The following is a 56,547-nucleotide window of genomic DNA, read 5'->3' on the forward strand; positions in this document are numbered from 1 at the left end:
AGTGCAAGGAAATGGGGTAGCATCCTTCATAAGTATGGCATCACCTTGCTCAGGGAAAATGTACCCTTGCTCCCCCAGCTCCCCCAGCTTCCCCAGCTTCCCCAGCTCCCCCTCACCACAACACTTATTCAGCAGCCCCTATATATTCTCCAGAAGTGGCTAAATGCATTAAAATTTGTAAATATAGAGAAATAGGATATAGCGTTTAAAATTGTCCGACGAAGCTGGAAATAAGGAGTTCAGAAGTGGAACCTATGGAACCTACCATAAACTGTGCTGAAGCCTGCGTTAACGGTTGTATATTGGGTGATAAATGTCCCCACAAGGAGTATGCGGCTAAAGCCTCAACATTTATCAATGAGACGTCATTGGATAAAATGTATGAGATAGCTGAGGAGGCGCGACGGAAGAAACTGATGGAACCACCTAAGTGGGTGATTCCCGATTTTCCGGAGTAGTTAAAATTGGATTAAACTCACGTATTGCACCAGTCTCCATCAGCCAATGTCATGTAAGGTGGGCAAGAGTTATAACCGTTACCCCCTCTGAGAGTAAAGCGTGTTGCTTTTGTCCACCCCACGGCAACTTAGAATTCAGGATTCAGTTAGGAGAGAGGATGGGAATGATGATAAATAAGTATATAGACATAAATTTTTGTTAACTGAGTTACAGGTTGTCAAGGACATTAATTATTTACTATTCTCTGTTTTTGAGTTGACCTGATTCTACAAAATTCTTTAAGCTCGACAGTAATAAATCCCAAACTTTAAGCATTTCAGAGTACATTTGCTCAGACTTTAAGTTGGTATGTTCTAGTTTAAGATTCGTTCCCCGGTCAACTTCATCAAGAGTGTAACAAATAGTCAACTGGTTTTCTGGCGTTCTATCTGTACCGTGATTGTCGCTCCAATATGTATACTGAAACTTCTGATTAGGGGTTAAGATATCAATTTTACCATAATCAATAAAGTCTTCACCGTTATTGTTTCCTTTAAGGATAATATCACTACCAACTTGCCAATCGGATATAACTTCTTTCAAAGGATAATATTGGATAATCTTTTCTGAATTTGTTAACGTGTCAAAGAATAAACTTGGCGGTGCATTAATAAACAAGTTTTTTGTTATTGAAAAGCTTTTCATGATTTCTTGTCCTACAGCGTGAGCAGGAGAACTGATATGATATCATACGCAGTACCATCACCAGGCGTGGCACTGCAAATCCCTATTTTTAGCAGCTATGGCTAGTTATAGCCTACGTTAACACTACCAAACGCGATCGCACTTTCTGTTGCCTTAACCCAAAAACGCCCCAACTGTGGCAATCTGGGAGAATAGAGAAAATACAGACAGATAGTTTAGCTAGAGAAATTATCCCTATAGGTTATGCAAACACTTCCAACTCCTCAAACAGCCCCAAAACCCCCAGCATTGGATACCGTTATCCACCGTCGCCAAACCCGCCCAGTACCCGTTGGGAATGTCACGATTGGGGGCGGACATCCGGTGGTGGTGCAGTCGATGATTAATGAAGATACCTTAGATCTTGAGGGTTCAGTGGCTGGGATTCGCCGCTTGCATGAAATTGGCTGTGAGATAGTCCGAGTCACGGTTCCCAGTATGGCGCACGCCAAAGCCCTCGCCCAAATCAAGCAGAAGCTGATTCAGACGTACCAAAATGTTCCCTTGGTGGCGGATGTTCACCACAACGGGATGAAAATAGCCCTAGAAGTCGCCAAGCATGTGGATAAAGTACGGATCAATCCAGGGTTATATGTCTTTGAGAAACCAAAGAGCGATCGCACGGAGTATACTCAAGCTGAATTTGAACAAATTGGCGCAAAGATCAAGGAAACTTTAGCACCCCTCGTCATTTCTCTACGCGACCAAGGGAAAGCGATGCGAATCGGGGTGAATCACGGTTCCTTGGCTGAACGGATGCTATTTACCTACGGCGATACCCCGGAAGGAATGGTGGAATCAGCGCTGGAATTTATCCGAATCTGTGAATCCCTCGACTTCCGCAATTTGGTGATTTCCCTGAAAGCCTCCCGTGTTCCCGTCATGCTGGCGGCGTATCGGTTAATGGTACGACGCATGGATGAGTTGGGGATGGATTACCCCTTGCATCTGGGTGTCACAGAAGCTGGTGATGGGGAATATGGACGGATTAAGTCTACAGCGGGTATTGGTACGCTATTAGCCGAAGGAATTGGCGATACCATTCGTGTTTCTCTGACAGAAGCCCCAGAAAAAGAAATTCCGGTTTGCTATAGCATTCTCCAGGCGTTGGGACTGCGGAAAACCATGGTGGAATATGTCGCTTGTCCATCCTGCGGTCGCACCTTGTTTAATTTAGAAGACGTACTGCACGAAGTTCGGGAAGCAACGAAACACCTGACGGGTTTAGATATTGCCGTGATGGGTTGTATTGTTAATGGTCCGGGGGAGATGGCAGATGCGGATTACGGTTATGTAGGTAAGCAACCGGGTTATATTTCCCTGTATCGCGGACGGGAGGAGATTAAAAAGGTGCCGGAAGCTCAGGGAGTGGACGAGTTAATTAATTTGATTAAAGCGGATGATCGTTGGATCGATCCCTAAGTTGATTGGGGTACGATATATCGTACCCCTAAAATCACATTAATCCTAGGCTGTTCGGCATTTAAACCTTAATGTTAATAATGGCGAGCATCCTTAAAAGTTCGCCAAGCACCAGGCAGATTTTCTTCAGAGAAAATCAGATAATATTAAGCATGAGATCCATGAGGTTCTGGAAACATTGCTGAGTGCTGAATAATGGCTCTTAAGGTTAAGCAAAGGTCAGATTATACCTTTAAATACAACCAAAAACTTGGACGGCATGGATGGTTACGACTCACCCCTGCCTACTCAGTCAAATTAGTGTCAGAGATTATTGACAAGATTCCCTCTGAATCATTCATCCTTGACCCTTTCTCTGGGACAGCTACAACGGGTTTAGTTGCTGCTGAACAGGGATTACAAGCTCATTGTTTAGATATTAATCAATTTCTGATCTGGCTGGGTAATGCCAAATGCCGGAATTATTCGGTCTCGGAACTGGATGACTTGAATCAGAGAATTAAAAGAACCATTTATCAATGTAAAGGTCTGATCAACCAAGAGTGCTGGACTCCTAATATTTATAATATTACTCGCTGGTGGAGTACCCATACATTAAAAATTATAGCAGCACTTCGACAAGCCTTGGTCAGCGAATTTGGTGAACCGAAAGAAGGGGATGTTTCTTCGTTGGCATGGGTGGCTTTTTGCCGTTTAGTGATTGAAACCTCTTCCGCTGCCTTTAATCATGTGTCTATGTCGTTTCATGAGCAAGTTACTCGGTATGAAGTTGAACAAATTGAACCGCTTTACCAAATTATTGTGGAAGCGATAATTAATAGTATTAGTCACCCTTTAGCGGGTAAAGCAACGGTATTTTATGCTGATTCCCGGTACTCTGTATCCAATGACATGAAATATGCTCATGTCGTAACCTCACCACCTTACCCCAACCGGATGAGTTATATCCGTGAACTTCGTCCGTATATGTATTGGACAAAGTTTCTAGATACTGCCAAAGAAGCAGGTGAGATAGACTGGCAAGCTATTGGAGGAACGTGGGGGGTGGCGACGAGTAGATTACAGAATTGGGACTCTAATGAAATCGAATGGTCAGCTTCGTTGAACAGGATTGTTTCCCAAATTGGGGAATCAGAAAATAAGAATGCTCAGCTTATGGCAAAGTATGTCAAGAAATATTTCTATGATCTGCACTTGCATTTAGATAATTTGCGTCACAACTTACAGGATAATGCAGTGCTTTCATACATTGTCGGTAATTCTTCGTTCTATGGGATTTCGGTTAATACGGAAAAACTTTTGGAAGAATCCTTACACCAACTTGGATATACCAATATTGGTAGTAACATTGTTCGCAAGCGAAACAGCAAGAAAGAACTGTTTGAATACTGTGTTTATGCGACATGGAAAGAGTTTTAGCTAATTTATCAAGAGTTAATATCAGGAGAATTACATCAGTGGCGCGATTCTCTATGATGAAACGATTCGCCAATCGACCAAAGACGGGACACCGTTTCTCAAGATGATGACTTATCCGACAGTGCGATCGCACTTTTCTTCATTTTGACGCGGATAGCTGAAGAGGGCAAGTTGCGGGTGCGTTTGTAGGGGCGGGTTTCACCATTACCGTTTCGGTGACACCCATCACTGACTAAACCCGCCCCGACTTTCGTCGGTATTAGAGACATTCCTTAATAGGTAGAAATCTGCCGAATCAACATACTCACAAATTCCCCAGGATTGCCTGTAGGCTGCAAGGGACTCCACTCCATCACTTCGGCGAATCGGAGGCGGTACAAAGTGCGAATGATGCTGTTCACGCCTCAGCGAGAGCCAATAATCGAGATTTTGACAGGTTCACGGCGGGGGGTGGGTTTTGGTGTGGCTGATGGAGAGGGGGGAACGGTAAGCGTTTCGAGGATATCGGGGATAAAGTCTTCTGACATTGGGATTCACCTGATTTTGAGTTGCAGCATGATGTAAACAAATAAGTTTACGTTAAGAATGAAGAGTAGAAGCAATGCGTACCTATACAAAGGATAAGAATCTCAATAGAGAACCGAAACAAAACACTATGAAGTGCAAAAATGTTATCCCCTTCAGAATTCTATACATAGAGGAAGTAGAAAGGAGAGGCAGTAAAAAGGATATGCGTGACACGGTTTCAAGGTTAGAACTAGCAATTGCTGGGTGGGATGAGAATACTACACAATGCCATTTAACTTTCAAAGTTAGCCCAGGAGTATATCGACGGATTGATACTGAAGCATTATTTAACCTCAAAGCAGAAATTCTCTCTGTCCAGTTAAAGTTCCTCAGAAGAAGCGCAAGCAGTTAGGAGAGTTTGTTTGTCGTGCTAACTTTGGCATGATTATCGGTAACTTTGAACTAGACTTCAACACAGGTGAAATTCGCTACAAAACTAGCATTGATATTAAGGATACCTTTCTGACTGAAGAAACATTGAAACAGTTGGTTTACACCAATGTCTTAACGATGGATCAATACCTTTCGGGTATTGAAGCCGTGATTTCTAGCAAAACATCACCCGAAGAGGCGATTCGCTAACGCGATAGCTTCGCTTCACGCACAAATCGAATCCTGACTTATCCGACAATCCGCCAATCCGCGATCGCACTCCTCCCTTACTCATCAATTACCGCCGTGCGATCAAGCAATAGCAGCGATCGCAACTGATCGGTATCCATATCCGTGACCCAGTTTTCACCCGCTTCTACCGTCTGTTCTGCCAACTGCTTCTTACTTTCAATCATGTCATTAATCCGTTCTTCCAGCGTTCCCGTGCAGACAAACTTATGCACCTGTACGTTACGAGTTTGACCAATACGAAACGCCCGATCGGTCGCCTGATTCTCCACCGCCGGATTCCACCAGCGATCAATGTGGAAAACATGATTTGCCCGGGTCAAATTTAGTCCGGTTCCTCCCGCTTTTAAGGACAGAATCAGAATCGGGGGTCCTTCGGGGTCATTTTGGAAACGGTCAATCATTTCCTCCCGTTGCTTCTTGCGAGTTGCGCCATAGAGGAACAAGATTTCCTGATCAAATTGTTTTGCCAAATAGGGTTTCAACAGTTTCCCCCATTCCGCAAACTGGGTGAAAATTAACGCGCGATCGCCTTCTGAAATGGCTTCCTCTAACATTTCCTGTAACCGCAGTAATTTCCCAGAACGCTTGGCGTCTTTTAAGGCTTTCTCTTTTAATAACTGAGCGGGATGATTACAAACTTGTTTGAGTCGCATCAGCAAGGTTAAAATTAATCCTTTGCGCTTAATTCCCTCTGCCGCTTCAATATCTACCAATGATTCATCCACCAGTTTCTGATACAGGGCGGCTTGTTCGGCGGCGAGTCCACAGAATACCGTCATCTCCTGTTTTTCCGGTAAATCCTGAATAATGGTCTTATCAGTTTTCAGACGGCGCAGAATAAACGGTTGCACCAGCGATCGCAAAGTTTGTAAGGAATCTCTGTCGCCAAACTTCTCAATTGGCATCGCAAAACGCCGTTGAAAAAATTGGCGATCGCCTAAATATTGGGGATTGAGAAAATCTAAAATTGACCACAATTCCGATAAGCGGTTTTCTACAGGAGTTCCGGTTAAGGCAATGCGAAATTCTGTTGACAGTTTTCGCACGGCTTGCGACTGTTTTGCCCCTGGGTTTTTGACGTTCTGCGCTTCATCTAATACGACACCTTGCCAGGATACCGATTCCAGGGTTGCAGCATCTCGATACACTAAGGGATAACTGGTAATTACCAAATCCTTGGTCTTCACTGCTTTAGCAAATGTCTTGCCTTTTGAGCGTTTATCGCCGTGGTGGACAATAGCTTTAAGCGTCGGGGCAAATTTTTTCACTTCCCGTTCCCAGTTTCCCAGTACGGATGTGGGACAGACTAATAATGTGGGCGATTCTAGAACATCTTGTTCTTTTAAATAAAGCATAAAAGCAATAAACTGAATGGTTTTACCCAATCCCATATCGTCAGCTAAACAAGCCCCTAACCCCCAGCGTTCTAAAAAGGCTAACCAACTGGCTCCTCGAAGTTGATATGGGCGTAATGTGCCGTTAAAGTCTTGGGGAACGTCAATGGGTTCAATGGTACGATTTCCGGTTAAATTGGTGATTAATTTTTGCAGCGCCCCGGATGCTTCAAAGTGAACAACGGGCAGTTTTCCTAATGTTTTGGTATCGCCTGTCGCCAGTCGTAAGGCGTCTTCGACTGACAAACTCATATCTTCCTTGGACGCTTTCATGATGGTTTGCGCCGCCCGTGCATCCGCAGGTTGCAGGGCAATCCATTCGCCATTAACTTCAACTAAGGGGGATTTGAGAGACATCAAGCGCTGGAATTCGGATTTGGAGAGTTTTGTATCACCAATTGCCAAATCCCATTTAAATTTCAGCAGGCTTTGTAACCCCAAACGTTCGTCTTTTTTGGATTTGGGTGCTTCTGCGGTAATACTAATGCCGAGGCGTTTTTCTCCTGATCCGGGGGCTAATCCTGGGGGTAAGATAATCCCCAAACCACTGTCTTGCAGTTGCCATGCGCTGGCTTTGATAAATTCATACACTTGGACAGGGTTAAGTTCACAGAATCGAGGACAGCGTTCGTGTAAGCTGGCTTCTAGGGGAGGATAAAGGCGAGAGGCTAATCCTAATCCTTTGAGTAAGGTTTCCTGGGGCTGTTCAATGATTCGCCCGTGATAGTCTAATTGTTCGATAGGATGCCGCCAAATCGTTTTGGCATCGACTAATAAATCAGGATCGTCCATGGCTTGCAAGTAAAAGTCAAGCCGCCAGTTGGCTTCATCGGGTTCTGGTGGTTGCAAGACTAAGCAGGTGCGGAAGAGATTTTGGGTTAAGCCTTGGGTGGTGGGAGTCACCAGATGCTGTTGAATCGAGGTTGTCCAAGTGGAGAGTGCTGTATCTAAACGGGCGATCGCCATCGGTTCGACATCTAGGTTCTCCTTGGCGCTACACAGGGCTTGCAGCCATTCAGGTATGGGTGAGGTAGCAGTTGGGGGTGATAGCGACTCGACCCAATTTTGCACCTGAATATCAATGGCGTGTCTTAAAAAGTTCAGGATTGTTGATTGGGGATGTAGAGACGTTGCATGCAACGTCTCTACATTGTCCTCATACGCCTGACAAGCTAAGGGCATGGATTGGGTAAACTCGGCTAACCGGGCTTGATCGGTGGCGCTGTCGATCAGGGGTTGCCAGTAGGCGATTGCTTTACCGTTGGGTTGGCGATAGAGTCCAGGTAAAAATTTACACCGAGTCAGTAAGTCTAAACTCCAGCGATAGACATGAGTCCAAAATCGTAAATCTGATCCGACGTAATTATCGGCAACATTGAATCCCCCTAAGGGCAGAGATTGCAGAAAGGGGAGGGCTGCTGAGGGAGTGAGACAGTAGCCAGCAACGTTCCAGGGGTGCAGTTCTAGGGATGAAGAGTCTGTCTCGTCTGTCGGGAGTTGGGCAGAAAGAATCGGGTAGGCTGATGTCTTGGCATCTGCGGGGTGAGTAGGTAATACGAAGACTTGGGTTTGCCAGGAGGCGATCGCACTCTCCGTATCTCTGTGGCTTTTTCCGGTTCCTGGTTTTGCAAGGGTTAAACCGCGATCGCTTAAAAATTCGCTTAACTCTGCTTGTGTCATTGCAAAAGGATGGGGCATAATCCCCGTCTTGGCGGCAGAGTCAACAGAGGCTAAAGGACGCCATTGTTCTCCCCAAATAAATAAATAATTATCAGATTCGCCAGTAATCCAACTACCATGTAATATTGCCATGTTTATAGAAAAATGAAAATGTCCGACTAGTGAAGCGAAGGCTCAACACTCAACACTTAATAGCGGCGGGTTTTGAACAAAAGTTATCGTCAACAGCGCCAATAAATTCCCATTACCCGCCCCTACACACTCAAATCCCTTCTCAAAGCATCATTATTCCATAAATGCTAGGATTGCGACAGAGAAAAAAACGTGATAAAGAGAGAAGGGTAACGAACCAAATGGTAGAGTTAGACAAATCAATATCCTTTGATGGACGGGATATTCGGCTAAGAGCCGGTCTACTAGCACCCCAAGCTGGGGGATCTGTACTAATTGAGTCAGGAGATACAGCGGTTTTAGTCACGGCGACTCGCTCAGCGGGTCGAGAAGGCATCGATTTTCTCCCCTTATTAGTAGACTACGAAGAAAGACTGTATGCAGCCGGTCGAATTCCGGGAGGGTTTCTGCGACGAGAAGGGCGTCCTCCGGAAAAAGTAACACTCACCAGCCGTCTGATTGACCGCCCATTACGCCCCTTGTTTCCCAATTGGCTACGGGATGATATTCAGATCGTAGCAACAACCTTGTCTATGGATGAACAAGTGCCACCGGATGTGTTGGCGGTAACTGGGGCATCAGTAGCAGTGCTGCAAGCACAAATCCCATTCTATGGTCCCATGGCAGCAGTACGGGTGGGGCTAGTTGGAGATGATTTCATTATTAATCCAACTTACCGCGAAATCGACAATGGTGATCTAGATTTGGTGGTGGCGGGTTCTCCCCAAGGCGTGATTATGGTGGAAGCCGGGGCGAATCAACTGCCAGAACGGGATATTATTGAGGCGATTGAATTTGGCTACGAAGCCGTACAGGATTTAATTGCGGCTCAGGAAAACCTGCTCAAAGAGTTGGGAATTGAGATTATCCAAGCCGAAGCGCCAGAAACCTCATCGGAACTGGAAGATTTTATCCGCGATCGCGCGACGAAACCGATTAAGAAAGTTTTGTCTCAGTTTGACTTCGATAAGCATGATCGCGATGAAGCCTTGGATGAGATCAAGGAAAAGGAAATTCTCGCTCCCATCGCTGAACGTCCAGAGGATGATCCCCTGCGTGTGGCGGCGACTGATGATCGACTGCTCAGCCGTGTGTTCAAAAGCTTGACTAAGAAGCTGATGCGATCGCAAATTGTCGAGGACGGGGTGCGCGTCGATGGGCGTAAACTGGATGAGGTACGTCCGGTGTCTTGTCAAGTGGGTCTATTGCCCTCTCGTGTTCATGGCAGTGGTTTATTTAACCGAGGCTTGACTCAAGTCCTGTCTACGGTGACGTTGGGAACCCCTGGGGATGCTCAAATGTTGGATGATTTGAATCCAGAAGAAGAGAAGCGTTACCTGCACCACTATAACTTTCCGCCCTTTTCTGTGGGGGAAACCAAACCCATGCGATCGCCGGGACGCCGGGAAATCGGTCACGGGGCGTTAGCTGAACGGGCGATTACTCCAGTTTTGCCGCCGCAAAATGTCTTTCCCTATGTGATTCGGGTGGTATCGGAGGTGCTTTCCTCCAATGGTTCAACCTCGATGGGTTCGGTGTGTGGATCGACGCTAGGCTTAATGGATGCTGGGGTGCCGATTACCAAGCCTGTCAGTGGTGCGGCGATGGGATTGATTAAGGAAGGCACGGAAGTCCGGATTCTCACTGATATTCAAGGAATTGAAGACTTTTTGGGCGACATGGATTTCAAAGTCGCGGGAACGGATAGCGGAATTACCGCGTTACAAATGGACATGAAAATCACCGGGCTGCCCATGGAAATCGTTGCCAAAGCGATTGAACAAGCCAAACCAGCGCGACTGCACATCTTAGAAAAGATGCTGGCGACAATTGACAAACCCCGTCCTGATTTGTCGGCGTTTGCCCCACGCTTGCTGACGATGAAGATTGATCCTGACTTGATTGGGTTGGTGATTGGTCCTGGCGGTAAGACGATTAAAGGGATTACCGAACAAACCGGTGCCAAGGTCGATATTGATGATGATGGCACAATTACGGTTTCTGCGGTTGAAGGGGAAAAGGCAAAGAAAGCGATTACCCTGATTCAAGGGATGACTCGTCGCTTAGAAGAAGGGGATGTTTATGCGGGGCGCGTGACTCGGATTATTCCCATTGGTGCCTTTGTGGAAGTGTTACCTGGAAAAGAGGGAATGATTCACATTTCCCAACTGGCAGATTATCGTGTCGGTAAGGTGGAAGATGAGGTTGCTGTTGGCGATGAAGTGATTGTGAAAGTTCGCGAAATTGACAACAAAGGTCGGATTAATCTGACTCGTTTGGGCATTCATCCCGATGAAGCAGCCGCAGCGCGTGCAGCAGCGACTACTTAGAGGGTTTTGGAGTTAGCCGCAGCATCCGCCAAGAACTCAAGTTCTTGGCTAAAAGCTTAAGTCCATTAAAATGGACTAAAACTCTGATCCAGTCCGCTCAATTCTGACTTGAGTAGGGTGGGCATTGCCCACCAACCTTAAGTCAGTAGCATTCAGCTTAAGTCTATGAAAATGGACTAAAACTCTGATCCAGTCCGCTCGATAAACCCTTACTGTTGACTGTTGCCTGTTGCCTAATCTCCACCGTTAACTTTACTTTTGTCCGACTACTTACAAGATCTGATTCTGCGCTGATTATCTTGATGAACGATATCTATGGTGGTAAAAATCCCAGAGATATCTCTAACTACAGCATTGGGGACGCCGCCCGCTACCTGAAAATTCCCGCTGCAACGATTCGTTCCTGGACAGTGGGACGAAACTATCCTGTCAGCGAAGGCGAAAAGAAATTTTATCCCCTGATTGAGGTCAAAAAAAGCCAACCGATTCGACTTAGTTTTACTAATTTAAATTTCACTTAACTAATTACCGATGCCGTCGCACAGAGCGCGATCGCTCAGTCACGCAAATATGTAACATATATTTCTTAGGTTATCTCAGTCTCCGTTCATGATAAAAACAATCGTTTGCCTACCTGTCAAAATAGAACTACTCAAAAAATGGGAGGAAATTCATGGTTAATTCAGGTTGGGATGAGACAAGGCTAAAAGCCGCGATCGCAAAAGCCAGAGAAGTCGCAGCCGTTGCCAATGCTGTTGAACCGAGGGCGGAGTCGGCGTATTATGACCCAAGTCGCGATCGCGTGGTAATTAATTTGAAGAGTGGGGCGACGTTTAGCTTTCCCCCAGCATTAGCGCAAGGGTTAGCCGATGCCTCTCCAGAGGATTTAGCTGAGGTTGAAGTGACGCCATCGGGGGATGGGTTGCATTGGGAAAAACTGGATGCAGATTTCAGTGTTCCGCAGCTTTTGGCAGGTGTCTTTGGCACGGCGGCGTGGATGGCTCAGATTAAGATGAAGGTAAGTTAGGGCGCGATGTTTGTTTGTAGTCAGCACGAAGCGTGCTAGGAAATAGAGTATTAAAACGTCAATTTATTTTGAACTGAAGTGCGGAGTCTGGGATAAGCTGTTCGGCATTTAAACCTTAATATCAATAATGGCGCAATCCCTGTAGTGCGAGCATCTTGCTCGCTACTAATACCAAATTTAAATGCATGACAGCTTAGAAGATAAGGAGGATTAGTCTCACGAATTAAGCTAATTATAAATGCCGTCGCAGAGAGTGCGATCGCTTTCATTCACGTTGGGGTTAGTTTTGAGATAATCTCGCACCCAATTACAACCCTGTATCAGTAAGTCATCTAAATCCAGATTCCACAGTTTAATTGTTTTATCTTGACTACCAGAGGCTAAGATTTTACCATCGGGGCTGAAACTGACACTAATGACTGATAAATCATGTCCGGAGAGAGTAGCAATTGCTTCCAATGTTTCTATATTCCATAGTTTAATTGTATTATCTCCACTACCAGAGGCTAAGGTTTTACCATCGGGGCTGAAACTGACACTAGTGATTGGTAAATCATGTCCGGAGAGAGTAGCAATAGCTTCACCTGTTTCTAGATTCCACAGTTTAATTGTATTATCTCTACTACCAGAAGCTAAGGTTTTAGCATCGGGGCTAAAACTGACACTATTTACCGACGACTCATGTCCATTTAGGGTAGCAATAACTTCGCCTGTCTCTATATTCCATAGTTTAATCGTATTATCATGACTACCAGAGGCTAAAGTTTTACCATCGGGGCTGAAACTAACCCTAAATACTGCTGAAGTATGTCCATTTAGAGTAAAAATAGCTTTACCTGTTTCTAGATTCCACAGTTTAATTGTATTATCCTGACTTCCAGAAGCTAAGGTTGCACTGTCGGGGCTAAAACGGACACTATTAACCCATAAATTATGTCCGGCAAGAGTGTAAATAGTTTTACCTGTTTCTAGATTCCACAGTTTAATCGTATTATCCTGACTACCAGAAGCTAAGGTTGCACTGTCGGGGCTAAAATCTACACTAAATACCGCTGAAGTATGTCCATTTAGGGTAGCAATAACTTCGCCTGTTTCTAGATTCCACAATTTAATTGTATTATCCTGACTACCAGAAGCTACGGTTGTACTGTCGGGGTTAAAATTTACACTAAATACCGCTGAAGTATGTCCATTTAGGGTAGCAATAACTTCGCCTGCCTCTAGATTCCACAGCTTAACTGTCTTATCATAACTTCCAGAAATTAATGTTTTACTATCTGGGTTAAAATCTACACTAAATACCGCTGAAGTATGTCCATTTAGGGTAGAAATAGCTTCGCCTGTCTCTAGATTCCACAGTTTAATTGTCTTATCATCACTACCAGAGGCTAAGATTTTACCATCGGGGCTGAAACTGACACTAAATACCGCTGAAGTATGTCCATTTAGGGTAGAAATAACTTCGCCTGTCTCTAGATTCCACAATTTAATTGTCTTATCATCACTGCCAGAAGCTAAGATTTTACCATCGGGGCTGAAACTGACACTATTTACCGACAAATTATGTCCATTTATAGTAGTAACATTGCCTGTTTCTAAATCCCACAATTTGATTGTCTTATTATCACTGCCAGAGGCTAAGATTTTACCATCGGGGCTGAAACTGACACTATTTACCCACGAATCATGTTTTTCTAAGCGGTTGTACTCCCTCACACGCTTAACTGCCTGTCTGAGTACATTTGCAACTCGTACTTTTGCTGAAGGAGCAACCTGTTTTTCAGATATCTGCTTCAGAGGTATTCCTGCACGTAAACTAGCTATTAGAGCATCAAATATTTTATCTTGGTTGAAAAGTTCCTCGGAATATCGACTGAGACTATCACTTTGACCAATTTGAAGTTTTTCAGCTCGTTGTCTTTGAGATTCAGCTCGTTGTCTTTGATATTCAGCTCGTTGTCTTTGAGATTCAGCTTGCCAGGTTAATCCAGCTAATCCAAATACAGCCACTACTGAACCCACTAACGCTATCTTAATAAGCTGATTAAATCGTTGTTCACCAATTTGACGTTGCTCTTTTTCTCTGTTCAATTCTTCTAATAGTTCAGTCGTCTGATTTTGACGAATAAAGGGTACTAAATAATCATGAACCAATTGATAACGATCATCAGGAGATTCTGGTATCCGCACCACTAACCCGGAACAGACTAAAATGGGTAAAACTAAATCATCCAATTGACTCCCTTTCACCTGTAACCCAACAGTATCTAAATCTTTGCTCAACTCACTGCGTGTCTTCAGGGGACGAGTTAGATTTTCATCGGTTAACCAATATAAAACCAGTCGAGTAATTCTGTCATTCTCTTGACCACAGTCTTTGATAACGTCCTCTAAATAGTGGTTCACTAACACTTCTTTAGGATTATCCCCCAATCCTCGATACTGTTCTAGCTGCGTAATCTTCTCTTCCTGAAGCTGTGCGCCAACTATCTGCAATTCAATTGGACGCACTGAATCCAATTCAACTGCTAAATCCTGAACCAGTTTGGTGATTAATCCAGGTTCTAAATAAAACTGGGAGCGTTGGGTTAACCGTTCAATGACTAACCGAGCTTCATCTGGGGTAAAGTTACCTAAATAACAGAGAATATCTTTATCTAAAATATTATGGTCGATGGTTCCCAGATAGTTCAGGCGATTACACTCCAATAGATAATGAAGATAGTCTTCTCTCAGAGACAAAATCAGTTTAACAAAGGGAATATCCAGGCAATCCGCCAAAAACCGATAAAATTCCTGTCGTTTCCCTGGGTCTTTGGCAATAAAGAAAAACTCTTCAAACTGGTCAAATATAAGAACCGTTACCCGATTAATGTCTGCATTAGTCCGCAATTGTTGGATAATGGCTGCTGTTGAATTTAATGTTGCCCCTAATGCTTCTGCCAAACCCATCCCCAACGTCTCCACCCAATTGGTATAAACCCTGAGAACCACAGGCAAAGCTTCACGTTCTCCAATCAACTGTTGTTTCAATGCTGGAACTAATCCCGCCTGGATAATTGAACTTTTCCCAACACCCGATTGACCATGAATAATCGTGAGTTTATGGTCATTTCGGCGGATTCGTTGAATTAACTCATTGACAAACTTTTCTCGACCTGAAGCCGCAATTTCTTGAGCAATAATCGCTTGTTTATCCGTTGATGTCTCCGCAACATTAATCAACTGCTTTTTCGCTTGGAGATGAGACGCTCCCGCAAACGCCTGAAATCCATATTGATATTCAATCGACCGTTTAGTTTGCTTCAGTTCAAATGCCTTCCGGTATGATCCTTGCTCAAAATATAGGATGTGCAACATTGACAAACTCTTGATATAAAGCGGAGGATCATAATCTGGCTGATTTCCCTCTATCCCTTGTTCTAAATGCTCAATCGCCGCTTGAATTTCCCCCAAAGACTGACAAGCGCTGGCTACAATAAACCGATAAAACCCCTGTTCACACGGATGACGTTCTGGACTTTGATTTAAAAGCGTCAGTGCTTGTTGAGCCAGTTGTTTTGCCTCTTGCCAGCGCGACTGCTTTAGCGCCACTTCTGCTAAAATGCCATAATCTTGAGCCACTTGTAGAGACTTACCATACTGCTGATGCAGCCTTTGAGCTAACTCAGCCCAATGCTTTAAATCATCCCAGTCTTGTAATTGTCGCAGAACTTCGGCAAAGTAGTGAATCGTTGAGGCAATTAAATCAAATCGTTGACCTTCAGCAAATTTCTGAATCGATTCCTGAAAATAATTTCTGCTTGTGCGCCAATCTTGCTCATCCTTCCCTGCATTTTGTTCAGCTTTGCGGGAATAACAGAGAGCGATATGTAAAAACAAGATACCCTGGCGTTTTGACTCTTGAGGGTGGGTATCTATCAGTACATCCCGACAATTTTGATAATGAGCTAATGCTTGATAAAATCGATGATGCTTAAAATCGCTTAAGCCGCGCACAAATTCCAGATTAGCTGACAACTTTAGCGCTATCGCTTGCCCTCGCTTTTGTAACGCTGTCCAGGCTAATTCAATTTCATCATAATTGTCCAGAGAAATCGTTAAATCAGCCCGAAATAATTTCTCAGTTTCCTGGGTTAAAAACTCCAGCAACTCCGCCGTTGTCCATTGAAACTCAACCGTCGTCGCCCAGCTTTCCAAATCAGGCGCTACCCGAATCAACCTTTGCCAAACCGGATCATTCATCCAGAGAATCAAGGGAAAAGAAAAATTATGACTCAACTCCTCTCGGATATAATTACTGGATTTGAAAACACCCGTGAGATTCCTAACCGACTCCAACCCCAATACAATGACAGCCTGAGGTGTTTCATCTGCCAATTCTGTCTGGATAAACCTGTAGAGAGACTCCACCGACTCCGGTAAAACCAACTCACGAATCGGTACAGGCGATACTTCTCCCAGACGTTGCACCATGCGCTGTCGTAATTCCCCATAATTACAGCGCACCAAAATTAGGCGAAACTGTCCCTGGGATAACCGAAGCGATCGCACGAGGGCGTTTAGCGATTTCTGGTTATCCGCTATACTATCATCTGGCTGGGGCGTATGAGTCATGGATCAATATTATGTGACTTAAGCTGTCATGCATTTAAATTGGGTATTAGTAGCGAGCAAGATGCTCGATGTAGCGAGCAAGATGCTCGATGTAGCGAGCAAGATGCTCGCACTACGGCAAGGATTGCGCCATTATTGATATTAAGGTTTAAATGCCGAACAGCTTAACCCTATCAATTCCCTAATCTTCATCTTAATCCTTAACCTCCTCAACTGCTAAATTTTATTCTTAAATTACGTATCCCGTAGGGTGCGTTAGCGAAGCGTAACGCACCGAATTCTAACGAATCCACTACCCAATCCACACCCCACCACATCCGCTACTCATCCCAAATTCCCCCAGGCAAATCAGGAACTTCACTCACCCCCCAATTTGGCGGATAAATCCCCTGTGCCATCAACCGATGAAGACTGGAGAATTGCCACTCTTGGGGAATAGAACACAATCCATTTTTCACCGGATTGTAATGAATATAATCGCAATGCTTTGCAAAATAAACCTCATCTCGAATCCAGTGTTCCCAAAACCGACGATAGCGGCGTAGCACACTTAAAATAGGGCTTTGTTTGTAGTCAGCACTTTAGTGCTTCAACGCCTAGCTGGAGCAATAAATTGATGGTGCTGCAATTCCGTAGACTTACCACAACCGATATGTCCGGTAAACAATTGGCACGTCGGTTTATTGGGAGATAGGCGAGTAATTGTTCTGCCTATTTCCTTAATTGTATTGCCGCCACGCACCGAGGAAAAATCGATATAATACTTCTTATCCTGGGGGTTAGCAAATTTCAGGGGACTTGGGTTACAGGCTTGATAGAACTGCGCGATATCCATGAATTTAAGTGGGTGGACACAATTAAAGTTAACGGTTGAGATCAGGGAATAGGGAACACCTCAACTTACCTCGACTTGCAGGAAAAAACTGTATTAGGTAGAGTTTATACCAGTGGAGAATTGGACATCAACGTCGCGTTTATTTAAATAATATATGCCGTTCGTAGGGGCGCAAAGACTTGCGCCCTTTATAAAAGGTTACGAACGAACCCGATTAATAAGCTGTTCGGCATTTAAACCTTAATGTCAATAATGGCAAAATCCTTGCCGTAGTGCGAGCATCTTGCTCGCTACATTGAGCATCTTGCTCGCTACATTGAGCATCTTGCTCGCTACATTGAGCATCTTGCTCGCTACCCATTCCCAATTTAAATGCATGACAGCTTAAAAGCGAAGCATCCTTTGGTCTCCCCCATGGAACAAAAAGCGAAGCATCCTCTGGTCTCCCCCTTTTGAAGGGGGACGGAAGGGGGATATACAAGGTGCTGGGGGGTTAGGTTTTATAGCACTAAAGTGCTTACTACGAACTTGGGTTTTATGGCACTAAAGTGCCTACTACGAGCAAACGTCAAAGTTCTAATCCTCCTTTTTGTAACTTCTTAAATGGGTCAAGAATAAAGTCAATAATCTTACGCCGCCGCACGATTACTTCAGCCGTGGCTGTATCTCCAGGTTTCAAGTCTAAACATTGATTTTTGGTGGCAATACAGGTCTGATTTAGCTCAATTTCTAACTCAAAATTGGTCACTTGACCCTGGGCAGTTTCAGTGACTTTAGAGGTGGGCGATTTGCGAATTAGTTTGCCCTCTACCACACCATAATCCTGGAATGGATAGGCATCAAATTTCAGCTTCACCTCCATTCCTTCCTGTAACGCCCCACTTTCAGCCGTGGGCATTTGGGCTTTAAGAATTAGGGTTGAACCCTGGGGCGCAATCTCGGCAATTAATTCTCCCGGTTGTACCACCGCCCCGACTCCTTTATCGGGTAAACCAAAGACAGTGCCGCTTTCGGGTGCTTTGAAGACTCGTTGCTTGAGTTCAAATTCTTTGGCGACAATTTGGCTTTCGCTTTGCTTGATTTCCGCCTGGAGTGTGCTAATCTGAGTTTCTAGGTTTTTGAGTTGTTCCTGTATTTTTAGAACCGCTAGTTTACCGGAATGAAGTAGAGTATCATAGCTTTTTTGTTGCTCCTGTAGGCGTAGTTTTGCCTGCTCAATTTCAGCTTGGGTTTGATGGAGAATTCGGTCATAACTACCTTGTTGTTCTTTGAGCCGTAACCGGGCTTGGGAGATGTCGGATTCGGCTTGAACTAAGCGTTCTGAGTTGACTTTAACTAAGTTTTGTGCTTCAGTAAAGCGGTCAGTAGAAATAGCACCAGCTTCAAAGGCTTTACGGTATCGTTGGACTTTATCTTTTGCCTCGATTAAATTAACGTGGGCTTGATTGTAGGCGGATTGACTGGAGGCGATGGCTTGTTTTGCCTGGTTAACTTGCGCCAGTTTTTCGGCTTTTTCCAGGCTGTAGGTACTCGCCAGGGCGTTCAAGTTTTGTCTGGCTTGTTCAATTTGAGACTGTTTTTCTAGTTCTTGGGATTGGTTTTGCCGCTGCTGGGTATGGAGGGCAATGTCTAACTGATTTTTGAGGACGGCTAACTGATTTAGGCGATTTTTTTGACCGTCTAATTGACTGCGAAGTTGCTCAATTTCGGAACGCACGATATCAGATTCGAGGGTGAGTAAGGTTTGTCCAGTTTTGACGCGGTTTCCTTCAGCAACGGGGAGGTTAATAATCGTACCACCGACAGAGGATTCCAGTTTTACGGTGGGTTCTTTGGGTTCTAATCGCCCTCTAGCACTTCCGGTTTCTTCGACTTCAGTTAACATAGCCCAAGGAAGTGCGATCGCGGCAAACAAAATTAAGAAATATAACAGTCCCCGCGTCCAAACCTGGGGTAAGGTATCTAGTAGTTCTTTTGTTGCATAGGACCAGTCGGAGGGGGGATTTTTTTGGGCAACGCAGAGGTTCGCAGAGGTTGGCGCAGAGGTTCGCAGAGGGGTGGGAGTGTGGTTGGAGTTCATAATGTGGAGATGTGCTTTTGAAGCGTTTGATAAATGACAAATAACAAATAAATTTTGAAAAGTAAGGAACCAAATTCTCCGTGAAATCAGTGTTAATAAGCCCTTGCCTCCCCATTCAAATTTATCCAATAAATCCGTAAAATCAGTGTTTTGACGAATGACAATTATTCTGCCCGATCCATTTGTTGCTGATTCAGGTAATAATAATGACCGCGTTTTGCCATTAATTGCTGATGAGTGCCACTTTCAACTAAAACTCCTTTATCTAACACGAGAATTAAATCGGCTTTGCGAACTGTAGACAGGCGGTGGGCAATAATTAACGTGGTTCGTCCTTGGAGAATTGTGTTGAAATTGGTTTGAATAATTCGTTCAGATTCAGCATCTAAATGAGACGTGGCTTCATCTAAAATAAGTAAGCCAGGATTACCTAATAACGCCCGCGCGATCGCGAGTCGTTGTCTCTGTCCTCCGGATAACATTCCGCCTCCTTCCCCAATCTGGGTTTCATACCCCATGGGTAGCTTTTTGATAAACTCATCCGCCCCAGCTTGTTGGGCGGCGGTGATGATTTCGTCCAGGGTGGCTGAGGGATTACCAATGCTAATATTCTCCCGAATCGTGCTACCAAATAAAAAGGTATCTTGGTCTACAACACCAATTTGTTGGCGCAAGGATTGTAGGGATAAACTGGTAAGATCTTGCCCATCAATTAACACCTTGCCATCCGTTGCCGGATAAAGTCCTAAAATTAACTTGGATATCGTGGTTTTCCCGGAACCACTGCGTCCCACTAGGGCGACGGTTTGACCTGGCTTTACGGTAAAACTTAGGTTTTCTAGGACATTAATATCGCTTTCGGGGTGATACCGAAACGTCACCTGATCAAACTGAATTTCTCCCTTTAAATCAGGTAAGCTTTGCCGCACCGATGCCTGTAAATTTTCTTCCGGTTCGGTATCAATGACATCATTAATTCGCTCAACAGCAATAATCACTTCCTGTAACTGATTCCAGAGTACGGTTAGCCGTTCAAAGGGAGTAATTACGTTGCCGATTAACATATTAAATGCCACTAATTGTCCAATCGTAAGTTCGTTTTGAATCACTAACGATGCGCCAAACCAGAGTAACCCTGTCGTCACCACTGTTTCTAGGGTTGAGCTAAAAATTTGCAAGCGGTTGCTAATAATCTGCCCCGAAAACATCTTTTTCACCGATTGCAGCAGATGTTCTTCCCAGCGCCAACGCACGGTTTGTTCTACCGCCATAGATTTGACGGTGCGAACCCCGGTGAGGGATTCAATTAGATAACTATTTTCCACCGCAAAGGCATTAAATATTTCTCTGGAAATGCGGCGCAGGAATGGGGTGGCAATTAGGGCAAGTAGGATAAAGGGTGGGACAATCACTAATGCCAATAGCGCCATTTTCCAGCTATACCAAAACATTAACCCCACATACACAAAGACTGTGAGTAAGTCGAGTAAAATGGATAGGGCTTCCCCGGTAAGAAAACGCTGAATTTTCTGGTTTTCTTGCACCCGTGACATAATATCCCCCACATAACGAGACTCGAAGAAGGAAAGGGGGAGGCGGAAGGTATGGCGAATAAAGCCGACAATTAGGGCTAAGTTCACCTTATTCGCGGTATGGTCTAATAAATATTGCCGCAATCCGGTCATGGCGACACGGAACAGACCAAAAATGAGCATCCCTAAACCAACAGCGGTTAAGGTGAGGTTGCTTCCTTGGACAACTACTCGGTCTAATAGGAGTTGGGTGAATAGGGGGGTAATTAATCCAAAGATTTGGATCAGTAGGGAAGCAATAAAGACTTCCAGGAGCACAAATCCGTGGGGTTTAACTAACTCAAAAAACTGCCAGAATGGAGTCGTCGCCTCCTCGGTTTCCTGTAATAAGGCGGTAGGTTGTAAGAGGAGGGAATAATTTGTCCAACTGGCGTTAAATTCATCCCAACTCAGACCGCGTTGACCAATGGCGGGGTCGGCGACAATCACCTGATTTGCTGTAATTTCATAGACAACGATATAATGATTTCCATCCCAGTGAACAATTGCCGGCAGCGGTTGTTGGGCGAGTTGGTCTAAACTAGCTTTTACGGGTCGCGTGGAAAAGCCAATACTTTCAGCGGCGGCGGATAGTCCGCGTAGAGATGCCCCATTGCGGTTAACATTGGCGATATCTCTGAGGCGGTTTACACTTAATTTTTTCCCCCAATACCGACCCACCATCACCAAACAAGCCGCCCCACAATCAGAGGCACTTTGTTGGGCATAAAAAGGATAGCGGCGCGTGATCCGTTGCCAGAGGTGACCGACTGTCTGGGTAGGATTGGGAAAGTCGGCTTTGCTGATGGTTTGCTGCCCGTTTGTTAATACTTCGGGGGTGTTCTCTTCCTCTGGGATTACTGGGGGTACAGCTAAATTATCCCCTGAACTAAACTGGGAATTCTTGACTTTTGCCCGATGATACAGATGGTCACGAATATGAGGATGGTTTTGGACGAGGGAAAAGAGGAGGGTTGGGGGAATGTAGGATAATTGGAGATGACGGGATGCCCTAGCGGAGTAGGGTTGAAAAGGTTCATCGGGAAAAAAGGTGACTTCACCAAAGGTGTCTTTTGGTTTCAGCGTGGTAATCAGTTCACCGTTGGCGTCAATGAGTCTAACTTTGCCCGTAATAATCAGATAAAGTCCGGCTTCAGATTGATCCGATTGCCAAAATTGACCGAGTTTGGGTTCAAGGATTTTGATCTGTTTCAGACAATTAGTGAATTGCGATTCACTAAAATCATGTCCGAGACAATCACTAAGATGTTGACGGGAAATTCGGGGTGGAGTTTGTACCATAATGGGTTTGCACCTCAACTCATTTTAATCGGATTGAATTGCCAGACATCCTGGGTTTTCGGGGTATGGCTGGGGGTGAGGTTGCTAATCACAATTCGCTTGTCTGAATCCTCGTCTGGATGGGTGGGAGTGTCGGGTTGAGTGGGTTTGGGGCGAGTCGAGAGTCCCATTTTTTTCAACAATCGATTAATATGGCGATCGCTAACTTCTATGCCAAATTCTGTAGCCAGGTGTTTGCTTAACTTCTGGGCGGTCCAGTTGCGAAAGGAATAGCCAATGTCGCGGGGATTCTGAGTGACTAATTCTTGTAAGCGTTGCAGATACTCGTCATTCACGGCTTTAGGACGTCCAATCGGATGGGATTGCCAATGATGCGCCTCGCCGCTACGGGCTATCAGCATCCAATGTCGGGCGGTGATGGGGGAACAGTTCAACGCCTGACAAATTTGGGCTTGGGTTTTCCCCTCGTCGGCTAACAGCATGATTTGCAGGCGCTGGCGATATTTTGGCGATAAGTCCTCTTGCAGATTTTTTTGCAGTCGTTTGCGCTGAAAGGGGGTGAGGTATTCACCGCCCGATTTACGCAGAGTGCGGCGTTGACGCTGGTTGGGTGGGGATTGGTGGCTTGACATCTCTATCGTTGCATTGGGGATGGGCAGGGATTTATCACAAGGATTATCCCTTTTCTCATAAAAATCACTTTGTATAAATTATATATAGAATAGACAGAGGTTCTCTGTCAAGACAAAAAATACATTATTTTGGGTTTTGTCGCCAAATGCTTTTATAGTTTGGGTTTGGCGTTTTATATAAAGTGAGAGACTTTAAGCAAGATCCCCGACTTCTCCAAGAAGTCGGGGATCTGAGAGACCTCACTTACTTCCCTAGACAGAGGGTTGAAACCATTGCCCATTGCCTATTGCCTATTGCCTCTCCCCACCACAAGACTTATTCAGCAGCCCCTACCTACTTACTGCTATACCAACCGAGTTCATCGCCACAAACCATCAAGTATGAACCCAGTAAATATGCCAATATCCTTTCTGGAAAAAATAACTCTTCCCTCGGTCAGATGCGTCGCTTGACCGTTTCCTGTAGTCTACTGGCTGTAAGCTTTTCGACTATGGTCTCATTTATTAACATTTTGCATAGAAATCTTGACATTAATTCGTAAAGTTAACTAAGGTAGCAGTCGGACAGGTTTATCGAAACGCTTTACAGTTAGGTAGTTACACCAACTTCAGTCCCTTAGCAAGAGTCAAAGGAACAGTAGTAAGGGCTGAAGGATAAAGCGGTATGACAGTAAGGGGCACCTGCGACTGTTTTAGAAGCTAAAGCTAAAGGACGTGTTGATCATGCTGCCATTGCCAGAGGAAGGTCGGAGACGAGTTCAAATCGAGGGTGTGTTGCCCCAAATTGATGGGGGTCGTTTTGCCATCAAACGGACGGTTGGGGAACGAGTCCATGTGGAAGTGGATATGTTCTGTGACAGTCATGATGCCGTATCGGGTGTCATTTTGTACCGTCCCCAAAAATCCCAAACCTGGTTTGAGGTTCCCCTGACGCCAACGGTTAACGATCGCTGGCAGGGAGAATTTACTGTATCAGAGATGGGGGATTATGTCTATACCATTATGGGCTGGGCTGACCATTTTAAATCCTGGCAACGGGACATGACCAAGAAATTGGCAGCCGAACAGGATGTGTCAGTTGACTTACTGATTGGGGCAAACTTAGTCGAAGAGGCGGTTAAACGTGCCAGTGGGGATGATGCGGCACAGTTGAAAACCTGGGTCACGACATTGCGATCGCAAGATGTCGCCCAACCCATTTTAGGCGATAAAGCCATTTCCCCAGAACTGGCGACTCTAATGGCAAAATACCCCGATCGCAAATTTGCCAGCACCTACCACAAAGAACTGAAAATTATCGTAGACCGAGAACGGGCAAGGTTTAGCACCTGGTACGAAATGTTTCCCCGTTCCTGTGGTGAACCGGGCAAACATGGCACATTCAAAGATGCTCAAGCCCGCTTACCCTATATTGCCAGTATGGGGTTTGATGTCCTGTATTTACCCCCGATTCACCCCATTGGCAAACAATATCGCAAAGGGAAAAATAACACCAATGTCGCCCAACCTGACGATGTAGGTGTACCCTGGGGTATTGGTGCAGCCGAAGGCGGACACAGGGCGGTTCATCCTCAGTTAGGAACCATGGCTGACTTTGAAGAATTTGTCGCCAAAGCCGCCGAACATGGGATTGAAATCGCCCTAGACTTAGCCTTCCAATGTTCTCCGGATCACCCCTACGTTAAAGAAAATCCCCAATGGTTCCGTAGTCGCCCTGATGGAACCATTCAATACGCCGAGAATCCGCCGAAAAAATATCAGGATATTTATCCGATTGACTTTGAAACCCCAGACTGGCAAAATCTGTGGCAAGAACTACGGAGTGTCATGCTCTTTTGGATTGAAAAAGGCGTGCGGATTTTCCGAGTCGATAACCCTCATACCAAGGCATTCGACTTTTGGGAATGGGTGATTGCGGATTTGAGACAAACCTATCCCGATTTAATTTACCTCTCGGAATCCTTTACCCGTCCCAAGGTAATGTATCGCCTCGCCAAGTTAGGATTTACCCAATCCTATACCTATTTCACTTGGCGTAATAGTAAGTGGGAAATGACCCAATATCTCACCGAACTCACCCAAACCGCCGCCTACGACATCTTTCGCCCTAACTTTTGGCCCAATACTCCCGATATTTTGCATGAGTTTATTCAGCATGGGGGACGCCCTGCCTGTATTATTCGCTTAGTGCTAGCAGCAACGTTAACGGCAAACTATGGGGTTTATGGACCCGCGTTTGAAGTGTGCGAAAATCGGGCGCTGAAACCCGGTAGCGAAGAGTATTTACACTCAGAGAAATATCAGATTCGGGAGTGGGATTTAGATAGTCCTTATACAATCAAAGACTTGATTACCCGGGTCAATTTTGCCCGTCGGGAACATCCCGCGTTGCAAAGTAACGGCAGTTTGCGGTTTCATCACACGGATAATCACCATATTATTTGTTACAGCAAACAGACTGAGGATTTCAAGGATGTGATGCTAATGGTGGTCAGTTTTGACCCTCAGTGGATGCAAGCAGGCTTCATTGATTTGCCCTTAGAATCCTTAGGGATTGACCCCTATCGGGAATATTATCTCCATGATCTACTCAGCGATACCCACTACACCTGGTTGGGCGGACATAACTATGTCGAACTCAACCCTCAGGGTATTCCAGCACACGTTTTCTGGGTGAGGCAATAGGTTATAGAGGGAACAGGGAACGGGGGAGATGGGGGAGCTGGGGAAGCCATGTAGAGACGTAGCATGCTACGTCTGGAAGCTGGGAGAGCTAGGGGAGAATTATGACAGTTGTAGGGGCGGGTTTTACCACTAACGGGAAGGTTTTCACCCGGATATCTCTAAACCCGCCCCTATAGAGTACAAGTCATCTGCAACAAATGACAAATGACAAATGACAAATGACAAATGACAAATCAACCAGGGAGAACTACCAAAGAACCAATGCTTAACTCAATCTTAAAAGATGATCCGTTATGGTTTAAAGATGCCATCATCTATGAAGTGCCGATTCGTGCCTTTGCCGATAGCAATGGCGATGGAATTGGTGACTTGCGCGGATTGACATCGAAGCTGGATTATTTCCGGGATTTAGGGGTCACCGCAATCTGGACATTACCCTTTTTTCCCTCTCCGCTTAAAGATGATGGCTACGATATTGCCGAATATAAAAAAATTAACCCCATTTTTGGCACAATCGAAGACTTGCAAACGCTCTTAGATGCGGCGCATCAACGGGGAATACGGGTAATTATTGAGTTAATTGTTAACCATACCTCCGATCAGCACCCCTGGTTTCAACGCGCTCGCAAAGCACCCAAGGGAAGCAATGAACGGGATTTTTATGTTTGGAGTGATAACCCGGAAAAATATAAAGATGCCCGGATTATTTTCCAGGACTTTGAACATTCTAACTGGGCGTGGGACTCGGTTGCTAAAGCGTATTATTGGCATCGCTTCTATTCCCATCAACCTGACCTCAATTACGAAAATCCGGAAGTCGGTAAAGCGGTTTTAGAGGTTGTGGATTTATGGTTAGGGATGGGAGTGGATGGACTGCGGATGGACGCCGTGCCGTATCTGTATGAACAAGAAGGCACAAACTGTGAAAACTTAGCCGCAACCCATGCGTTCTTGAAACAGTTACGCGCCCATGTTGATGCCAAGTTCCCCAATCGGATGCTGTTGGCTGAGGCGAATCAGTGGCCCGAAGATGCGGCGGCGTATTATGGGCAGGGGGATGAGTGCCACATGAATTTCCATTTTCCCCTAATGCCGCGCCTGTTTATGTCATTGAAGATGGAGGATAATTTCCCCATCATTGATATTCTCAACCAAACCCCACAAATTCCCAATAACTGTCAATGGGCATTGTTCCTGCGAAATCACGACGAACTGACTCTGGAAATGGTCAGCGATGAAGACCGGGACTACATGTATAAAATGTATGCAGAAGACCCGCAGGCACGGCTCAATTTAGGGATTCGTCGCCGCCTTGCGCCACTGATGGGGAATAATCGCGACCAAATTGAGTTGATGAATGGGTTGCTGTTATCGCTTCCGGGTACGCCAGTCCTATACTACGGTGATGAGATTGGTATGGGCGATAATATTTATCTGGGCGATCGCAACGGGGTACGCACACCGATGCAATGGAGTGCTGACCGCAATGCTGGCTTCTCGCGCACGAATCCGCAACGACTTTACGCCCCGCCGATTGTTGACCCAGAATATCATTACGAAGCGATTAATGTGGAAGCACAGCAGGGGAATCCCAATTCCCTGTGGTGGTGGATGAAGCGGTTAATTGCCACCCGCCAGCGTTTCCAAGCGTTTGGGCGAGGAACGTTTGAGTTTCTCCATCCCGATAACCGTAAGGTTTTGGCATTTACCCGCACTTATGCCGGGGAACATATTTTAGTGGTTGCCAACTTGTCGCGATTTGTGCAAACTGTGGAGTTGGATCTCTCGGCATTCCAAGGAATGGTGCCGGTGGAGATTTTTGGACGTACCCAATTCCCAGCGATTGGTTCTTCCTCCTATTTCCTCAGCCTTAGCCCCCATAGCTTCTACTGGTTTACCCTCCAGTTGCAAGACACTCTAGCGGAAACTCCCAGTTCCCAAGTTCAACCGCCGACGCTGAGGGTGAGTGGCAAATGGCAAACGGTGTTTTCTCAACCGATTTTAAAGACCACCTTGGAGTCGATTTTGCCCAACTATCTCTATACTTGTCGCTGGTTTGGGGGTAAGGCGAGAACGGTGCAATCGGCAGAGATTGTGGAAGTGATTCCCGTCTCCTATAAACAAACCGAGGCGGAGTTACTTTTCCTCAAGTTAGAGTACACCGAGGGAACCTCAGAAACCTACATTCTGCCCTTAGCTTACGCGCCCGGAACGGAACTAGGTGGCGATGGGTCGAACATTCAGGCTCATCAAGTCATTGCCTATCTCCAGGTTGAGGGACATGAAGAGGTGGGCTTATTATTCGATGCGGTAGCTGAACCGGACTTTTTAGCCTTCCCCTTAGATGCCGTGCGTCACAAGCATCGCTATAAAGGAAAGGCGGGAACCTTAGTGGCTACGGCAACAGACGCCCTGTCTGAAATGATGCAGGAGGCGACTCACCTGGAGCCACATCTGCTTCGAGGTGAACAAAGTAATACCTCAATCGTGTATGGCGATCACTTTATCTTAAAGCTATTCCGTAAGGTTGAAGAAGGAATTAACCCAGACTTAGAAATTGGGCGTTTCCTCACCGATAAACATGTCACCGAACATTTTGTTCCCGTGGCGGGGGCGCTGGAGTATCGCGTTTCCAACTCAGATACGATCACCATCGGCGCTTTGCAAGCATTTGTTCCCAATACCACCAATGCTTGGTCCTATACCTTAGATTCCCTGCGCGGCTATTTTGAGCAAGTGATGGTATTGCCCGGATCAGATTTACAGGAGACGGAACTCCTCTTACCCTCGGCTGTCGAGTCGCTAGATCGAACTGATCCGCCCTTTGGCTACGATCTGATTGTTCCCTATTTGGATACGACGCAACTGTTGGCAAAGCGCACGGCTCAATTGCATATTGCTTTGTCCTCGGATGCGGAGAATCCTAACTTTGCCCCAGAACCGTTTACCTCGTTCTATCAACGGTCTGTGTATCAGTATATGCGAAACCTGACGGGTCAGGTTTTACTGCTACTGAAAAAACGGATCGAGGTATTACCGGAGGAAACTCAGCCCTTAGCCCAAACCATTCTCAACCGCCAAGAGCAGATTTTAGGACGCTTTAAAGCCTTACTCAATCTGCAAATTACGTCGATGCGGACTCGTTGTCATGGGGATTTCCATTTAGGACAAGTCTTATATACGGGGAAAGACTTAATTATCATTGACTTTGAGGGAGAACCCGCACGTCCTCTGAGTGAACGGCGGATGAAGCGATCGCCCCTGCGGGATGTGGCGGGAATGCTGCAATCGTTCCACTATGCGGTAGCTCTGGGCTTACGCAATGAAATGGACAGTGGTATGATCCGCCCGGATAATCTCTCGGTGATGGAACAATGGACTGGGTTCTGGTATTCCTGGGTGAGTGATACCTTCCTGAAAACCTATCTGGCGACAAGTTCAGGTCATTCATTTATTCCCCAAACCTCTCAGGAGTTGCAGGTGCTGTTGGATGCTTATCTGTTTGAGAAGTCGATTTATGAGTTAGGCTATGAACTCAATAATCGACCCAAGTGGGTAGATATTCCCTTACAGCGCATCCTCCAGTTGCTGGAGTCAGTACCAATGTCTGGTGGGGAACAGATGAATTTCCAGACGCCGCCAATGAGGTAGACAGAGGTGATAGGGTGAGGGGGAGATGGGGTGAGGGGATGAGGGACTAATATTGGTTATTCTCCCTAGCTTGGCAGCGAAACCCGTCCTGTGTGTAGGGGCGGGTTTTACCATTAACGTTTCGTTTTCACCCTGATATAACTAAACCCGCCCCGACCTAACCGTTCAATTATCACAAAAAACAAATGACGAATGACGAATGACGAATGACGAATGACAAAGGACAAATTTTAACGCGGGTAGGTATTGTGCTGATCGCTGTTGGGATTCTCGAGTTCGCCTATTTTTGGTCTACGCTTGATGATCCGCAGTGCATATTATCATCAAATCCGAGTCCAACGTCTTCATCACCTGGATCGGCAATCTTAGTGGTATTGGGTGTGTTGTTCCTTCGGGGGAATCTGCAAATCGTTCCCCTAGTTACATGGTTGGCTGCCTTAATTCTCGCTTACTTCGCCAGCAATCTGATCCGGCTTCCCTTTTTGTTTCCGACAGACTTCTGGGTAATGGCATTTCGCGTTGATCCAGTAGGCAATTTTATGCCAACCCTAGTTCAGATTATAGCGATCGCTGTTGCTTTCTGGGTCTACACACAACTGCGTGCTGCACCTATCGTGTCAGCATTGGTGCGATCGGATCATTCTTATTCTGCTCCCCCTCTAAAGCTGGCATTCATCTTGGGGATAGCGCTTGTCGCAGTACCTCTGAGCATCAAGTTCTTCTACTTGAAACCAGATAGTGCAATTGAAGCTAAAGCCGTGGAGATAGCGCGAATAGAATACGGAGACGGTTACAAGTATCACATCAGAGGCATAATCCAGTCAAACGGACAGATACGGGCTTGTTTGAGCGCATACAACGAACAGGAGTTAAAAGTTGTTCCAGTAGAGTGGGAACAGTAAGTACCTGGACATAAATTAGGATTAGCCTCAACATTTAGAGGGATTCTTCACTCCGCTTCGCTGCGTTCAGAATGACAGGATGGGATTGAATGCTTGGTTGATAGGGCGTGTTGCTTGCTTCTCACGAAGCGAGTATGACGAATGACGAATTACCTGCATTCTCTGTGCCACATACCGTGAAAAGTAGGGTTGTCTTTGTGGTAAAATTCAACCATCTTAAATATATTTAGGCTTAAATAGGGGAAGTATGAAATTTATCAGTCCCAAGGTCGATTATGCCTTTAAAAAAATATTCGGTTCTGAACAAAGTAAGGATATTTTAATCAGTTTTCTCAATGCGATAATTTATGAGGGCGAGAAGATTATTCAATCCTTGACAATTATCAATCCCTATAATCTGGGTCAGGCAATGACCTTAAAAGACACGTATTTAGATATAAAAGCGGTTTTGTATGATGGCTCTATTGTCGTTATTGAAATGCAAATAGCGCGGGTGAGTGCTTTTAGTAAACGAGTTGTTTATAATTTAAGCAAGGCTTACACCAATCAGTTAGGTATCGGCGAAGACTATCTCAGTCTGACCCCGGTGATTGCTGTCACTATCACCGATTTTATCCTGTTTAACCAGACTCCTGATGTAATCAATCAATTTATCTTTCAGGAAAAAACGAAAAAATTTGCCTATCCCGATACCGAATTGCAACTCATTTTTATAGAATTGCCGAAATTCAATAAAACCCTGTCAGAATTAAATAGTTTAAGCGATAAATGGATTTATTTTATTAAAGAAGCTGCCACATTGGATGCCATACCCGATAATTTAGGAGAAGTCCGTGAGATAGAACTGGCTTTAAATATTGCCAACCAAGCCAAAATGACGGTAGAAGAGTTAGACGTGGTTGATCGCCGAGGGATAATGTTACAAGATGAGAAAGGGCGGATAACTTATGCCAAAGAAGAAGGCAAAGAAGAAGGAAAACTCACGGAAGCGATCGCGTTAATCCTGCGTCAACTCAAAAAGCGTTTTGGTGAGATTTCCCTGGCAATAACTAGCCAAATTGAAGCGTTATCGATTGAAGAGTTGGAGTGTTTAGGAGAAGATTTTTTAGACTTTAACCGTTTAGCAGATTTGGAACATTGGCTAGAAGAGCGATCGCGCTGAACATTCCTTAACAACTTCGGCAGATCAGAGCGAGTATTATGTCAATTTTTTAGGTTGGGTAACGTTTACGCTTTACCCAACCTACCCTAACTCTTGAATCATTATCGCTGTTTTCTGCATTGGCGGAAACAGTAGTTGGTGTTGCCGAAAGTTGATAGCTGTTTTTCCTCTCGTTTCGGGCATCCTCAGTATTTTTACTTATTGACAAATAATACTTTATTTACTTTTTTATTGAGACAAGTATTTTAATAAGTTTTACATATTATTTGCTCAAAATTCATAAATTCCTTAAATCAGCGAAAGAGTAAGAAACGTAAAGCGTTACACTAGCAAGCGTGTATTAAATCTTTAAACGAGGGCAACCTCCCTTACCTGCCAAAAATTGTTTCTGGTCGGAGATAATTTCCTTGAGCCAAACTGTTTTGTCTGAATGGGCAGATTGATTATCAGTGAATTCATCAGTAACACACTCATGATTGTTCACCAACCTTGCCCTAAAAGGGACAAGGATTGACCAAGCCAGTTTGGACAACGTAAGAGGTGAATAGCTTTTTGAGCCTAGTCCTGGTACAGACTTCCGAATACTTCCCTAGTTCGGACTATCTCTAAGCCTAATTGGTTAGGCGTTGGGTAATGCCAAGACATCTTGGACTAGGTGAGCGAAGGGACTTATTACAGGTTTTGCTGGTTCCTGGGATTATATCCATTTAAAAACCAGCATTTAATTGTAAAGCTGTCTTATAAAGACAGGGTTTGGGACCCAAAGGAGTTTCGATGAAAAATTTCGAGCAGCAATGACGGATCTTACCACAAAACCGTTGAACCCTGATCAGCAAATTAATCACGGGTGTAATTTAAAATGGAAGCCTACCGATCAAACAGACTATTGGTTGGCAACAACTACCCTGGTAAGGCGTAAGATCGGTGGTAAGCCAAGTTTACTTACGTAAATAAGACCCTTTGACAAAATCAATTTGTTCACCATTTTGCCAACGGGCGTTTGAATAAGATTATTTAACCCAAAACATGCTAATGGAAGACTAGAGTTGCTTGCCCAGATTACCTGTCAAGCGAGTCAAGGTGAGTTGTCCACTTATTGTACTCCCTTGGCGCTAGGGCTTTCAGGTTAGCAATTTAGATATTGGTTTTCTGTCCTTTTTTCCAAAATTCAATAACACCATTGGAAAAACATCGTCAATCAGGATAAACCCTGATGACCACTTGGTTGAGAGTAATTGCATCAACCAAGATCCCTGTGTTTTGGGTCAATTTGAGAGAAGCCTTAAACAGAATAGTGCTGAATTAAGTGTTTGTAGGTAAGCCTGTGAGCGCTCTAGGATCGCTTGGTGCTTACTCCCTTACAGTGCCATTCAATGCTTGTCTACGCGGCTTCTCTGATAGGACTTGCCAAAGTCTACAACAGTGTTTCCCCCGGCAGTCGGTTAATTTTCGCTGCCAATAATTTCAGAACGCTACAACACCCTTTCATGATCATAAGTACAGGAGATAACCAATCTACAATGATTCCACAAACAACCTTTCCTCAAACCGAACGCACTGAAACGATTCGGGAAGATTTAATTGACTCATTACCAAGCCGAGACGCCAACAATATTGGAGTCGAACATGGAGCGAAGTATCGCACCTCGGAGTGGTACACCGGGTCTGGAGAAATCGTTCCGGGGAATGATAGTCGCTCGTTTGAAGTCACTGCAACCTTTACTCTAAAAGCGCAAGTCAAGCTAATTCAGGGCATTTTCGACCCCTCTAACCCAACCCTAGCTGAAATTTATAACAGTCGGGGTCGTTGTGTCGCCATCATCGACCAAACGGTAGATAAGTTGTATGGGGAATCGGTGCGTCAGTATTTTGACACCCACGAAATCCCCCTACAGATGAATGTCTGTCGCGCTTGGGAAGCCGATAAAACCCCGGAAACCGTGCATCGTTTGCTGGAATTCCTCGGGAAAGACGGCTGTGATGTCTCTCGCAACGAACCCGTGTTGGTGATTGGTGGGGGTGTCCTCAGTGATGTGGCGGGATTAGCCTGTGCCTTACAACACCGCCGCACACCTTATATTATGGTGGGGACAACGGTAGTCGCGGCGATTGATGCCGGTCCAAGTCCGCGTACCTGCACCAATGGTAAACAATTTAAGAATAGTATCGGGGCTTATCATCCGCCCGTGCTAACCTTAGTAGACCGCACCTTTTTCCGCACCCTCGCCACGGGTCATATCCGGAATGGAATGGCGGAAATTATTAAAATGGCGGTGACGGATGACAAGGTTCTGTTTGAACTGCTGGAAGACTATGGTTCGCGCTTGGTAGAAACTCACTTCGCCACGTTAGGAGATGATCAGGAGTTAGCCAAGGTTGCGGATGAGGTGATTTATCGGGCATTGTTCTCCTATATGAAACATGAGGGGACGAATATGTTCGAGACGTATCAGGATCGCCCTCATGCTTATGGTCACACCTGGAGTCCCCGTTATGAACCCGCCGCTAAGTTAATGCATGGTCATGCGGTATCGACAGGAATGGCGTATGGCGCAACCTTAGCGACGAAATTAGGCTGGCTGCAACCCACAGAACGCGATCGCATTATCGCACTGATTCGTTCTCTAGGGTTGAGTGTCTATAATCCTATCTTAGAAGACATTGATCTGATGATTGCGGGTCAGCAAAATATGCGGCGCAAACGGGGAGATGGCGGACTGTGGGCGCCTCTACCCTGTGGTATCGGTGCTTGTGATTATGCACAAGAAGTCCCCCCAGAGTTACTCGAAGCATCGGTAGCGGATCATAAAGCTGTTTGTGCAACCTTACCTGATGGTGGTGCTGGCGTAGAAATGTATCTCAAGGATTTAGGTTTGGAATAATTCTATCCCCCAATGTAGAGACGTTGCATGCAACGTCTCTACCCTGCAACGTCTGGTACAAATTGCCACATCATTAAGGAAAAAATCATGCAAACTGTAACAAAAGAAGCGATCGCGCGTCCAGTTACTCCCCTAGGAATTCTAGTCGAACACCTGGAACAAACCCTGGAATTAGTAGACGCCGCGCAACATCCACAACTGGCGAATTCTCTGCAAAAAGCCTATCAACTCGCGGCTAAACTTGAACCGTACCTGAATCAAAATACAACGCCAGATTCTCCCGCCTTAACCGCCTTAGTTGAGAAAACCTGCACCGAAGATTGGAGTAGACTATTCTCTGATGGCGAGACAGTGCGCCAGTTAGAACAGGAGATGTTATCTGGACATATTGAGGGACAAACGTTGAAGATGTTTGTCAAGATGACTGGGGCGAAACGGGTTCTAGAAGTGGGTATGTTCACCGGCTATTCCGCCTTGGCGATGGCGGAAGGATTACCCGAAGATGGATCAGTTATTGCTTGTGAGGTGGATGAGTATGTGGCAAGTTTTGCCCAAACCTGTTTTCAAGCCTCACCTCATGGTGGCAAAATTACCGTAAAAGTCGCCCCAGCGTTGGAGACACTGCGTCAATTAGCGAAAGCGGGTGAGTCATTTGACTTGGTATTTATTGATGCGGATAAGCAGGAGTATGTGGATTATTATCATACGCTCTTAGACACCCAATTATTAGCACCAGACGGGTTAATTTGTGTGGATAATACCTTACTACAAGGACAGGTTTATTTAGCACCCGAAGAACGGACACCGAATGGAGACGCGATCGCCAAATTTAATCAGGTGGTTACGGATGATTCCAGGGTGGAACAGGTTGTCTTACCTTTGCGTGATGGTTTGACCCTAATCCGACGGGTTTAAACCCTAACAATCTGTAGGGGCGGGTTTGACAACTATCTTTTCTTACCTCACCAAAATGTGACTAAACCCGCCCCAACTCAACATGAATGCACCGACTAAAGCCCTGAATTAAAGCCCTGAATTAAAGTTCTAAAAGCTCGCGTCCCGTTAAAACGGGTTCATCATGATTACTTCAGGTAAATACTATGGAGAAATCCCAAAGCCTAAAAGCGCGTCTTATCGCCATACTGCAAAACCTGGGGACATTAACCTTACTCGCGATCGCGTTTCCATTCAATTTAACGGTTGTCTTATTAGCACTGGTGTGGGATAGTCTCACTCGCCCCTTCCAGAAACCCAAGGTAGCTAACCCCAATCCGAAAACGATTATGCTTACTGGGGGGAAAATGACCAAATCCTTGCAACTGGCGCGGTCATTTTACGCCGATGGACATCGGGTTATTTTAGTGGAAACTCATAAATATTGGTTAGTGGGACATCGATTTTCGCGGGCGGTTGATCTGTTTTATACGGTTCCCGCCCCCAACAAAGATACCGATGGTTACATACAAGGATTGCTTGCGATCGCCAAACATGAAAATGTAGATGTTTATGTTCCCGTCTGTAGTCCCGTCGCCAGTTATTATGACTCTCTAGCCAAGCCTGTATTATCGGGGTGTTGTGAGGTTTTCCACTTTGATCCAGATGTCACCCAACTGCTGGATGATAAGTTTGCGTTTGCCGAAAAAGCACGAGAATTTGGCTTATCTGTACCCAAATCGTTTAAAATTACTGATCCGCAACAGGTGATTGATTTTGACTTTCGAGAAGAGAAACGCAAATATATCCTGAAAAGCATTCCCTACGACTCGGTGCGGCGTTTAAACTTAACTAAACTCCCCTGCGATACTCCAGCAGAAACTGCTGCATTTGTCAACAGTTTACCCATCAGTGAAGAGAAACCCTGGATTATGCAGGAGTTTATCCCAGGCAAGGAATACTGTACTCATAGTACGGTTCGGAATGGGGAATTACGACTGCACTGCTGCTGTGAATCGTCGGCGTTTCAAGTAAATTATGAAAACGTTGATAAATCAGATATTTTACAGTGGGTGAGTCGGTTTGTCCAGGGATTGAATTTAACGGGACAAGCCTCCTTTGATTTTATCAAGGCAGAGGATGGAACGGTTTACGCGATCGAGTGTAATCCCCGCACGCATTCGGCGATTACTATGTTTTATAACCATCTCGGCGTGGCGGAAGCCTATTTGAGTGACACGCCGTTACCTGAACCCTTGCAGCCATTACCAGAAAGTAAGCCAACCTATTGGTTATATCACGAAGTTTGGCGGTTGAATGAGATTCGCTCGTTTTGGGATATCCGGCGCTGGTTTAAGACAGTGTTTGGCGGGAAAGATGCCATTTTTCAGGTGAATGATCCGCTACCGTTTTTAATGGTACATCACTGGCAAATTCCTTTATTGTTGCTGGATAACCTGCGCCGGATGCAGGGCTGGATCAGGATTGATTTTAATATCGGTAAGTTGGTGGAATTGGGGGGAGATTGATACGGTAGAGACGTAGCATGCTATAGAGACGTAGCATGCTACGTCTCTACAGGGGGACGGGTTTAGTTACATTGGGGTGATAATCGTCAAACCCACCCTGACAAAACCAATCACCAATCACTAATCAAAATGATTGCAACAACCTTTATTTTATTTCTTTTGGTGTTTACTGGCGTCGGCATTTATTCGGCAACCCAAAAGCAAACGACGACAACCGATTACCTTCTCGCTAGCCGTAATGTTAATCCCTGGCTAATCGCCCTTTCCGCGATGGCGACGGGTCAAAGTGGTTTACTATTTATCGGTCAAGTTGGCTTTGCTTATACGATTGGATTATCAGCAATTTGGCTAACCCTTGGCTGGATGATCGGAGATTATATTGCTTGGTGGTTTGTATTTAAACGATTCAGACAGGTTTCTGAAGAAATTTCTGCCGATACGGTGTCCTCTTTCTTGGGTCAAGAAACCAAAGGAATTCGCTGGATTACGGCAATTTCAGCGTTAATTACCATCGCGTTTCTGGGATCTTATGCGGCGGCGCAATTAGTTGCAGGAGGTAAGGCACTTCATGCGGTGTTTAATTGGAATTATTCCCTCGGTGTGATTGTTGGTGCTATTGTCGTGATGATTTACTGTTTTTCGGGGGGGATTCGGGCTTCAATTTGGACGGATGCGGTGCAAGCCACAATTATGATTGGTTCACTGCTGCTGTTATTAGTTGTTGCGATCGCCAATTGTGGCGGATTGACTGGATTCTGGACAAAGCTTGCCACCATTGACCCAGAATTGGTGAGTTTAAGTCCAGGGGATCTGGAGTGGGGATTTTTGCCCTTTTTAATTGGCTGGATTGCCGCCGGATTCGGTGTCGTGGGTCAACCCCATATTTTAGTTCGGGCAATGGCAATTAATTCGGCGAATAAGATTGGTTTAGCACGGGATATTAAAGTGATTTGCGCTTTCTTTACCTCGTCTTCAGCGATGGGAGTGGGGATGGCGGCGCGGGTGCTTTTGCCCGATTTGTTAACCAATGGTGATCCAGAATTAGCACTGCCTTATTTAGCCCTGGAATTATTGCCCGCTATCTTAGTTGGAATGATGCTAGCGGGACTCTTTGCCGCTACAATATCGACAGCAGATTCCCAAATTTTATCCTGTTCAGCCGCGTTAACTCAAGACCTGTTTCCAGGATTGGCGCACTCATATAATTATGCCAAGTTGGGAACCTTAACGGTGACGGTAATTACCTTGACTATTGCCTTAACCGGAGATGATAATGTCTTTGCTTTGATTACATTTTCCTGGTCAATTCTAGCCTCCAGTTTGGGACCACTATTAATCTTACGGGTTTGGCAAAAATCGGTAACCAAGCCAGTCGCGATCGCGATGATGGTAGGGGGGATTGCGGCGGCGTTGTTCTGGAAGGTGGGACTGGATTTATCCGGTATAGTTTATGAAGTGCTTCCGGGTATGGCGGCGGGGGGTCTGATTTATTTAGGATCTCAGTTTTTTATTGCCCAAGAAAGCACTTAAATCTTGTTTTAAAATTATCAGGAGATTCAATCATGTCAGTGCTGAATATTCTTCATTTAGTGGGTTCTGCTGAAAATGAGTTTTATGGCGACTTATCCCGTCTTTATGCTAAAGACTGTATCACAGCAACCGCTAATCCCTCACGCTATAAATTTTTTATTGCCTATATTACCCCTGATAGATTGTGGCGTTTTCCTTCATCTTTGACACCAGAAGACATTGACGCAGCAAAATCCATATCTCTTGCTGAAGCCATACAGTGGATCACTACACAAAACATAGATTTAGTCTTACCGCAAATGTTTTGTATTCCTGGAATGACTCACTATCGAGGTTTATTTGACCTCTTAAATATTCCTTATGTGGGCAATAAAGCGGAGTTGATGGCATTAACCGCCCATAAAGCTAAAGCCAAAGCTATTGTTGCTGCTGCAGGGGTAAAAGTCCCTTATGGGGAACTATTACACCAAGGAGACACCCCCAATTTAATGCCACCTGTTGTGATTAAACCGGCTAACTCGGATAACTCTTTAGGGGTTACGCTAGTGAGAAATATGGCTGACTATGATGAAGCCTTAACCCAAGCTTTTCACTATGCTGATGAGGTATTAGTTGAAGACTATATTGAACTCGGAAGAGAAGTAAGATGTGGGACTTTTGTTAAGAATGGAACATTAATTGGACTCCCTTTAGAAGAATATTCAGTCAATACTAAAAATCATCCAATTCGTAATTATAGCGACAAACTAAAAAAAACAGAGTCAGGTGAATTAACTTGTGCAGCTAAGGATAAGGAAAAGGCTTGGATAGTTGAAACAAGCGATCCGATAACGACCAAGGTTCAAGACGTCGCTAAACAATGTCACAAAGCGCTAGGTTGTCGTCATTATAGCTTGTTTGATTTTCGCATTGATCCTCAAGGAGAACCCTGGTTTTTAGAGGCAGGTTTATACTGTTCTTTTTCTGCTAAAAGTGTTGTGGCTTGTATGGCAAAAGCAGCAGGGATATCCGTAGATGAGTTATTGAAGACGGCAATCACTGAAGCCTTAATCTAAGGACAAAAGGAGTTGGGTTTCCTACCTCAACCCAACCGACAAAACGCTCAGATGATACCTGCCTACAATTAGCAGTCATCACTCATCAATGTCCAGTCCTAACTGAGGAGAATCTTGAGCAATTACTCCAGCTCGTTCTTCTTGTAGACAGCGGACTTTAGTTGTAGCATAATCAGACCATTGCCGTTGCTCGGCTTCTTCATAGTCTTTGATTGTTAAGCTTAAATGAGGAACACAAATATCGTGCTTACTAGCCAAATCTAGAGCCAGTCGCAAATCTTTATGAAGTAATTGAACAGTAAATTCAGGGTGTTGAGATAAATCATCACAGCGTCGTGAGAACCAATAGTGAGGTAAGCCGTGAATATCCCCAGGATTCTGACCAAATGATCCCAAACGTAGCACATCCCAAATCGTTTGTAGGTCGATTCCCGAAGCTAAACCCAACGTAATTCCTTCACTCACCGCTTGAACGGCGATAGCATTAACAGCATTGTGGATAAGTTTGCATCGAGTTCCGGTGCTAATTTCGCCACAATAAAGAACATGATCTGCCATGACTTGGAGAATGGGTTCAACTCGCTCAAAAGTTTCCCGTGAGCCGCCAACCAGAATCGCTAAACCCATACCTTGCTGACTTTTAATCCCTTCCGAGCAATCATTAAAGGGAGCATCTAACATCTCAATTCCCAGTTTTTCCATGGCGTGATGAATTCTGAGAATTGTTTCGGGAGAGTTGGTACTAATATCCACGTAAACACTTCCGGATTGCAATCCTTGGCTCAAGTTTTGTTCACCCTCTAGTACCGCTGTGATCACATCATCAGGAGTTGGTAATGCGGTAAAGATTATATCTGAACAGGTTGCAACTTCGGCACAACTCTGAGTAATTTTAGCACCTAAAGATTGCAATTGTGCCATAGAATCTTGATCAAGATCGTAGACATAGACCGAGTAACCGTGATCTAGAAAATTAGCGGCTTGTTTTCCTCCAATATTGCCGCAACCAATGATACCGATGCTGGGAGAATTGGGGTGGAATTCAGTTTTTGAAGTGCTTTCAGTTGATACCATAATAATTACTTAAATTTGTTTTTTATTTTAGCATAGATATACAATTCACATGAATATAAATCAACAAAATTATTTAGTTGATTTGTCCGGTTATCTAAGCCCTTGTCGTTTCTCGGCAATAGACTAAGTTTAAACGATTGAAATTATTCTATTTTGTATTCCATCAAAATTCAAAAGCCAAAGAATCTAGCATGGACTTACTTTTATCATGTCCAACTTCCAGATAAATCTCTAATAATTCTTCGTATGTGGTTTCACCGCCAAGGATTAACCAAAAATTTTGCCCAATGACTACAGTTTCCTCAAACGGTAGATAATTTAAAGCCTGTGACCATTTATAATCAGCTTTTGTCGAACCATAAGGATTATAAGGCATCGCATAGTAAGCTTGAACCTGAGCCGAGTTATCACCACGCAACAAGTGAAATCTCAACAAACGCTGTAATATTTCTAAACATTGCCCCTTGTTAGGTTTAGGGGATTTAATCTCAAATATTAATTCTCTGCCGTCATCTGTTTGAATATAAAGGTCAGCCCGAACCTGCTTTTCTTCTAAATCATCGGAACGTCGAGCGTTTAACATTGCTATTATCATCTCCTCAAAAGATGGCTTGGCTTGTCCCCCCTTGGCAGCCGATTCATACTGTTCCTTCTGGCGTTCCGCTTCAGCAAAGGCAGTGATACTAACTTGGGCAGTAATATCATAACCTCGATGTACCGTTGGATAATAATCTTGAGCTATGATACGAGCGCATTCTTCTACAGAGTTTCCCAAACGGGTACTTAATCCGCGTTCAAACTGGTTAATGCGAATTAATTCGGGTGGAATAAGTGCGGCTTGAAAGGGTTTCAATTCTCCCTTAGAAGATCGGCGCGATAAGTACTCTGATGCACTATCAGGTTGGACAATTTCTCGACTTTTATATTCATTGACTAACCCTTGGATAAAGCCTTCTAAATAGCCTTTAATTTTTGAACGAGCTATGTTGTGCGGTAAGTCGCTTAAATTTCCTCTTTCTATAAATTTCTTTGATGAATGTTTTTTTATAGGCTTCAGGCTCTTGACATTTAAGAGATTTTGTTGCAACAAAATCTCTTGTTCCGGTCGCCGTTAACGTGGCGATTACATCGGCATGAGGTAAGAATATTTTAGAAACACCGTTAATGCCTGAAGATATTTTTGAATTTACAAATTCATATCCTTTATCATCAATATAACGAATAATTTTCTTAGATACCAACTTTTCAAGTTCCTCAATTCTCAGTTCAGGAACAAGCTGGCTTAATGTCGCAAAGCTTAAGGGATTGCCATCCTTAGGACCATAGATCTTCTTGCGTCTATTTTTTAAAATCGTTTTACAGATTACTTTTTCTCTAGTCGTTGTTTTAATCAAGTCCCAAGAATGGATCGTCGTATGTCCATCTCTGATATCCGCGAAAATAAAAAAATCATTTAATTCATCGATTTTTTGAAATCTACCTCTGGCGGCTGGAATTTTCCCATCAAATAAAATCTCGGCAGAAATTTTTTTCTTATTTAACTGACAACATTCAATACCATCAATGACATCATAGAGCTTGATTTGCTTGCCTAAATGCTTAGGGAATTCAAAGCTTTTACTCTTTTCTATATCATTCCTGATGCCGACGATAAATACTCGATCTCTATCTTGAGGTACACCAAAATCGTAGGAGTTAAGCACTTGAAACTTAACCTGATAACCACATTGGGTTAAATTCTGAATAATATAGTTCAAGCTGGGTTTATTTCGGGGTTCTGTTAACCCTTTAACATTCTCCAGGATAAATCCTTTAGGTTGGTTCGCTTGGACAACTCTAAACACATCAATCCACAGCTTACCCCTCGGATCATCTAACCCTTGTAATTTACCTGCAATAGACCAAGGTTGGCAAGGGACACCACCAACCAAAATATCGACCTCAAACGGTAGCTTATGCAGCGTTGTTATGTCTCCTAGATATAGTTCGTCTGCATTTATATAACTAATAAAATTTTTCTTATAGACGTTAATGGCTTCTTTATCTATCTCTGAGTAACCTAAACATTTACCCCCCAACTCTTCTAGGGGAATTCTAAATCCACCGATTCCGGCGAATAAGTCTACGAAAGTAAATTTAGGTTGAAAAAATATAAGATTAGTCGGTTTGAATGATTGAAATAATTCTATTTGTTCGCCATGGTCTAAAGATTTCATAGGATTGAGGCTAATCGCAGTCAGTGGTCGCTCCGAATAGAGATCATTTGATTATTGTAGATAAGTTCCACCCGTCCTGCAACCTGGACACAATCGCACGTCTGACATAATCCGCTTATGATATCCAGTTTTGTAGCATTCTCATGTGATGTAAAATATTAATTTTAGCTTCTAGATACCCCCCCCAATTATGCTTATTGCAGAGTGCTTTAATTTAGGGAAATTGTATTGCTGATTGTGCCGTTTGCGATCGCGCTCAATCGCCAGCCACAATTGCTGCAGTTGTTGGTAGGTTGTACAGTGTTGAATTTGACAGGCGATGGCGTTGAACCATTGGCGTAGAAAGCCCTGAACTAAAGTTCGGGCTAAAAGCTTAAACCCGTTAAAACGGGTTAAAAGACTTACCTAGTCCTTGAGAACACGACTATTTGCTTTCAACACGATTGACCCTAAAAGAGGTTATTTATAGCGCTACGCGCTGGCGTATTTACACATTAGAAATGGAGGCTTTATCAGGAGTCATTTAGAACATTTGTACTGTAACTACGCCAGAGGATACTGCTATACATGGGAATGCTGGCGATTGATGAACTCAGCGAACAGCGCCGCCAGGAATTAGCCGATAAAGTCCATCAGATACAAATCAACGGCGAAATTTGAAATTTTACTACACAGGGGGAAGAATTTCGGCGGGTATTGCTGTGGAAGATTGAGGATTAACTTAGCACGAGTGCGATCGCATTCTTTTCAAAAGCTTTAGCTCGTTTAGCTCCATAGTAAACATTAAACAGAATCGCTATGCCACCAAAAACTGTAGCTAGAATTTGAATGGATGTAGTAACTGACTTGATTGCCTGGTTCTGAAGCTCGAAAAAATCTTTTACGTCTAGAATTCCTTGTTGCTGTTGAATTGGGCTAACATTCAGCCACCAAAGAACAGGCAAAACCACTAATACTCCAAAAGCAATAGATCCAACAACCAAGCGCACCAACCAAAGCCTAAGTTCTCTCAAATCATCGGTTTCATTAGCACTCATGACTTCTCATCTATCCGAAAAAGACGCGACTTGCTGTCCTTGTTAAAGTCATTATAGGCAATTCACCAGCAAACCAGCTACGCCCTTAATCTCTAGCGCGATCGCTAGGCTTAATACTCCATCAGCTACCCTAGGAATAACTACGACCATACTATTCCCCACGGAGATATCAACCATGAGTACAATTCAACTCGATATTCCTGAAGAAATATTAATCAGTCTCAAAGAAACACCTGAAACCATTGCTAGAGAACTCCAGATATTAGCCGCCGTCAAACTCTTTGAACTGGGAAAACTTTCATCCGGACGCGCCGCTCAATTAGCTGGAATCTCACGAGTAGAATTTCTGATGTTACTAGGGCGTTATCAGGTATCTCCCTTTTCTTTAACCCCAACAGAATTAGAACAGGATGTCAACAATGCCTGAACCCCTAATCATTGTCAACACATCACCCCTACTCTATCTCCACCAAGTCAATTACTTAGAACTCCTGCAACAACTATACAGTTCAATTACCGTACCCCCTGCTGTACCACAAGAACTAGAAGTCGGTAAACGGCAAGGGGTTGATGTACCAACAGTCAACGCTATCGAATGGATTCAAATTCGTTCAGTTGCATCCGCTGCCCTTATTCCTGCTGTCGTTGATTTAGGACAGGGTGAAGCTGAGGTGATAGCCTTAGGCTTAGAAAACCCAGACAGTTTACTGGTTTTTGATGATCAATTGGCGCGACGTATCGCTAATCTGTATGGATTAAAATACACAGGCACTCTTGGTGTATTGGTCAAAGCTAAACAGTTAGGATATTTACCATTAATTGCACCCATTATCATCAGGCTTCGGACTCAGGGAATGTGGTTAACTGACAAGATTATTGACGATGTTCTGAGATTAGCAGGAGAGTGACGGCTGCTAGTACACCTTGGCAGAAGTTGAACAAGGGGGATTTGAACGGCTAATTTATTTCTGTCACTCTGGGCGGAATCATACGCGCCCAGTCATGCTAGAACAATAGAGGAAATTCCGGTGTTAAACCCAACGACTCACCACCAGCGCCATCTATGCAATCTGCTCCCCTTGACGGTAATCCCTGTGTTTTGCTTGTAGAAACCGATGAAACCCTGGCTCAACGCATGAGCCTAGATCTAATAGAAGCTGGCTATCATACGGTTATCGCGACAGATGCGCCTAGTGGCTGGCATCAAGCTTGTGAACTCCAACCCGCGATGATGGTTGTGGATCAATCGCTTTCTGGTTCTGGCGAATCCGGTCTCAGTTTATGTACTCGCCTGAGAAAAGCGGGTTCTCGTGTCCCCCTACTGGTACTCGTCACTCGCGATGCGATTGAGGATCGAGTCGCCTGTTTAGAAGCGGGTGCTGATGATTTTTTCCTGAAACCCTATCGCGCTGACGCCTTTTTGCAGATGGTACGTCTGTATCTAGAACCTGATACCAATACGAGTGAACAACTCCGATTTGGGGATTTGGTGTTGGATTTAACGACGCGCCGCGCTATGCGGGGAGGACGAGTGATTGATTTGACGATGAAAGAGTTTGAATTGCTTAAGTATTTGATGACCCATCCCCGTGAAGTTTTAACTCGCGAGCAAATTCTGGAAAATGTTTGGGGATACGATTTTCTGGGCGAGTCGAATGTAATTGAGGTGTATATCCGGTATCTCCGCCTGAAAATTGAAGATGAGGGTGACAAGCGCTTGATTCAAACTGTCCGGGGTGTCGGTTACGTTTTGCGAGAATCTTAATTAAGTGGGTAGGAACAATTAAAGTTAAAGGTTTTGATTGTCATTTGTCATTTGTCATTTGTCATTTGTCATTTGTCATTTGTCATTTGTCATTTGTCTAAGAAGAGGGAACAGGGAACAGGTAAGGTAGAGTTTTGAGTTAACTTCCTCATCTTCCCCATCTCCCTCATCTTCCCCTGCTCCCTCTGCTCCCTCTGCTCCCTCTGCTCCCCCTGCTCCCTCTGCTCCCTCTGCTCCCTCTGCTCCCTCTGCTCCCTCTGCTCCCTCTGCTCCCCCTGCTCCCCCTGCTCCTGATAACTGATAACTGCTCACTGATAACTGATAACTCCCCCATCTCTCTAATCTAAACTCATGACCTATCAGACTCACCTACTCGGAATCACTCTTAGTCTACTACTACTAGGATGTTCGGCTTCCAACTCCAACCCTGCCGCCGATCGCACCCCCTTAAAATCTGGCGAACAACTTCCAGAACCGCCATCTCTCTCCTCGTCATCCTCTAATTCCGGTCAGATGTTACCTATTAGCGCTCAAACCCAGATCGGGGATCAGCAGGTTTTGCTCGAAGTGGCTAGGACACCTCGACAACAGCAGATCGGATTGATGTATCGCACGGCTTTAGCGCCAGATCGGGGGATGTTGTTTCCCTTGAACCCACCGCGACGCGCTAGCTTTTGGATGAAGAATGTGAAAATCCCCCTGGATATGATCTTTTTGCGAGATGGTGAAGTCAAAGCGATCGCGGAAAATGTTCCTCCCTGTATCTCCACTCCCTGTCCTACCTATGGACCAGGGGTTCTGGTTGACCAAGTGATTGAACTCGCTGGGGGACGAGCTGCTCAACTGGGACTACAAGTAGGCGATCGCATAAAAATCATCCTCCTAGAGGAAGAGATTAATCCCGCGTCAGAATCTTAAATTTTGATTAACATCATTGAAAACTTAAATCAACGATGTAAAGATTTTTATATGAAATTACGTTAACATTTCGTAAGAGAGATTCTCATAAAAGACTATTGACGATAAGGTGGTAACCTGCCTTAGCTGTGGATACCCATCAACACGACCAAGTAGGGGTGTAGCCTGCAACTGCCTTTTAGTGGTGTGAAGTGAGTTAACTAAAATTACCCTCAAGTTGATGGGGGGTGAAGGTTAAAACGATAGCTGGTCAGCACATCCCGTGAGTTTTCAACTCGATCAATCAAGATCTTAGATGGTCAGTGATCTAGGACACAAGCAGTGCCGGATTAACCTATCACAATAAGCAAAGAACCCTCAGCTAGTAGACAGTATTAAATCTGTCTACCCATTGCTAAAGGAGGCAGGACGCTGATTCCACAATAGTAGCCGATAAGGAGGTGAATAGCCATTATGGCACCTGCAACCTATTCTGAATTTTTACGATTTCTGCAAGAAGAATTGGCAATTTCTACTGATTCCATTGCGATCGCTCAACGACGTCGGGAACAAGACCCAGGACCGTTACCAATGATTTTGTGGCAGTACGGTTTAGTCACATTGCAGCAATTAGACCAAATCTATGACTGGCTGGAAACAGTCTGAAACTCCAACAATCGGTCAGGAGCATATAATAATGTCTAAGTGCTTACGCCTTGGGAATAACCCATTCATGTCTAAACCGTTCAACTCCATACAGTGTTATCCATTGACCGTTGATTCCTCTACAAGAAAGAGCGGGTCGCTAGTTGACCCGCTCTTTTTTGGCGTCTTGGGTGTCTCGTTTATGGTTTAACCTAAGATTGAGTCAAGACGCGAGCGACTGCTGACACTCCGGCTCCTGGTGTCATGGACTCATAACCTAATTCCCGCAACGTGGCTTCTAGCGCCCCAATCGCCGCCAAAATATCGCGATCGCAGACAAAGCCTAAGTGACCAATACGGAATATTTTGCCTTTGAAGTGATCTTGTCCCCCAGCCAGAGAAATATCAAAACGCTTTTTCATCACGCTACGAATTTGTTCTGCCTCAATCGACGCAGGGGCTACCGCCGTTACCGCTGGACTGGCGGCATTATCCGGAGCAAATAAAGGAAGGGAAAGCGCCTCAATTGCCGCCCGCGTTGCCTGCATCAAGCGGTAATGACGAGCAAAAATATTATCTAACCCCTCAGCTTTCATCATTCGCAACGCCGTTTGCAGTCCCAACATTAAATTGACTGGCGGCGTAAACGGATTACTATTCTTTTGTGCCGCTTTGCGATAGGTTCCCAAATCGAAATAAAAGCGAGGCAGTTTAGCCGTTTCGTAGGCTTGCCATGCCTTATCTGAGACACAAACAAACCCTAATCCTGGGGGAACCATATAGCCTTTCTGGGCACCTGACGCCACCACATCAAGCCCCCACTCATCAATGGGTAAATTGACCGCCCCCAAACTGGTCACCGCGTCTACAATAATTAAAGCTTGACCATGGTCTTTGACATAACGATTAATCGTTTCCAGATCATTGAGTACCCCGGTGGAAGTTTCTGAGTGGGTGACGATAACCGCTTTGATAGTCTTATCCGTATCCGCCTCCAGCTTTTGGCGAAATTGTTCTGGCTCAAGAGGTTGACCCCACGATGCCGTAATCGTCTCCACCTCTAAACCAAACGCCGCGCTCATCTTCGCCCAGCGATCGCCAAATTTGCCATTACTTCCGACCAAAACGCGATCGCCGGGACTCAAAAAATTAATAATCCCAGCTTCCATGGCACCCGTACCACTCACCGTTAACACCAAAACATCATTTTGAGTCTGGTGTAACCATTTTAGGTTTTGGGTCACCTCTGCCATAACGGCGCTAAATTCCCCACTACGATGCCCGATCGGATGCTGGGCTAACGCCAGCAAAACCTGTTCAGGCACCGGTGTTGGTCCGGGAATCATCAGCATCAACTTATTATCCATGAGCGTTATCCTCAACCTTTGAGCATCACCTAATTCTGAATCACACCACTATCTCATAACTGGGTTTTGGTATCCGAATCTAGGGGAAAACCATTATCTGATGATTTTGACTCAACATTGACACTATTGAGAGACCAACGGTACTCAACTGGTAAATTGAGCCGATTACAGGTTTGTTCGAGTTGTTTCTGCTGGGCTAACGCTTTGCGGAGGGTAACAATCAATTGATGCACCTGTTCTCGAATCATGGGGTTTTGATTCGTGGCAAAGGAAGTATGACGCTCTAGCATCTGTAGTAGCAGTTCGTAGTGAATATAAGACGGAAGGGGTATTGGCTCCATGAAACCGGGTTTACCTCAAAAGACGAATTGGCGATCGCGCTTCAGTTGAACGAGTACAGATTGGTAACGGCTAGGGCTGGATCAGGCTGTTTGACCAATGATTCACCGATCAGTACGGCTGTAGCCCCCGCCGATGCGACCTGCTCTAAATCAGCACGTTTATGCAGTCCTGACTCGCTGACAACCAGAATACCGCGTTCTTTAAGCTGCTGACTTCGTGCTGCCAAAAGTTGGCAGGTCGTTTGCAAATCAACAGAGAAATCTGCCAAGTTGCGATTGTTTATACCTACTAGGGTAACGCCATCTACCGATAACACGCGGTCTAATTCATCCAAAGTATGCACTTCGATCAAAGGGGTCATGGATAACCCATTGGCAATTTTGACAAAATACCGTAGGTCTTGATCCGACAAGATAGCCGCAATCAGCAACACCGCATCAGCACCGCGACTCCGAGCCAGATAGAGTTGATAGGGATAAATGATGAACTCTTTACACAGAATTGGCAAATTTACAGTTTCCCTGACATAGCTGAGATTGTCCCAACTCCCTTGGAAAAACTTTTTATCCGTCAGCACGGATATGGCACTCGCCCCCCCTTGTTCGTAAGCACGGGCAATGGCAACTGGGTCAAATGCTTCCCGAATCACGCCTTTACTCGGTGATGCCTTTTTGACTTCAGCAATTAAGGCGGGACGAGTCTTTGCCGCTAATAACGCCGCTTTAAAGTCCCGCGCTGGCGGGGCTGACTCGATCTGTTTCCGCAGTTGAGCTAAGTTCAGCCGTTCCCGCATCTGGTCAACTTCTTTTTCTTTATGCCAGACAATTTCTTCTAGAATATGGCGCGGCTGGGCGTCTGGGAGAACAACTTGATAACGCAGGATATTTAGGTCAACTGCCGGATTGGGTGGACGACGGCGAATGGGTGTTTGGTCATTGGTCATTGGTCATTGGTCCTTCGTCTTATGTCTTTTGTCTTTTGTCTTATGTCTTATGTCTTATGTCATTTGTCTTATGTCTTATGTCATTCGTCGCAAAATTTTTGCACTCTGTTGGGGCGGGTTTATTTATATCTGGGTAACACCAAAAGTTAATGGTAAAACCCGCCCCTACAACTTTCAAAACTCTCCCCCAGCTTCCAGACGTAGCATGCTACGTCTCTACATGGCTCCCCCAGCTCCCTCTGCTCCCTCTGCTCCCCCAGCTCCCCCTGCTTCCCTGCTCTTTTTGACCGAACGGCAACGGGTCTAATGAGTGGCAACGGCTCGCTTGTAGGCTTCGTCAAGGACTTCTGACAAAGTGGGATGAGCATGGACTAAGTATGCCAAAGTATTCACCGACTGTCGCTGGGCGATCGCGTTTGAGGCTTCGTGAATTAAGTCAGAGGCGTGGATGCCTAAGATGTGAACTCCGAGGATTTCACCGCTATCTTTACGATAGATAACTTTGGCAATCCCATCCGCCTCTCCTTCGGCGATCGCTTTGGAATTTCCTTTAAAATACGTCCTTACTGAGGCAACTTCAAATCCTTCTTGTTCACCGACTTCCTTGGCGGCGGGTTCAGTTAATCCCACATAACTAATTTCTGGATGGGTAAAGGCGGCGGCGGGGATGCTGCGATAGTCAATAGTACGATGACGCCCACAGATATTTTCTACGGCGACAACCCCTTGAGCTGATGCCGCATGTGCCAGCATGAGTTTACCGGTAGCGTCACCAATTGCCCAGAGGTGAGGAACGGTTTCGTCACCGGATAACACTGCCATTTGATCATTGATAGGGATGAAGCCTCGGCGATCTGTTTCCACGCCTACGGACTCTAATCCTAAATCTTTACTCACCGGAATCCGTCCAGTAGCGACTAAGCAGGCATCAACTTCTAAGACATCCACGACTTCCTTGGTTTTGGCATCCGCTAGTTCAATCACCACGGGTGAACCCGGAGTCACTTTTTGTGCCAGAGTGCCGGAATAGGTTTCCATATCACGGGGAGAAATCAGTATCCGGCTAGCGAGTTTGGCAATATCGGGGTCAAAGGTGGGCATTAACTGATCTAGGGCTTCAATCATGGTGATTTCTGACCCTAGGGCGGTATAGATATCAGCAAACTCTAACCCGATATAACCACTGCCAACAATTGCCACCCATTGGGGTAACCATTCCAGCTTTAGGGCGTCGTCGCTGGTGAAGACGGTTTTCCCATCGAGTTCAATACCGGGGGGAACGAAGGGAACGGAACCTGTACAGAGGATAATGTCTTTGGCGGTGACTGTTTTTTCACCCTCGTCTGTCGTCACTGTTACTTTTTGGGGTTCCGCCACTCGACCCCAACCGGAAATGATATCCACCTTTAAGCGTTTGAGGCTGTTGGTGAGATCGCCACGAATTTTACTCACCAGGGTATTGGCATGATTCGCGATCGCGCCTCGGTCAAATTCTACGCCACCCACCTGAATTCCCAAGGATTCCAGATGATGAGTATTGCGTAACTCACGCACCCGCCCTGATGCGGCTAATAGGGCTTTTGACGGGATACAACCACGATTCACACAAGTCCCGCCCATCTCCGATGCTTCAATGATCGCGGTTTTCAATCCGCAACTTACTGCATGTATGGCAGCGCCATGTCCACCGACGCCAGCACCGATAATCACTAAATCGTAATCAAATTCTTGACTCACATCCATTTCCCTGACGCAATTGCCTCCTTATTTTCAACTTGACCCCTGACTCATCGCAAGCTTTTGCTGAAAAATTTTGCCTAATCTAGCTGAGGCGGTGGTTTATTTAGGGGTTGTGTGTTTGCTAAATTGGATAGGTCACGGAGATTGCTTAGATTTTGGTTTAATTGCTCTTCGACATGATTTTTGGCATCTTTGACTATACAATAACTATTTTTTGAGTAAATATTATTTTCCGAAAAAGCGGATATTTTATCGAATACTGCTATCTGACTCAGTAGAGCAATTTTTCATCCTAATCTAAGTCGTCAGACTTTCATTAAAGTTAACGGTTGAGATTAGGCAACAGTAAAGTTTTGAGGCTTCTTAATATTTCTTAGTACAGCGTACAGAATTTATGTCCAGAGACTTATACATCCTCAAACCTTTATTGTTATAGAATTTCCCATTTTTGCAGCTAGCCCTAAAGCTAAACAACTATACCATAGAATGAAACGGTAAGGGTGTTGTTTTTCCGAGTATAGGCTAATGAGTAGCGTTCACTCTCAATAAACAATAGCTTTAGGGGATAAAACCATTATGCGCGAGCCTCAAAAAAATCATCGAAATGAAGCAGCTAGAGCGTTTGTAGAGTCACTTGACCAACTGGAGAATCTCTTGGGTCATACATCTCCTCCTCCCCAATTGAAATCCCGTCCTTCTTCATTGAGATCCCCGACTCCTCAATCAAAAACTCCTCAATCAAAATCCGCTCAGTCAGACGATGAGGTTTTTGATCTCGATCTTCTCGAAGAAGCGGCGGCTGATCTGGATGCATTTTTTGGCGACACTGAACCACTGGAAGAGGAATAGAGAGCGGGGGAAGCGGGGGAAGCTGGGGAAGCTGAGGAAGATGGGGAAGCTGGGGAAGCTGGGGAAGCTGGGGAAGCTGGGGAAGATGAGGGACAAAATTTCTATAGCCCATTGCCTATTGCCTATTGCCTATTCCCTATTACCTATTCCCCCAACCCTTTGGCGCAGCGCTTCATACACGATTAAAGCTGCCGCGATCGCCACATTTAAAGATTCTACATCCTGACCGAGGGGAATTTGCACCGATTTATCAGCAAGTGTCGCTAACTCAGGACGCAATCCCGCCGCCTCATTGCCCAGTAGAATTAAGCTAGGACAGCACCAGTCTACCTCCCAGTAACTTAATGTCGCCTTGGGTAAAGTCGCCACAACTTGTACCCCTTGAGCCTGACTTTGCCTAACGACCTGACTCAGATTAGCATTGGCACTCATGGGCAGACGAAACCATTGACCAGCTGAAGCTCGCAAGACTTTGGGATTCTCTAAGTCTACACTGTCTGGACTTAGCCATAAACCATCCACACCGGCTGCGGTTGCGGTACGAATGATCGTGCCTAAGTTTCCTGGATCTTGCAGCGTCTCTAAAACTAAACCAAGGGAACAGGGAATCTGAGGCGGGGCGAGGAATGAAGATTTTGCCGTTACCACTACGCCATCTGGCTGAACCGTTGTCGCCATGGCTTTGAGAACCGAGGCGCTAACAAGTTCTACACGCTGACAGTGAGGGGTAGCGTCTTGCCAAAGTTGAGGATGACTGTGCTGCCAATCGGGTGTACAACAAAGCGTGACTAAGGGATAATTGACCGCACAGGCTTCTGCTAACAGGTGAGTTCCCTCTAACAACAGAAGTTGCTCCTCCCGTCGTCCTTTGGCTGTGTGCAATTTCCGAATTGCCTTAACTAGAGGATTTTTGGTACTGGTTAGCATGATTTCAATTGGATGTAGAGACGTAGCATGCTACGTCTCTACAATTTTCAATGCGGAACCCGGGACTTGAACCCGGAAGTTCTTGCGAACACTAGAACCTGAATCTAGCGCGTCTACCAATTCCGCCAGTTCCGCGTCTTTTTTGAATTTTCCATGCAGTTTCTAATCATGCAACAATCCTGACACAGTTGTCAACTATTTTTTTTTTGCGGATTTTCAGCATCGGACAAGGTACAATCCAAAGCTGGTCGATTCACTAATTTTGGGGAGCAAATCTAGACATTTGCCCTCTTTCAGGTAGAATCAAAACCAAATTTTAAAACATGCCAAGATTTCACCGATTCTGGAGGATAGACCTATCAACCACTCTCTTAATTTGACAGATACCAGCTCTGTACCCAAGCCAAACGCCTCCGTTCTAGAGATTTGGGGCAGCTCTTCCCTAAAAGGACATGTCACCATTAGTGGCGCGAAGAACTCAGCATTGGCAATTATGGCAGGGGCGCTGCTGTGTCCTGAAGATTGCCGACTGCGTAATGTGCCTTCTCTGGTAGATATAGGGCGGATGGGTCAGGTGCTGGCGGCTTTGGGTGTAAAGCTAGAATGCCAAGGAGATATCTTGGATATCAATGCTCGTCATTTGAAGCAGTCAAAAGCACCCTACGAGATTGTGAATCAGCTTCGAGCCAGTTTCTTTGTGATTGGTTCTCTGTTGGCACGATTGGGTGCGGCTCAAGTTCCTTTACCGGGTGGCTGTGCCATTGGCGCTAGACCTGTCGATCTTCATGTTAGGGGATTGCAAGCGCTGGGGGCTGAGGTGCAAATTGAGCATGGTATGGTTCATGCTTATGTGAGGGGTAATGGACGGCGGCGGTTAAAGGGGGCAAAAATTTATCTGGACTATCCCAGTGTGGGTGCAACAGAAACCCTGATGATGGCGGCGACGTTAGCAGAAGGGGAAACAATCCTAGAAAATGCTGCCCAAGAGCCAGAAGTGGTGGATTTGGCAAATTTTTGTAACGCCATGGGTGCCAAGATTCGGGGGGCGGGAACCAACACGATTATTATTTCTGGCGTTCCCAGTTTACATTCGGTAGACTACTCGATTATTCCCGATCGCATCGAAACGGGTACGTTTTTAGTGGCGGCGGCAATTACTCAGTCAGAACTCACCCTGTCCCCGGTTGTGCCCGATCATATTACCGCCGCGATCGCCAAACTCCAAGATATTGGCATGAGAGTGATTCAGGAAGCCCCCGACTGTCTGCGGATTATTCCGACCGGAATTATTCGGGCGACGGATATTGAAACCTTGCCCTATCCCGGATTTCCCACGGATATGCAGGCTCCCTTCATGGCACTCCTAACCCTGAGTGATGGGGATAGTGTGATTACCGAAACCGTGTTTGAAAATCGTTTAGGACATGTTCCTGAATTGAATCGCATGGGGGCAGATATTCGGATTAAAGGCAATAATGCGATCGTGCGCGGTGTGCCTTTGTTATCAGGAGCCCCTGTGGTTGCCACTGACTTACGAGCGTCCGCTGCGCTGATATTAGCCGCCTTAGCCGCCGATGGTAAAACCACAATTCAGGGACTGCATCATTTAGACCGAGGGTATGAGAAGCTAGAGGCGAAGTTACAGAAACTTGGCGCACGATTACAACGGGTATCGGATAACTCCCCCATAAAAGCGTCCTCGGTGGCTCACAGTCCCGTCGATTCCTGACCCTAAGCCACAATTCTTGCTACTTATCCGATAAATCCCCAACTTCTGAATCAATTCATTGGTGACATCAGGTTTCAACCATGAAGTCGGGGATCTAGAGTAGCATAAGCGTATGTTATGACTTCCCCAGCTTCCCCAGCTCCCCCAGCTCCCCCAGCTCCCCCAGCTCCCCGTTATAGCGCCCCATTGACTCTGCCATTAAACCCATAAACCTGACGACTACCGACAAACGGAACTAACTCAACCTCCCGTTCATCTCCCGGTTCAAAACGCACGGCTGTACCCGCCGGGATGTTTAACCGCATTCCCTTGGCTTGCTCTCGATCAAAGGTGAGAGCGTCATTCACTTCATAGAAATGGAAATGAGAACCCACCTGAATCGGGCGATCGCCTGTATTCGCTACCGACAGGCGCAAGGTAGGACGCCCTGCATTCAGTTCAATCTCTCCCTTTTGGATGATTAGTTCCCCTGGAATCATCAGCTACCCTTAATAAAATTTTACAAAACTATAGACAGTGTTCATTTCGATGACAGCAGCTACTCCCAGTGCTTCAACTATCTTTACCGCTGCCAACAAACCCAAATTTGTTTATGATACACGACTATTTAACCTGTTTGATGAAAAGATTATTTTAATTTTGTATATTTATATAAAAATATCTTTACAATAGTTGATTTATCCAAATATCGGTGATCATGCGGATAACAATTACGCTATTTTGCTGAGATAGGCAGCCACTAACTTTGATAAAACTTAATTAGTCAATCAACAATTGGTATGAAAATGTAGTCGTGCATTTTCAGGAATAACTTTTTCTAACAACTTGTAATATTTAGCCAAGACGTGTCAGATATGTCCTCAATCCATTTAGCAACTCTTTCTGCTCCAGATTCGTCCTTAACCCAAAAAGTTTTATCCAATCCACCCCAGCGATTGAATAGAACGCATCATTATAAGGTATCCAATGACCATCACAATCATGTCTTCGTCCCGAAAGATGGCGGAATTCGGGCATACATGACCGAACAAGGTCAAGGTGTCGAACCCGGTGACTATCTTATTTTGCAGAGAGGCTCTACTTCAAATCGCTATCAAGTGGATAAGATTAATTATTATTCCAACCCACCTGATATGTGGATTGCGCTGCTGAAACAATGTTAATTTGAAGTTTCTCCTAATACCAATTTGCAGTCTAAGGTAGAATTTGTCATGCTGAGCGTAACCCTTGATGAATATCAGCCGTGCGAATTGAAGCATGATGCATGATTCACAAATAAAGTTTTAAAGTTTAATCTCTGTAGAGGCGGGTTTTACCGCATCAGTGTCAATTTGAAAACCCCTCACCCCCAGCCCCTCTCCCACGCCGGGACACAGCTTAAAAGCTTTCCAGTATTAGTTTTCGGCTTAAGTTGATACCAATGCACGTCGGTGCGCCCCTACGGTTATAATCCATCAAAATACCTGTACCTTGTCGGTAGGGTGGGTTAGGCGGTTATCCCCTTTTTCCAGTAACCTTTTAATGAAATATCCGCCGTAACCCACCAATAATCAACCGGAAATTGTCGCCAATATCATTAGTGATATTCTGTTTAAGTCGCCGAAACCCTCGGTATCCCGTCGGGTGGACATTGCCCACCAGCCTTGTAGGGGCGACCCGCCGGATTTAATTAACACCATCCAACCTTTAATTAGGGCTTGCTGCACAAAGCCGAAACCCTTAGCTATCAATGCTTTGAGCCATATTTACAGTGGATAAAGTGCAAGGAAATGGGGTAGCATCCTTCATAAGTATGGCATCACCTTGCTCAGGTAAAATGTACCCTTGCTCCCCC

At 45.1% G+C, this 56,547-nt stretch carries 44 protein-coding genes, 1 tRNA gene and 4 pseudogenes; 26 read left to right on the forward strand and 23 right to left on the reverse strand.

Features of this window, described 5'->3' with window-relative positions:
- A partial coding sequence (locus RIB93_RS00635; RefSeq protein WP_446369302.1) for a hypothetical protein occupies positions 1-195 on the forward strand: 195 nt, incomplete at its 5' end.
- Between the two features lie 59 nt (positions 196-254).
- Positions 255-458: a hypothetical protein gene (locus RIB93_RS00640; RefSeq protein ID WP_446369304.1), complete on the forward strand. Its 204-nt coding sequence runs from the start codon at positions 255-257 to the stop codon at positions 456-458.
- 238 nt (positions 459-696) lie between these two features.
- Here RIB93_RS00640 and RIB93_RS00645 read toward each other — a convergent pair whose 3' ends face one another.
- Positions 697-1,143: an SRPBCC family protein gene (locus RIB93_RS00645; RefSeq protein ID WP_446369306.1), complete on the reverse strand. Its 447-nt coding sequence runs from the start codon at positions 1,141-1,143 to the stop codon at positions 697-699.
- Between the two features lie 243 nt (positions 1,144-1,386).
- On the opposite strand from RIB93_RS00645, the gene ispG reads away from it, so the two are divergent.
- From ispG to RIB93_RS00660, 3 genes and pseudogenes are all read left to right on the forward strand, one after another.
- Positions 1,387-2,604 (forward strand): (E)-4-hydroxy-3-methylbut-2-enyl-diphosphate synthase, encoded by a 1,218-nt coding sequence (ispG, locus tag RIB93_RS00650; RefSeq protein WP_446369308.1) that lies wholly within the window; start codon positions 1,387-1,389, stop codon positions 2,602-2,604.
- A 195-nt stretch (positions 2,605-2,799) separates the two neighbouring features.
- Positions 2,800-4,023 carry a DNA adenine methylase gene (locus tag RIB93_RS00655; RefSeq protein WP_446369310.1) on the forward strand — a complete coding sequence of 408 codons (1,224 nt, stop codon included), beginning with the start codon at positions 2,800-2,802 and terminating at the stop codon, positions 4,021-4,023.
- A 28-nt stretch (positions 4,024-4,051) separates the two neighbouring features.
- Positions 4,052-4,132 (forward strand): annotated as a pseudogene (locus RIB93_RS00660) (class I fructose-bisphosphate aldolase); the annotation flags it as partial.
- On the opposite strand, the gene RIB93_RS00665 reads toward RIB93_RS00660, so the two are convergent.
- Complete coding sequence (locus RIB93_RS00665) at positions 4,122-4,292, reverse strand: hypothetical protein (protein ID WP_446369312.1); 171 nt, start codon at positions 4,290-4,292, stop codon at positions 4,122-4,124. The pseudogene RIB93_RS00660 and the gene RIB93_RS00665 sit on opposite strands and share 11 nt — an antisense overlap.
- 135 nt (positions 4,293-4,427) lie before the next feature.
- Positions 4,428-4,550, reverse strand: a complete 123-nt coding sequence (locus RIB93_RS00670) for a hypothetical protein (protein WP_446369314.1) — start codon at positions 4,548-4,550, stop codon at positions 4,428-4,430.
- A gap of 370 nt (positions 4,551-4,920) precedes the next feature.
- Here RIB93_RS00670 and RIB93_RS00675 point away from each other — a divergent pair.
- A pseudogene (locus RIB93_RS00675) lies at positions 4,921-5,172 on the forward strand (YbjN domain-containing protein); the annotation flags it as partial.
- A gap of 77 nt (positions 5,173-5,249) precedes the next feature.
- Here the strand turns inward: RIB93_RS00675 and RIB93_RS00680 are convergent.
- Positions 5,250-8,420, reverse strand: a complete 3,171-nt coding sequence (locus tag RIB93_RS00680) for a DEAD/DEAH box helicase (protein WP_446369316.1) — start codon at positions 8,418-8,420, stop codon at positions 5,250-5,252.
- 221 nt (positions 8,421-8,641) lie between these two features.
- Here RIB93_RS00680 and RIB93_RS00685 point away from each other — a divergent pair, with 221 nt between their 5' ends.
- The 3 genes from RIB93_RS00685 (at position 8,642) to RIB93_RS00695 (ending at position 11,816) form a co-directional block, all read left to right on the forward strand.
- Complete coding sequence (locus RIB93_RS00685) at positions 8,642-10,789, forward strand: polyribonucleotide nucleotidyltransferase (RefSeq protein WP_446369318.1); 2,148 nt, start codon at positions 8,642-8,644, stop codon at positions 10,787-10,789.
- A gap of 302 nt (positions 10,790-11,091) precedes the next feature.
- Positions 11,092-11,310 carry a hypothetical protein gene (locus RIB93_RS00690; RefSeq protein WP_446369320.1) on the forward strand — a complete coding sequence of 73 codons (219 nt, stop codon included), beginning with the start codon at positions 11,092-11,094 and terminating at the stop codon, positions 11,308-11,310.
- A 152-nt stretch (positions 11,311-11,462) separates the two neighbouring features.
- Complete coding sequence (locus RIB93_RS00695) at positions 11,463-11,816, forward strand: DUF2442 domain-containing protein (protein ID WP_446369322.1); 354 nt, start codon at positions 11,463-11,465, stop codon at positions 11,814-11,816.
- Between the two features lie 228 nt (positions 11,817-12,044).
- Here the strand turns inward: RIB93_RS00695 and RIB93_RS00700 are convergent, their stop codons facing one another.
- From RIB93_RS00700 to RIB93_RS00725, 6 genes and pseudogenes are all read right to left on the reverse strand, one after another.
- Complete coding sequence (locus RIB93_RS00700) at positions 12,045-16,433, reverse strand: WD40 domain-containing protein (RefSeq protein ID WP_446369324.1); 4,389 nt, start codon at positions 16,431-16,433, stop codon at positions 12,045-12,047.
- A 320-nt stretch (positions 16,434-16,753) separates the two neighbouring features.
- Positions 16,754-16,966 (reverse strand): annotated as a pseudogene (locus RIB93_RS00705) (REP-associated tyrosine transposase); the annotation flags it as partial.
- Positions 16,967-17,058: 92 nt separating this feature from the next.
- Positions 17,059-17,268, reverse strand: a pseudogene (locus RIB93_RS00710) (ATP-binding protein); the annotation flags it as partial.
- Positions 17,269-17,836: 568 nt separating this feature from the next.
- On the reverse strand, positions 17,837-19,348 hold the full coding sequence (locus RIB93_RS00715; RefSeq protein ID WP_446369326.1) for an HlyD family efflux transporter periplasmic adaptor subunit: 1,512 nt from the start codon (positions 19,346-19,348) through the stop codon (positions 17,837-17,839).
- Positions 19,349-19,512: 164 nt separating this feature from the next.
- Positions 19,513-22,221 carry a peptidase domain-containing ABC transporter gene (locus RIB93_RS00720; RefSeq protein ID WP_446369328.1) on the reverse strand — a complete coding sequence of 903 codons (2,709 nt, stop codon included), beginning with the start codon at positions 22,219-22,221 and terminating at the stop codon, positions 19,513-19,515.
- A gap of 14 nt (positions 22,222-22,235) precedes the next feature.
- Entirely contained in the window at positions 22,236-22,853 is a 618-nt protein-coding gene (locus tag RIB93_RS00725; protein ID WP_446369330.1) for a helix-turn-helix domain-containing protein, read from the reverse strand.
- Between the two features lie 723 nt (positions 22,854-23,576).
- Between RIB93_RS00725 and RIB93_RS00730 the strand changes: the two genes are divergently transcribed.
- The 9 genes from RIB93_RS00730 (at position 23,577) to RIB93_RS00770 (ending at position 39,182) form a co-directional block, all read left to right on the forward strand.
- On the forward strand, positions 23,577-25,538 hold the full coding sequence (locus RIB93_RS00730; RefSeq protein ID WP_446369332.1) for an alpha-1,4-glucan--maltose-1-phosphate maltosyltransferase: 1,962 nt from the start codon (positions 23,577-23,579) through the stop codon (positions 25,536-25,538).
- A 261-nt stretch (positions 25,539-25,799) separates the two neighbouring features.
- Positions 25,800-29,189, forward strand: a complete 3,390-nt coding sequence (treS, locus tag RIB93_RS00735) for a maltose alpha-D-glucosyltransferase (RefSeq protein ID WP_446369381.1) — start codon at positions 25,800-25,802, stop codon at positions 29,187-29,189.
- Positions 29,190-29,395: 206 nt separating this feature from the next.
- On the forward strand, positions 29,396-30,091 hold the full coding sequence (locus RIB93_RS00740) for a hypothetical protein (protein ID WP_446369334.1): 696 nt from the start codon (positions 29,396-29,398) through the stop codon (positions 30,089-30,091).
- Between the two features lie 247 nt (positions 30,092-30,338).
- Positions 30,339-31,253 carry an Rpn family recombination-promoting nuclease/putative transposase gene (locus tag RIB93_RS00745; RefSeq protein WP_446369336.1) on the forward strand — a complete coding sequence of 305 codons (915 nt, stop codon included), beginning with the start codon at positions 30,339-30,341 and terminating at the stop codon, positions 31,251-31,253.
- 1,520 nt (positions 31,254-32,773) lie between these two features.
- Positions 32,774-34,135 carry a sedoheptulose 7-phosphate cyclase gene (locus RIB93_RS00750; protein ID WP_446369338.1) on the forward strand — a complete coding sequence of 454 codons (1,362 nt, stop codon included), beginning with the start codon at positions 32,774-32,776 and terminating at the stop codon, positions 34,133-34,135.
- 87 nt (positions 34,136-34,222) lie between these two features.
- Complete coding sequence (locus tag RIB93_RS00755; protein WP_446369340.1) at positions 34,223-35,050, forward strand: O-methyltransferase; 828 nt, start codon at positions 34,223-34,225, stop codon at positions 35,048-35,050.
- Between the two features lie 185 nt (positions 35,051-35,235).
- The gene (locus RIB93_RS00760; RefSeq protein WP_446369342.1) at positions 35,236-36,597 is read left to right on the forward strand and encodes an ATP-grasp domain-containing protein; all 1,362 of its coding nucleotides are present in this window, start codon (positions 35,236-35,238) and stop codon (positions 36,595-36,597) included.
- A gap of 129 nt (positions 36,598-36,726) precedes the next feature.
- A complete protein-coding gene (locus tag RIB93_RS00765; protein ID WP_446369344.1) occupies positions 36,727-38,127 on the forward strand; it encodes a sodium/proline symporter in 1,401 nt (466 codons plus the stop codon).
- A gap of 32 nt (positions 38,128-38,159) precedes the next feature.
- Positions 38,160-39,182: a D-alanine--D-alanine ligase family protein gene (locus tag RIB93_RS00770; protein ID WP_446369346.1), complete on the forward strand. Its 1,023-nt coding sequence runs from the start codon at positions 38,160-38,162 to the stop codon at positions 39,180-39,182.
- A gap of 78 nt (positions 39,183-39,260) precedes the next feature.
- Here RIB93_RS00770 and RIB93_RS00775 read toward each other — a convergent pair whose 3' ends face one another.
- The 5 genes from RIB93_RS00775 to RIB93_RS00795 form a co-directional block, all read right to left on the reverse strand.
- Entirely contained in the window at positions 39,261-40,256 is a 996-nt protein-coding gene (locus RIB93_RS00775) for an NAD(P)-dependent oxidoreductase (protein ID WP_446369348.1), read from the reverse strand.
- A 163-nt stretch (positions 40,257-40,419) separates the two neighbouring features.
- Positions 40,420-41,304 carry a TdeIII family type II restriction endonuclease gene (locus RIB93_RS00780; protein ID WP_446369383.1) on the reverse strand — a complete coding sequence of 295 codons (885 nt, stop codon included), beginning with the start codon at positions 41,302-41,304 and terminating at the stop codon, positions 40,420-40,422.
- Positions 41,222-42,472 (reverse strand): DNA cytosine methyltransferase, encoded by a 1,251-nt coding sequence (locus tag RIB93_RS00785; RefSeq protein WP_446369350.1) that lies wholly within the window; start codon positions 42,470-42,472, stop codon positions 41,222-41,224. The genes RIB93_RS00780 and RIB93_RS00785 overlap by 83 nt, the downstream gene beginning before the upstream one ends.
- Before the next feature lie 716 nt (positions 42,473-43,188).
- Positions 43,189-43,509: a hypothetical protein gene (locus tag RIB93_RS00790; protein WP_446369352.1), complete on the reverse strand. Its 321-nt coding sequence runs from the start codon at positions 43,507-43,509 to the stop codon at positions 43,189-43,191.
- A gap of 51 nt (positions 43,510-43,560) precedes the next feature.
- Positions 43,561-43,686 (reverse strand): hypothetical protein, encoded by a 126-nt coding sequence (locus RIB93_RS00795; RefSeq protein WP_446369354.1) that lies wholly within the window; start codon positions 43,684-43,686, stop codon positions 43,561-43,563.
- Between RIB93_RS00795 and RIB93_RS00800 the strand changes: the two genes are divergently transcribed.
- The 3 genes from RIB93_RS00800 to nblR all read left to right on the forward strand — a co-directional run bounded on the left by RIB93_RS00800 (position 43,685) and on the right by nblR (position 45,274).
- A complete protein-coding gene (locus tag RIB93_RS00800) occupies positions 43,685-43,936 on the forward strand; it encodes a UPF0175 family protein (RefSeq protein WP_446369356.1) in 252 nt (83 codons plus the stop codon). The genes RIB93_RS00795 and RIB93_RS00800 overlap by 2 nt on opposite strands.
- Positions 43,920-44,417, forward strand: a complete 498-nt coding sequence (locus RIB93_RS00805) for a DUF3368 domain-containing protein (protein WP_446369358.1) — start codon at positions 43,920-43,922, stop codon at positions 44,415-44,417. Before RIB93_RS00800 ends, RIB93_RS00805 begins: the two co-directional genes overlap by 17 nt.
- 155 nt (positions 44,418-44,572) lie before the next feature.
- Entirely contained in the window at positions 44,573-45,274 is a 702-nt protein-coding gene (gene nblR / locus RIB93_RS00810) for a response regulator transcription factor NblR (protein ID WP_446369360.1), read from the forward strand.
- 75 nt (positions 45,275-45,349) lie between these two features.
- Here nblR and RIB93_RS00815 read toward each other — a convergent pair whose 3' ends face one another.
- Positions 45,350-45,586: a hypothetical protein gene (locus RIB93_RS00815; RefSeq protein WP_446369362.1), complete on the reverse strand. Its 237-nt coding sequence runs from the start codon at positions 45,584-45,586 to the stop codon at positions 45,350-45,352.
- Positions 45,587-45,625: 39 nt separating this feature from the next.
- Between RIB93_RS00815 and RIB93_RS00820 the strand changes: the two genes are divergently transcribed.
- Both RIB93_RS00820 and RIB93_RS00825 read left to right on the forward strand, forming a co-directional pair.
- Positions 45,626-46,192 (forward strand): DUF192 domain-containing protein, encoded by a 567-nt coding sequence (locus tag RIB93_RS00820; RefSeq protein WP_446369364.1) that lies wholly within the window; start codon positions 45,626-45,628, stop codon positions 46,190-46,192.
- A gap of 453 nt (positions 46,193-46,645) precedes the next feature.
- Positions 46,646-46,837, forward strand: a complete 192-nt coding sequence (locus tag RIB93_RS00825; protein WP_006100242.1) for a DUF2949 domain-containing protein — start codon at positions 46,646-46,648, stop codon at positions 46,835-46,837.
- Between the two features lie 191 nt (positions 46,838-47,028).
- Here RIB93_RS00825 and RIB93_RS00830 read toward each other — a convergent pair whose 3' ends face one another.
- The 4 genes from RIB93_RS00830 to lpdA all read right to left on the reverse strand — a co-directional run bounded on the left by RIB93_RS00830 (position 47,029) and on the right by lpdA (position 51,205).
- Positions 47,029-48,183 carry a pyridoxal-phosphate-dependent aminotransferase family protein gene (locus RIB93_RS00830; RefSeq protein ID WP_446369366.1) on the reverse strand — a complete coding sequence of 385 codons (1,155 nt, stop codon included), beginning with the start codon at positions 48,181-48,183 and terminating at the stop codon, positions 47,029-47,031.
- A 53-nt stretch (positions 48,184-48,236) separates the two neighbouring features.
- A complete protein-coding gene (locus RIB93_RS00835) occupies positions 48,237-48,524 on the reverse strand; it encodes a DUF5340 domain-containing protein (RefSeq protein WP_446369368.1) in 288 nt (95 codons plus the stop codon).
- A gap of 41 nt (positions 48,525-48,565) precedes the next feature.
- Complete coding sequence (trpC, locus tag RIB93_RS00840) at positions 48,566-49,468, reverse strand: indole-3-glycerol phosphate synthase TrpC (protein ID WP_446369370.1); 903 nt, start codon at positions 49,466-49,468, stop codon at positions 48,566-48,568.
- 303 nt (positions 49,469-49,771) lie between these two features.
- On the reverse strand, positions 49,772-51,205 hold the full coding sequence (gene lpdA, locus RIB93_RS00845) for a dihydrolipoyl dehydrogenase (RefSeq protein ID WP_446369371.1): 1,434 nt from the start codon (positions 51,203-51,205) through the stop codon (positions 49,772-49,774).
- A 579-nt stretch (positions 51,206-51,784) separates the two neighbouring features.
- Here lpdA and RIB93_RS00850 point away from each other — a divergent pair.
- Complete coding sequence (locus tag RIB93_RS00850) at positions 51,785-52,057, forward strand: hypothetical protein (protein WP_446369373.1); 273 nt, start codon at positions 51,785-51,787, stop codon at positions 52,055-52,057.
- 129 nt (positions 52,058-52,186) lie between these two features.
- On the opposite strand, the gene RIB93_RS00855 is transcribed toward RIB93_RS00850, so the two are convergent.
- Together RIB93_RS00855 and RIB93_RS00860 are read right to left on the reverse strand one after the other, a co-directional pair.
- Positions 52,187-52,984 carry a TrmH family RNA methyltransferase gene (locus tag RIB93_RS00855; RefSeq protein WP_446369375.1) on the reverse strand — a complete coding sequence of 266 codons (798 nt, stop codon included), beginning with the start codon at positions 52,982-52,984 and terminating at the stop codon, positions 52,187-52,189.
- Between the two features lie 51 nt (positions 52,985-53,035).
- Positions 53,036-53,119 (reverse strand) — tRNA-Leu (locus tag RIB93_RS00860).
- Positions 53,120-53,360: 241 nt separating this feature from the next.
- Here RIB93_RS00860 and murA point away from each other — a divergent pair.
- Complete coding sequence (murA, locus tag RIB93_RS00865; RefSeq protein WP_446369377.1) at positions 53,361-54,713, forward strand: UDP-N-acetylglucosamine 1-carboxyvinyltransferase; 1,353 nt, start codon at positions 53,361-53,363, stop codon at positions 54,711-54,713.
- Positions 54,714-54,886: 173 nt separating this feature from the next.
- On the opposite strand, the gene RIB93_RS00870 is transcribed toward murA, so the two are convergent.
- Positions 54,887-55,192 carry an urease subunit beta gene (locus RIB93_RS00870; RefSeq protein ID WP_006106558.1) on the reverse strand — a complete coding sequence of 102 codons (306 nt, stop codon included), beginning with the start codon at positions 55,190-55,192 and terminating at the stop codon, positions 54,887-54,889.
- 375 nt (positions 55,193-55,567) lie between these two features.
- Between RIB93_RS00870 and RIB93_RS00875 the strand changes: the two genes are divergently transcribed.
- On the forward strand, positions 55,568-55,876 hold the full coding sequence (locus tag RIB93_RS00875) for a hypothetical protein (RefSeq protein WP_446369379.1): 309 nt from the start codon (positions 55,568-55,570) through the stop codon (positions 55,874-55,876).
- Positions 55,877-56,547: the final 671 nt, after the last annotated feature.

It is taken from the genome of Coleofasciculus sp. D1-CHI-01 (assembly GCF_040218875.1).
GTDB lineage: Bacteria > Cyanobacteriota > Cyanobacteriia > Cyanobacteriales > Coleofasciculaceae > Coleofasciculus.

Bases quoted from the DNA above. Each gene is read 5' to 3' on its own strand.
- RIB93_RS00640 (WP_446369304.1), top strand. From the start codon at position 255: ATGGAACCTACCATAAACTGTGCTGAAGCCTGCGTTAACGGTTGTATA.
- RIB93_RS00645 (WP_446369306.1), bottom strand. From the start codon at position 1,143: ATGAAAAGCTTTTCAATAACAAAAAACTTGTTTATTAATGCACCGCCA.
- ispG (WP_446369308.1), top strand. From the start codon at position 1,387: ATGCAAACACTTCCAACTCCTCAAACAGCCCCAAAACCCCCAGCATTG.
- RIB93_RS00655 (WP_446369310.1), top strand. From the start codon at position 2,800: ATGGCTCTTAAGGTTAAGCAAAGGTCAGATTATACCTTTAAATACAAC.
- RIB93_RS00665 (WP_446369312.1), bottom strand. From the start codon at position 4,292: ATGTCTCTAATACCGACGAAAGTCGGGGCGGGTTTAGTCAGTGATGGG.
- RIB93_RS00670 (WP_446369314.1), bottom strand. From the start codon at position 4,550: ATGTCAGAAGACTTTATCCCCGATATCCTCGAAACGCTTACCGTTCCC.
- RIB93_RS00680 (WP_446369316.1), bottom strand. From the start codon at position 8,420: ATGGCAATATTACATGGTAGTTGGATTACTGGCGAATCTGATAATTAT.
- RIB93_RS00685 (WP_446369318.1), top strand. From the start codon at position 8,642: ATGGTAGAGTTAGACAAATCAATATCCTTTGATGGACGGGATATTCGG.
- RIB93_RS00690 (WP_446369320.1), top strand. From the start codon at position 11,092: ATGAACGATATCTATGGTGGTAAAAATCCCAGAGATATCTCTAACTAC.
- RIB93_RS00695 (WP_446369322.1), top strand. From the start codon at position 11,463: ATGGTTAATTCAGGTTGGGATGAGACAAGGCTAAAAGCCGCGATCGCA.
- RIB93_RS00700 (WP_446369324.1), bottom strand. From the start codon at position 16,433: ATGACTCATACGCCCCAGCCAGATGATAGTATAGCGGATAACCAGAAA.
- RIB93_RS00715 (WP_446369326.1), bottom strand. From the start codon at position 19,348: ATGAACTCCAACCACACTCCCACCCCTCTGCGAACCTCTGCGCCAACC.
- RIB93_RS00720 (WP_446369328.1), bottom strand. From the start codon at position 22,221: ATGGTACAAACTCCACCCCGAATTTCCCGTCAACATCTTAGTGATTGT.
- RIB93_RS00725 (WP_446369330.1), bottom strand. From the start codon at position 22,853: ATGTCAAGCCACCAATCCCCACCCAACCAGCGTCAACGCCGCACTCTG.
- RIB93_RS00730 (WP_446369332.1), top strand. From the start codon at position 23,577: ATGCTGCCATTGCCAGAGGAAGGTCGGAGACGAGTTCAAATCGAGGGT.
- treS (WP_446369381.1), top strand. From the start codon at position 25,800: ATGCTTAACTCAATCTTAAAAGATGATCCGTTATGGTTTAAAGATGCC.
- RIB93_RS00740 (WP_446369334.1), top strand. From the start codon at position 29,396: ATGACGAATGACAAAGGACAAATTTTAACGCGGGTAGGTATTGTGCTG.
- RIB93_RS00745 (WP_446369336.1), top strand. From the start codon at position 30,339: ATGAAATTTATCAGTCCCAAGGTCGATTATGCCTTTAAAAAAATATTC.
- RIB93_RS00750 (WP_446369338.1), top strand. From the start codon at position 32,774: ATGATTCCACAAACAACCTTTCCTCAAACCGAACGCACTGAAACGATT.
- RIB93_RS00755 (WP_446369340.1), top strand. From the start codon at position 34,223: ATGCAAACTGTAACAAAAGAAGCGATCGCGCGTCCAGTTACTCCCCTA.
- RIB93_RS00760 (WP_446369342.1), top strand. From the start codon at position 35,236: ATGGAGAAATCCCAAAGCCTAAAAGCGCGTCTTATCGCCATACTGCAA.
- RIB93_RS00765 (WP_446369344.1), top strand. From the start codon at position 36,727: ATGATTGCAACAACCTTTATTTTATTTCTTTTGGTGTTTACTGGCGTC.
- RIB93_RS00770 (WP_446369346.1), top strand. From the start codon at position 38,160: ATGTCAGTGCTGAATATTCTTCATTTAGTGGGTTCTGCTGAAAATGAG.
- RIB93_RS00775 (WP_446369348.1), bottom strand. From the start codon at position 40,256: ATGGTATCAACTGAAAGCACTTCAAAAACTGAATTCCACCCCAATTCT.
- RIB93_RS00785 (WP_446369350.1), bottom strand. From the start codon at position 42,472: ATGAAATCTTTAGACCATGGCGAACAAATAGAATTATTTCAATCATTC.
- RIB93_RS00790 (WP_446369352.1), bottom strand. From the start codon at position 43,509: ATGAGTGCTAATGAAACCGATGATTTGAGAGAACTTAGGCTTTGGTTG.
- RIB93_RS00800 (WP_446369356.1), top strand. From the start codon at position 43,685: ATGAGTACAATTCAACTCGATATTCCTGAAGAAATATTAATCAGTCTC.
- RIB93_RS00795 (WP_446369354.1), bottom strand. From the start codon at position 43,686: ATGGTTGATATCTCCGTGGGGAATAGTATGGTCGTAGTTATTCCTAGG.
- RIB93_RS00805 (WP_446369358.1), top strand. From the start codon at position 43,920: ATGTCAACAATGCCTGAACCCCTAATCATTGTCAACACATCACCCCTA.
- nblR (WP_446369360.1), top strand. From the start codon at position 44,573: ATGCAATCTGCTCCCCTTGACGGTAATCCCTGTGTTTTGCTTGTAGAA.
- RIB93_RS00820 (WP_446369364.1), top strand. From the start codon at position 45,626: ATGACCTATCAGACTCACCTACTCGGAATCACTCTTAGTCTACTACTA.
- RIB93_RS00825 (WP_006100242.1), top strand. From the start codon at position 46,646: ATGGCACCTGCAACCTATTCTGAATTTTTACGATTTCTGCAAGAAGAA.
- RIB93_RS00830 (WP_446369366.1), bottom strand. From the start codon at position 48,183: ATGGATAATAAGTTGATGCTGATGATTCCCGGACCAACACCGGTGCCT.
- RIB93_RS00835 (WP_446369368.1), bottom strand. From the start codon at position 48,524: ATGGAGCCAATACCCCTTCCGTCTTATATTCACTACGAACTGCTACTA.
- trpC (WP_446369370.1), bottom strand. From the start codon at position 49,468: ATGACCAATGACCAAACACCCATTCGCCGTCGTCCACCCAATCCGGCA.
- RIB93_RS00850 (WP_446369373.1), top strand. From the start codon at position 51,785: ATGCGCGAGCCTCAAAAAAATCATCGAAATGAAGCAGCTAGAGCGTTT.
- RIB93_RS00855 (WP_446369375.1), bottom strand. From the start codon at position 52,984: ATGCTAACCAGTACCAAAAATCCTCTAGTTAAGGCAATTCGGAAATTG.
- RIB93_RS00870 (WP_006106558.1), bottom strand. From the start codon at position 55,192: ATGATTCCAGGGGAACTAATCATCCAAAAGGGAGAGATTGAACTGAAT.
- RIB93_RS00875 (WP_446369379.1), top strand. From the start codon at position 55,568: ATGTCCTCAATCCATTTAGCAACTCTTTCTGCTCCAGATTCGTCCTTA.